Source organism: Acidianus manzaensis (assembly GCF_002116695.1).
GTDB classification, from domain to species: domain Archaea; phylum Thermoproteota; class Thermoprotei_A; order Sulfolobales; family Sulfolobaceae; genus Acidianus; species Acidianus manzaensis.
In genome coordinates, this window is the sequence record NZ_CP020477.1 from 230,685 (window position 1) to 288,355 (window position 57,671).

A 57,671-nucleotide genomic window follows, 5' to 3' on the forward strand; every position below is an offset into this window, starting at 1 on the left:
CTAAATTAACTCCAAGAGATTTAGCGTAATTACTTAGTTCCATGAATTTACTTTTAACATAGAATAATATAAAAAGTACTTTGAAATATGTGTGAACTATTGTGACGGATTCTTTTCACACTTTTACTCATCTTATCAGTATTCTTGATAAGAATTTTTTTATTTCTTTCCTTTTTCCAGAATTTGAAGTAATAAGATTTTTTACTTCTAAGTAGGTAGAAATGATATTGCTTGCAATATTTCAGTTAGGATTAATTTAGACCTTATCATCTTATGTTTTATACCTTTTTTGTATTAAAAGGAGTATGATCATATTATCAATAAAGTGTTTTATGATTTATTTCTAATAAATTATTTTTGAAGTATCTTATAACATTAAACAAAAACTTTAAATCAAATTAGAAGAAAATTAAATAATGATAAAAAGAATTTATGGTAGGACTTATAAAGGAACTATGCCCAGAGTGATTTTCTCAGTAGGAGCTGGACTATTTGGTCTTTTAATGGTAAATTATATCGCTTTTAAAACAGGGTTTTCTAATTTGATCGATCCTATTGTTCTGGCAATTACATTTTTTTCTCTTATGATAGTAGTATTTTTGTTATTTCGGATACGAGATAGAGATGTAAGAGAGAAGTACTATAAGATTACTAACGCTTTGGATACAAAAACACCATTAAAAGTTACATCTGGTTACTTATTAATAGGAAGAGGAATGTATCCTGGGGGTTATTCAGCAAGAGTAAAGGATTTTTATCCAGAAGCTAGCATCAAATTATCAGAATTAGAAAACTCAAATTCTTCTTCCTACCTATTTGCATTCCATGGTGGTCATTGCTTTTTATATGCTTATGCTTATCGTGTAGATGAGGATTGGTGTAAAGATGTTTATATTACTTACATTAATCCTAACGCACCTTACACTTTTGAACATAGAGTCATTGATGTAACATTACCAGAGGGTGATTTAGTTAGGGTTGAAATTAATCCCACCGGATCAGAAAGATTTGAAGTGATATTAGATTCCCAATTTGTAAAAGCAAAAGAAGCCGAAGTAAAACTTTTAGTTAAAACTAATAGATATGAATTAAATCCACCTCGTTATAATTATCAAATTACATTAATTAAATCTAATAGTAGTGGTACCGTAACAAAAGAGATTGATCTTAAAGCTAAAGAACCAATAGAGTTTATAGACTTAACACCAGAATCAATATTTAAATTATATAAGATATTAGGCGGAAGAATAGTGGGTATTACAGACTTTCAAGATATAACATATTTTCTTGAAATTGAACTTAAAACTTCTGCATTAGATAAAAAGACAACTATAGAGGAATTAGTACCCATTAGATTTGAAGGTAAATTAGACAATTATGAAACTAGTTAATGTCATAAGATCTACAAAATTCTTGATATCTTAAGTGAGCAGACAAATGTTGTTCTGCCTTTCTTCTTTTAATTTGTCTAATTTAATAACTAGATAATTATATACTTTTCAACTATAAGCTAAATATAAACTTTTTAGCTTATTAATATCATTAAAATTATGGACAAAAGAGTTTCTTCATTACCTTGTTCTGCTAAATTAGTTTATAAAGTGTTAGAAATGAAGAAGAAATTAACTTTTAATGAATTAAAAGAAGAAACGTATTTGCCAGAAAGAACTTTAAGGGAGGCATTAAAAATTCTTAAGGAGAAAGGACTAATCGAAACTGAAGTTTGTTTGAAAGATACAAGAAGCAGGTATTATATATTAAGTGAAACTGAATGTTACGAAATAGATAATAAAAATAAATATTTATGATTTTTTCTTTAATTGCTCTATCTTTTCTTTGAAAACCTTACAAAATTCTACAGCGTCAGCAACTACTAGATAATCTGCATTATCTAATATTGGAGCATCCTTATCTTTATTTACCGCAACTATAATTTTTGAATCTCTTATACCGGCTATATGCTGAGGTTGACCTGAAATTCCTAAAGCTATGTAAAGTTTAGGCCTTATTCTAAGTCCTGATAATCCTATTTGCCTATCCTCTGAAACCCAGTTCAAATCAGCAGCTACCGGTCTACTACCTCCAACTACTCCACCTAAAGATGAAGCTAATTCTTCAGCATATTTTACGTTCTCTTTCGAACCTATTCCTCTACCTACTCCTACTACAATTTCTGCTGATGCTAGATTTGCTCCAGAAGATGTAGGTTTAACGCTTATAGTTTTTATTCTACCTTGATTTAACTGAACTTTCTCTATTTTAGTGTCCATTTCCTTTGGCTGAAGAGACGTTCCTGCTATCGTTATTACTGCTGGCAAATTAGATTCTACTTGAGCTAATGCTATTCCACTGTAAGCTCCTCTGTTTACAATTATGTTACTTCCATTTAATTTTACCATAACGCCATCTGGAATATATGCAGTTTTCATTCTTCCAGCTACTCTAGAAGCTACTGCTCTGTCTCTTCTAACGCTTCCCGTTATAACTAGGTCTGGATTTAAACTAGTAATAAGGTCTACTAAGCCGTCATCATTTGGTTTGTCATATTGAAGAAGTCTATGAGTAAATTTGAATGGTTGAGCTGATACACCTATTATTTCGTCAGCGTTTAGGCTTTGAGCTATTGCTGAAATCATTCTATAGTGTGGGGGACTTTCTGAAAATAGGACTACTTTCATAACACTCCATCCTCTTTTAGTTTTTCTATCAATTTATCTACTGCTTCATTTATATTTCCTTCTATTACCACTTTTTTCCTGTTAACTTGCAAAGGTTTAACTTCTGAAACTTTACTTTTTGGTTCTATTTCGAAGTTTACTTCTTTTACTGGTTTCTTTGATGATTCCATAATTTGTTTTACACTAGGTATTCTTGGAGTATTTATTTCTCCACCTACAGAAATTATAAGCGGTAATTCTCCTTCAACTGTCTCTAAGTAACTTACCATTCCTCTATCTGCGGTAATTTTCTTGCCTTCAATCTTTAATGATTTAACATTCGAGATGTAAGGTAGACTTAAAAGTTCTGCTACATAACCCGGTACTCCTGAAGTTCCACTATCTACTGTTTGTTCTCCAAAAATAATAATATCTGGATTTATACTTTTTATATTTTCAGAAATAGCTAAAGAAGTACCATAAACGTCTAGATTTTTACTATTTATCACTATTGCCTCATCAATACCCATAGCTAAAGCTTCTCTAATGCTTTTTCTATCATTATTTCCAACAGTTATTCCAGTTACTTTCCCGCCAAACTGCTCTTTTAATCTAATACCTTCCTCGATCGCGTTCTTATCGTATGTGCTGATCTTTAGTGGAACATCTAGGAGAAGTTTATCTCCAGACACTTTCACCATTGTATCATCTGGAACTATTTTAAAACCAACAACAATATTCATAATTATCTTAAAGTAATTAATCAATAAAAACCTTAATACATATTTTGAAAAAGCAAAAAATTTATTAAATAAAGGATTTAGAAATGACTTTAATTTGGCATATAAATTGAAAAATGTTAGTATATTTTAACCTATATTAGATGTAGGCTAGTGCTGTCCGTCATAAATTTCACTTTCTATTTTGAGGTCTGACATAGATTTAAGTTTATAAAAAGTTATTAACTTCCAAAATATTTTATGTATACAACAATATCTAAATTTATTGTATTTAATTGCTGTATAATAGTAAACTATGATTCTATAGCCCTTCTAAGCTCTTCTAGAATTTCTGGATCGTCTAAAGTTGAAATGTCGCCAGTATCTTCTTTTCTAACTACTGCTCTAATTAATCTTCTCATTATCTTTCCACTCTTCGTCTTAGGCAATTTATTAACCAGGACTATTTTATCGATTATATATCCGCTATTTCTTAAGTAGTCTTTAAGGTCATTTTCTAGTTTTTCAGTCATTGCATAGCCTTTAGCTGGAACAGCTAAAACTAGAATACCTTCTTCTCCTCCCTCTTTCTCTTTTGGATATCCTATTACTGCAGCCTCTGAGATAGCAGGATGAGAAGCTACTACGCTTTCAATCTCTAAAGTTCCTATTCTCTCACCAGACTTTATTACGTCGTCAGCTCTACCAAGCACATATAAATAACCGTCTTCATCCACGTAACCGTAATCACCAGTATAGAAATAACCAGGGAATCTAGACCAGTAAGTCTTCAACATTCTTTCTCCAGATGGATCATTATGCATTTTAGCTAAAGCAGGACTGATAGGCTTCAAGACTATATATCCCTTCCTTCCAGGTGGAAGAGGCTTCCCATCGTCGTCTAAGATTAGAAAATCGGATCCTGGTGGTTTTATTCCTGCAGAGCCAGGTTTATAAGGAATTTCACCTAATCCCATTGGCGTACATCCTACGGGATACAAATGTTCTGTCATCCAGTAAGCATCTGCTATAATAACTGTAGGTAGGTTATCTCTTAGCCATTTCCATGCTCCTTTATTAAGTGGTTCTCCAGTATTCAAAATAAGCCTTAGCGTAGAGGTATCCCCAGATTTTACTGACTCTTCGCCCATGCTTTTCAGCGAATAAAGAGTAGTAGTAGAGCTCCAAACTAAGTTAACACCGAATCTTTCTACAATTCTTGAAAACATATCAGTTTTATATCCTATATACCCTTCGTATAGTACTCCAGTTAATCCCATTACTGGAATAACGTAAAGATTAGCCATAGGCCAAACTGGCCAACCTAATTCTGAAATTGTCCACCAAACTTCATTGTCTTTTGGATTCATTAGCATTTTAAATGTCCAATTTAATGCTATTACATATCCAGCTGTAGAATGATACAGTCCCTTAGGTCTTCCTGTAGTTCCTGAAGTATAATAAATGGTTGAAGGGGAATTGGATTCAACTTCCTTGGGGTATACAAATACTTTACCTCTAGGTTTAACTTCTTCGTAAATTACATCTCTATTATTAACGGTGAAATCATCATATCCCCTTTTTACTACTAGAACTTTTTCTACTGGTGTGTTTCTATTTTCAAGAAGCTTATCTACAAAATCCTTTATTCTTATCTCTTTTCCGTTTCTAAATGCTTTGCTAGCTACTACAAATATTTTTGAGTTTGAGTCAATTAATCTAAAGTTTAAAGTTTCTTCACTTAAACCTATATAATGAATTACTAATACTGCACCTAATCTATGAGTTGCGAGAGAAAAGTACACTGCTTCCGGTATGCTGGGCATTAATAAGGATACACTATCTCCTTTTTTCACTCCTAACTCTTTTAGTACGTAAGCAGCCTTGTTTACTTCACAGTACAAATCTCTGTAAGTTATACTTTTTGTTTCTAAATTTTCATTTATCCAATAAAATGCTGTTTTTTCAGCTATATCCATATGCCTATCTACTGCATTAAAGGAAATGTTGGTTAATCCATCTACGAACCATCGTTCATTGGGAGGTTCTCCTTCTCTTACTTTTGAAGGTTTTTTAAACCAGCTAATTAAATTTTCCTTACTTCCCCAGAATTTTTCAGGATCTTTTATTGCTTCTTCAGTCATTCTTCTTATGTTCTCTAGGCTATAAAATTGGGCTTCCATAAATAATAAATTATTTAAAGATAGTTAAATAGTTTTTACATTCTACTTTATTAACATGTAATACGTAAAGAAAATTATGAGCGAGATAGTTATAAGTTCATTAAAAGAGTTCATTAAAAGAGAAATACAACCAATAGCGGAAAAAATTGATAGAGAAGATTATTATCCTAGAGATTTAGTAAGCAAAATGGGAGATTTAGGATTTTTATCTCCATTATATGAAGGATTGAACTTAAGTGATACAGTGTCAATCATTGAAGAAATAGCAAAAATAAGCGGATCTACAGCATTAATTCAAGATGCTCAAGGGGAACTAGTTATAGAACCGATAAGAGTATTCGGTAATAATAAAGTAAAAAGAGAATATCTAGACAAACTGACTAAAGGTAAATTAATAGGAGGCTTCGGCTTAAGTGAGCCATGTTGTGGAAGCGATACTGGCAAAATAATGACTAAAGCAGAGAAAAATGGAAGTTACTGGAAAATATCTGGAAGAAAAATGTGGACTACTCAAGGGCTCTATGCTGATGTTTATCTAATAGTAGCTAGAACTGGAGATCCAAAGTTAAGGAATAAAACGTTATCAGTATTTGTAGTTCCAAGATCAAATTGCATAAAAAGTAATAAAATAGAAGTTTCAGGAAATAGAGGAACTGGAACAGCTGAATTGGAAATAAATGATTGCGTAGTAGAAGAAGATAACATACTAGGAGACATAAATGACGGATGGAAAGTAGTAAAGTACGCTTTATTAGTAGGAAGAGTCGCTATATCAGCTATTGCTATAGGATTAGCTGAAGGATCACTAGCAGAGGCATATGAATGGGCATTGAATAGAGATATTGCTGGAACAAAATTAATAGAAAAACAAGGGATTCAATGGTATTTTTCAAAAAACATAGCGTATTTAAACGCAGTCAAGTCTCTTATGAGAGAAATTACTAATGATGGTTTAGAGAATTTACAGAAAAATGAAGATAAGATTTCTTCACTTAAATTCCTGTCAAGTAATATATCTCAAGAAATTATAGATAATTCAGTACAAATAATGGGTGGATTAGGTTATGCTAAAGGAACAAGAACTGAAAGGGCTTATAGAGATATTAGAGTTACTAGAATAGGTGAAGGAACAGACGAAGTACAACTGAATATAATTTATCGTTATTTAAGAAATAAAGGAATAGAAAGTATAATGTAATTCTTTCCATAGAAAGAAAATCTTTTTAATAATCGAGACAAAATTAACTTGTGTTTTTTATGAAAATCGGAATAATAGGAGTAGGTTGGTACGGATTTAAACCAAGCATAAAAGACAGTTCTTTCAGAGAAATGATGTTCGAAGCGTCTACAAGAGCTTACGAAGAAGCTAATATAAATCCTAGAACAGACGTAGATACTTTCATTTCATGTCAAGAAGACTTTTGGGAAGGAATTAGTATTTCTGACGAATTCGCACCAGACCCAATAGGAGGAGCAATGAGACCAACTATGACAGTAACTGGAGACGGAATACAAGGAATAGTACATGGAATAATGCACATATCATCTGGATTATCTAATATAACTACAGTAGAAGCTCATGCAAAACCAAGCGACATACTTAGTCTTAATCACATAATAGAATTCGGACATGATCCAATATATGGAAGAATAGGAGCTAAAAATTGTAACTTCTTAGCTGGATTAGAAGCTGTAAAATATATGCAAAAGTCTAAAATTGAAAGAGAAGACTTAGCTTACGTTGTAGCAAAAAACAAAGAACTCGGATTAAAAAATCCTAGAGCATCTTTCGCATCTAAACTTTCAATAGACGATGTAATGAACTCAGAATACGTAGTATATCCACTAACTGAGTTAGACATTTCAAGATATGTAGATGGAGCAATAGTAATTGTATTAGCCAGCGAAGAAGTAGCTAGAAAATATACAGATACTCCTATATGGATTACTGGAGCATCGTTTGCATCTGACTCTACACTAGAACTTTCAGAATTAGGAGAAGCAAATTACCTAAAAATAGCCTCTAAGAAAGCTTATCAAATGGCTAAAATTAATCCTAAACAAATAAAATCCGCCTTCATAGACGATACTTACAGTTACAAGGAACTAGAACACATAGAAGCATTAGGATTATCCCAAAACGTAAAAGAAGATCTTAGAGAAGGACAATTTTATCCTGGAGGAAAGATACCAGTGAATCCTTTAGGTGGTCTTCTCTCTGTTGGAAGACCGTTAGAAGCCAGTGGATTATCGTTACTTTTAGATGCAATATCATATCTAAGAGATGGAGAAGAAAACGCGATTGTAGGAAGCTGGAGAGGCATTCCTACATTCACTGGCGGTGTTTTGGTGGTGAGTAGAAAATGAAAACAAACCTTAACTTTAGAAGGGTAGCAGTCATAGGAGCTGGATTAACGTTATTTAGAAGAAGAATGCTTGAAACACCTCAAGAACTAGCCTGGGAAGCGTCTAAGGCTGCATTAGATGAGGCAGGATTAGACTTGAAAGATATAGATTGCGTGGTTATAGGAAGTGCTCCAGATGCTTTCGATGGAGTTCACATGAAAGGAGAATATTTAGCTCATGCAGGAGGTGTAAAGAAAATGGTGAGCAGAGTTTTTGTGGGTGGAGCTACTGGAGTCATGGTTCCTATATCAGCGTGGTATCACGTAGCTAGTGGATTATGCGAAAAAGTTTTAGCTATTGCAGAAGAAAAAATGAGCCCTGCAAGGCCTCATCCTCAATCAGTATTTAAATACATTTGGGATCCCATTACTGAAAAACCCCTTAACCCTAACTTAATATGGATCTTCGCAATGGAGATGCATCGTTATATGCATGTTAATAAGATTAGTAAGGAGGAAATCGCTTTAGTTTCAGTGAAAAATAAGAGAAATGCTCTAAACAATCCTTATGCTCAAGCTGCTGCTAATCTAACAGTAGATGATATTCTGAACAGTGAAGTACTAGTTTGGCCCGTTCAGAGATTAGATACTAGTCCAGTAAGCGATGGAGCTGCAGCTATGGTTATAACCAGTGAAGATGTAGCAAGAAGACATACTGATACTCCAGTTTGGATTGAAGGAGTAGGTTGGGCTTTAGATAATACAGAATGGATTCAAAGAGATTTGTATTATCCTAGATACCTAGAATATGCAGCTAGAATGGCTTATAGAATGGCAGGAATAGAAAATCCTTTCAAGGAAATTGACGTGATAGAACCTTACGATCCTTTCGATTATAAAGAACTTCACCATATAGAAGGTTTAATGATTGCTAAAAGAGGAGATGCGCCAAAATTACTAAAAGAAGGAGTATTTGATATTGATGGAGATATTCCGAGTTCTCCGTCTGGGGGATTATTAGGAGTAGGAAATCCTATAGCCGCTGCGGGCTTAATGAAAACTATAAGCATTTATTGGCAGTTAAAAGGTACTGCAGGGAAAATGCAAGTTAAGAAACCAGTTCATACTGGATTAGCCCAAGCTTGGGGCGATCTCATGCAAGCCTCAACAGTTGTAGTTATGAGAAATTGAGGTGATGTACATGAATGGAACACCCTTAAAAGAAGAAGATCTAAAAAAGATACATATAATAAAATATAAACCAGATGCAAAATATTCATATACTGCTGGGCAAGCCTACAGTAAATTCCTAGCCGGATTAAAGGAAAAGAAAATTATTGGAAGAAAATGCAATAAATGCGGAAGAGTTTACGTACCTCCGAGAATGTATTGTGATGATTGTTTTAAGCCTACTGATGAATGGATAGAAGTAAAAGATGAGGGAATTGTAGAGACTGCAGTGGCTAGCTATATTTCGTGGACTAGAGAAAGATTAGAAAAACCAGAAATAGTAGGAGTTATAAGACTATTTCCATCAAGAGATAATGATTGGGTATTTCCTGGCATCTTTCACAGAATATGCGTTGATCTAGAGCAAGTTAAAGACATGTCAGTATTTGGTAAAAAAGTCAAAGCTGTATGGAATGAAGAAAGAATAGGAAGTGTAAATGATATAGAATGCTTTAAGGTGGTAGAATGAGTTGGGATAAAGTAGGAAAGGATGATTATCTATTAAACTGGAAAGACGTAATGGAAACTGAAGAATATGATTATACTGCTGGAGTAGCTGGAGAAGAATTCCTTAAAGGCCTTTCAGAAGGTAAAATAATTGGCGGAAAATGTCCTAAATGTGGTAAAGTGTACGTTCCAGCTAGATTGTACTGTGAAGATTGTTTCGTACAGACTGAATTCATAGAGGTTAAAGAGAAACCATATCTTGATACTTATACTATAGTATATAAGGATGACCAAGGAAATAAGTTAGAGAAGCCTCAAGTAATAGGTTTAGTAAGATTTGAAAACGTAAATGGCGGATTGCTGGCTTTAGTAGAAGGCAATATAAAAATTGGTAGTGAAGTTGAAATACTACAGTATGGAATACCATTAGTAGTGAGGTTGAAATGAGTTGGTTCCCTAGCAAAGAATGGGTGGAAAAGAGTAACGTTTATAACTTCATGCTAGATCATGAAATAGAAAATTTAAGACAATTTATTTCTTTTACATATGAAAAACCAGAAGAATTTTGGGATAGTTTTGTTAAATTAATTGGGATAAGATTTTCTAAGCAGTACGATAGAGTTCTAGATTTGAGTAAAGGAAAACAATGGCCTAAATGGTTCATAGGAGGAAAAATGAATATAGGTGATCAAATACCAGAGTCCTCAGAAGTTTTTATAAAATGGATGAATGAAAAAGGAGATTCTAGGCAACTAACCTATTTTGAAGTATTAAACCAGGCTAAGGGTATTTCCTCTTGGCTTAAGAAGAACGGTTTTCAAAAAGGAGACAGAATAGGAATATACATGCCAATGATTCCTGAAATAGTGCCAACGTTATTAGGGATAGCTAGGGCTGGAATGATAGCAGTTCCACTATTTTCAGGTTTTGGGAAAGAGCCAATAAGGATAAGGGCTGAAGATAGTAAAATGAAGGCAATATTTACGGTAGATGAGACAATAAGAAAAGGAAAAGAAATAAAAATGTTAGAAAATTTAGAAGGGCTAAATGTAAGCAAAATAGTAATAGAGAGAAAAGAAGAATCTAAGGAAATAGAATACTCAGAAGTAATCAAAACAGCTGGAGACGGAATAGAAGATACTGAAACTGAAGATCCATTTATGATAATTTACACTAGCGGAACTACGGGAAAACCAAAAGGTTGCGTTCATACTCACGATGGTTTCCCCATAAAAGCTTCAGCTGATGTTTACTTTCAATTCGATTTAAAGAAGAAGGAGACGTTAATGTGGATTACTGACTTAGGTTGGATGATGGGACCTTGGGCAATATTTGGATCTCTATTGCTTAACGGAAAAATTGGAATGATCGAAGGATACGTAGGATATGATACATTAACTAAATTTATAGAAGACATGAAACTAGATGTTTTAGGATTATCAGCTAGTTCAATACGTTTATTTAAGAATGAAGTAGAAAAAGGCAAATTGAACGTTAGATTAGCTGGAAATACTGGAGAACCAATAGATCCAGATAGTTGGAGATGGTTATATAACGCAATAGGAGAAGGACCAATAATTAATTACTCAGGAGGAACAGAAATTTCTGGAGGTATATTAGGAAATTACGTAATAAGAGAAATTAAACCTACAGGATTTAATGGCCCTTCTCCCGGAATGCAAGTTGACATTATTGATGAGTCTGGTAATCACGTTCCACCAAACGTAGAAGGAGAGTTAGCAGTCCTAAGCGTTTGGCCTGGAATGACTAGAGGCTTTTGGAACGACGATGGAAGCAGGTATCTAGATACTTATTGGAAAAAAGTTGAAAATATCTGGATTCACGGAGATCTAGCTTACTACGATCCTCAAGGATTTTATTATATTATAGGAAGAAGTGACGATACAATAAAAGTTGCAGGAAAAAGAGTTGGACCTGCAGAAGTAGAGGAAATTATAGATTCCTTCAAAGGAGTAGTAGAAAGCGCATGCATAGGTGTTCCAGATCCAATGAAAGGAGAAGAAATTATGTGCTTCATAGTAGGAAATGTAGACGAAAAGGAAGTTAAAAAATATACAGAAGACATGTTAGGTAAAGCTTTAGCTCCAAAAGAAATAGTAAAAGTAGAAGAATTACCTAAGACTAGAAATGCTAAGATTATGAGAAGACTAATTAAAGCCATAGTACTAGGAAAACCTATAGGAGATACAAGCGCATTAGAAAATCCTGAATCATTAGAAGAAATAAAGAAGAAAATAAATAGATCCTAATCTTATTTTTTAAATCTTATTTTTTAAAAAATCTTTTTAAAAAAGAATTCCTTATGTAGGACATTCTCCTGCTAACGGACCAGCAGCGTCCAATATAGTATTTTGTATCATACTAGATGCATTAATAATAGCAGAGAATTGATCTAAATGGCCAAATACATATCCTGGAGAATATCCTTCTAATATCGTAGGATTAACTATAGGAGTTGTCACTATATAAGTTCCACCAGGACCAGAAATTAGAATAGCAAAATTTAGGTGTTGAGGATTAACGTATAGAGCAGCTGGTTTTCCGTATTGCTGAACGTTAACTTCTGTTTCATATTTTATAATTAACTGATATACTAAGCTAGCATTAGGAACTCCCATTTGCTGATATTCTTCTTTCAATATCTGTTCTCCAACTGGAATTAATTGGTTTTTAGGTATAGGTGTTCCATTATAAGATCCATTTAAATATTCATTATAAACATATGCAACGTAAAATTGCAAAATAGAACTAGAATTGAAATGAAGGAATATCAGTCCAGGTATATTTGCAGGGCTATGATCAGGATCAGAAGTATGAAGTTCGTAGCTTATATTACCATAGTTTTTAAGAGTATTATAAATAGCCCATGAAGCAGCAGCTCCTACTGGACATCCATACCAAGATTGTTCCACTACGATTATTTTACCTGGTGGAGCAAGATCCTCATTACTTATTTTTATAAATTTTCCTGCAGGTATAGACGCTTGAGCTATTTTAACGAAATATAATTCGTAGAATCCAATTCCAGCTACTATAACTACTATAGCTAGAATTATTCCAACTATTCTCCATTTCATTACTAATAGTGTTATTAGTGTGATTAATAAATTTTACTTATAAATAGACTGATTCCAAAGCAATTATAATCCCAGTTTTGGTTATATGATTATTATTTTAATATATAAAATTAAAGAAAAATCTCTTTTCATTCCACTCTTATCAACTTTTTGCATGATATCTTTTAGATTTATTTCATTACTAATACTTTTATTGTTTTTCCTACAGATTTATAGTATTTTTCACTAGCTTACATTATCTTTAACAACTCATTAGCATCAAGCAAATACACATAATTATAAGTAGCCTCATAATATTTATTGTTTACCAAAAAGTTAAAAATATTTAAAAGAATATTGCTTACATTTTAAAAAATTATTTTCCTTGACTCGATATGTTGTTTATAATATCGTTTAGTTTAGCTACTTCTGAAACGTCCTTTTTACCGAAGCCCAAAGATTTAGCTATTACCATTATATTATTTGCTAATTCAGTTAAGGGTAACGAATTGATGCCATAATAATCTTTAGATGATTTTATCGCTAATTCTACTACATGTTGAGCTAAATCTAATGAGAAAGAATCTTGATACTCATTTTTTAACTGCCATAATAGTCTGAAGAATTGAACGTTATTCGCTCCTCCCATAGATAGTGCTTTTATTGCAGTCTCATAGTCTATATTAGCAGATTTTATTACTGACGATATTTCACCGTTTAAAACTACCATAACAGTGCCAATCATGTTGCTAATTAGTTTTAGCATTGTAGCTTGCTCATGACTTCCTATATATACTGGTTCTCCAATATCCTTCAATAAGTCTAATAAATAGTCAAATTCATCTCTGTTTCCTCCGCAATATAATGCTAAAGTACCTTCTCTAGCTTCTTTTGGTCCTCTTTCTAGCCTGCATGTAAAATATTTCAGCTGGTTCTTTAATACTACGTCAAGAATTTTGTGAAGTTCTTCAATACTTAATGTGGATGTATCTATTATAATACCTTTAAAGTCCGATAAGTTTTCTGTAATATCCAAGACTTCTTTTCCAGTAGGTAATGAAAGGATAATTACATTTGCATGAGTTTTTATTTCCTCAATTTTTTCTACTGGATAAAATAACCCAGTCTTTTGGGATTCCATACAATTCTTATATGCTACTTTATTAACGTCGTATCCCATTACCTTATAGCCTTTATTAGTTAAGTTTATGCATATGCCTGAACCTATTCTTCCTAGTCCAATTATTCCAATTATTTGTTTTTCCATGAATCTACATAGTGCTTATATTTAATATTATTTATCTAATTAAGTTATATCTATAAATAAATATTCGCCGAAAATATTTTTCTATTTATTACAAAATGTATTAATAAGAGAAACTTCGTATTATAATATATGAAAGTTTTATTAGAAAAGAAAGAATCAGAATGTTGGATTATTTTTAACAGACCAGAAAAATTAAATGCTTTAGATAGAGAATCTTGGTATCTTTTAGCTCGAAATCTAAGGATATGCAATGCTGACCCTAAGATGTCTACAATAGTCTTAACAGGTAATGGAAGAGCATTTTCAGCTGGAGACGATATACATGCTATGTACGAATTAAGGAATATGAAAGAAGCTGAAGATTTTTTCCTTACTTTGTACGATGCTGTTGAAAGTATGATTGATAGTAATAAACCAATAATTTGTGCAGTAAATGGACTAGCTTATGGTGGAGGTTGCGAAATCTTACTATTTTGTGATATAGTAATTTCAACTGAAGATGCTAAATTTTCAATCCCAGAAGGAAAACTTGGATTAATTCCTCCAATGGCCATTTCTGTTGGGCAAAGTCTCATAGGAAGAAGTATATCAAGGTTAGCCCTTACCGGTGATTCAATTGACGCTAAAGAAGCTAAGAGTTTAGGGTTAGTAGATATAATAACTAGCAATCTTGAAGAAGAAGTAAGAAATCAAGTAGAGAAAATATCTAAGATAGATGTAAGTTCTATATTAACGATAAAGAAATGGTTAAGAGCTGATAAGGAAAAAGTAAAAAAAGCTATTTTAGAATTAAGCTTAATGTCTCTAAATACTTCAGCAAAAAAGAAGATGAGTGAATTTATTAAAAGTAAAAGTAAATAAGTGTTGTAGTTTATAGGCATCTGAAAATTAAGTCCTTCTCTCAATCAGAGAGCCGTAGAACAACCATTGAAGTCAAATGGTATACGTAACTATAAGTTTGATGAATTTAATCCTTTATTGGATTTGTCCTTAGTTTCTAGAATATTTTGCAGATGAATTTAAAACTTAGCATAATTTAGTTTAATCAAATGATGAACCGTGTTTCAGCCTAAAGGTGAAGAGAAAATAAGTACTGATAAAAATTTTTTTGTTTATGAACAATAATTAATTTATGTTTAGATCTCAACTTTTTGTTCCATGTAATAATGAAAAGATGATTAAGAAAACGCAAGAGATTCCTGCCGACTCATTCATCTTTGATTTAGAAGATGCAGTTCCTCCTCAAGAAAAAGAAAAAGCTAGAGAAATGCTTACTTTAATTCCTGACTTGAAAGGGACAATATGCGTAAGAATAAATCCACTATATTCAAAAGAAAGTTTGAAAGACATACTTAGTGTCATGAATATTGATAAAATAGAGTGCATTGTTATTCCAAAAGCCGACGTTGACGTATCTTTTATTTATAAGATGACTGGAAAAAGAGTATTTCCGCTAATAGAAAATGCAAAAGGATTATTAAAAATAGAAGAAGTAATTAGAAGTGAGGGGATTTTGGGAATAAGCTGGGGATCTGCAGACTTAGCTGACAGCCTAAATGCTGACGTAGAAACCATAGGCTGGAGCGAATACATTAGGTTAAAAATAACTACTACAGCAAAAACTTACGGAGTATCCCCTTTAGATAGAGTATATTTTGATGTTAAAAATCTGGAAGGATTCAAAAAAGAATGCATTACTGCAAAAAATCAAGGTTTTGAAGGAAAACAAGTAATTCATCCTAATCAAGTAACTATTGCTAATGAAGTCTTCTCTCATTCGTCTAGTGAGATAGAATGGGCTAAAAAAATTGTGGAAGAGTATGAAAAATATGCTTCTTTAGGGAAAGGAGCTCTTTCAGTGGAAGGAAAATTAGTTGATGCTGTACATTATAGAATAGCTAAAAAGATTTTAGAAAATCAGTGAAAAGTTATAAGGTAAAAGCTTATAGAAACCTACAATCACTCAATATTATGAAATATAAGAGACATCACAATTTTGTTAGCATTTCTACTTTCGTAATATTCCGTTATTCAAGAAATTATATTATCTTAGTTTTGCCTTTAGTTTGTCTGAAAATTCAGCCTATTCCCTTAATCAGAACCATTCAATAGTATAAAGTATCCAAGACACTAGTTTGCCTTTAGAAATTTCAAATATAATTTAAAATCTGGATTAACTATACTTTAGCCTAGATTATATACATAATGTTTAAATATAGGTATTACCGAGAATAATTTAGGGATCATGAGAGTTATAACAGTTAAAATGCAGGATGATCTAATTACTAAGTTAGAATTGTTTGCTAAGGAACATAAAGTTAGTAGATCTGAAGTAATAAGAAATGCTATTCTAAAGTATATTGAAGAGAATCAAGATAAAAAAGAAGAAGAGGTCAAATTAGAGTAAAAAAGAAGGAGAAGAATCTTATCATATACTAATTTTTCCTTCGTATAATTCCTTAAATCTTATCCACATTTTATCTATATAATCTTCAAGTTCTTTTACTGTCTCGTCAGGAACATTCCTATATCTTCCTTGCATTTTTAGGAATTCTTTTACTGGTTTTCTAGTTCTAATATCTAAACAATGCAAACTTTCTGGTGATATTTCAAGTTTTCCTTCGTTATATTCGATTAATGGCCAATAACATGTTTGAACTGCTAACTTTCCTAATTCAGCAGTCTTAGACGGATCAAATAGCCAACCGTAAGGATCTGGACATAGTACTTGTACATAAGAGAAGCCATCCTTATCTTTTGCCTTAGCAATCTTATTCATTAAATCATGAGGATATCCAACACTTGCTGTTGCAACATATGGTACATGATGAGCTATCATTATCAATGGAAGATCTTTTTTGTTTTCTTTTTTACCTGCAGGAGTAGTAGGAGTTTTAGCACCCAATGGAGTGGATCCACTCCTATGCCCGCCTGTATTCATGTAAGCTTCATTATCCACACAAATATACAGAATATTTTCATTTCTTTCTGCTGCTCCACTTAACGATGCAAAACCTATATCAGCTGTTCCACCATCTCCAGCCCATACTACAGGTTTTACTTTTTTACCTCTCATCTTAAACGCTCTAGCCATTCCAGAAGCTGCTGAAGGACCAGCTGCAAAGGCTATATTCAGCACTGGATAATTATAGACTGAGTTTGGTCCAATTCCTTGAATTATAGATGAACATCCAGCTACTACGATAAATACTGCATCTTTACCTAATGCTGTACTTACTAATCTCATCGTAATATTTTCTGGACATCCTGGACAAGCTGAAGTTCCTGACAATAGTCTTCCTTTATTTAATATGTCTCGGGTCCCTAAGCTCAACTTTTTCCACCTCTGATGGATAGAACCATTCGTTAACTTGATTTGATTCTGCAAATTTCTTTATTAGGAACTTCATTTCATCCTTTCCTACAGAAACTCCGCCTAATCCGCTTATCACTCCTTTTATAGGAATATCTGGTAATGTAGATTTTAATTCTAGATATAAATGACCTCCTCTTCCAAAACTTATTGATCTGTCAAATACCAGTACTTTATCCTTGTTTGATAATTTCTTTCTTATATCTTCTTCGTCCCATGGCCTTACATACCTTATTCTATATAATCCTACTTTTAATCCTTCGTTTCTTAACTCGTCGATAGCTTGCATAGCATCTAATGACCATGCCCCCATTGTAACTATAGCGTAGTCTGCGTCATCTAATTTATAAGATTCATTAAGTGAGGAGTAATTTCCTAGTACATTTATTTTCTTTTCGTATTCCTTTCCAATCTCTTCTATGACTCTTTTAGAATTTATCTGGGCTAAATGGATAGATTCTCTGAATTTCATATAATCTATTGGTTGGAATAAATTGCCCATAGAAACTGGATCTTCAGGATCTAAAACATAAGGCTGTTTCCTTAATGGTAAAAATTCATCTACCTCTTCTTGTGAAGGAACGTAAACTCTGGTTTTAGTATGTGATAAAATGAATCCATCCATTCCTACCATCATTGGTAAGAATACTCTCTCGTCTTCGGTAATTTTGAAGGCTTGAATAGTAAGATCCATAGCTTCTTGAGGCGTTGATGCAAAAGCCATTAACCATCCACTATCTCTTTCAGTCATAAAATCTGTATGTTCATTCCATATGTTCCACGGAGCTCCTACAGCTCTGGTTCCTACAGTCATAACTATTGGCATCCTGCTTCCTGCTACCCACCATATCATTTCATGCATGTAGAGTAGTCCTTGGGAAGCTGTTGCAGTATAAGCTCTAACACCAGATACTGCTGCTCCAAAAGTCGCTGCCATAGCAGAGTGCTCACTTTCAACTCTTACTATTTCTGCTTCAAGTTCTCCTTTAGCTTTCATTTCTGATAATTCTTCAATGATATAAGTCTGAGGCGTTATTGGATAAATACCTGTAACTTTTACTCTTGACAGTTTAACTCCTAAAGCTACTGCCTCATTTCCGGTAATTACTTTACTCATCATGCTTCGCTCACCATTTGAATTGCTTTTACTGGACACACGTTAGAACATATTCCGCATCCTTTGCAGTATTCATAATCTATACTGACCTTATCTCCTGGTATTATTGTTGCTTCAGGACACCATAAATAACATGCTTTGCATCCTATACATTTGTCTAAGTTTACTACTGGCCTTACTACTCTCCAATTTCCTGTTTTTCCTCCTGCACCTTTAGAGGGTCTGCTTACTGGAAAATATTGGTATTCAAGCGACAACTAGTTTCACCTCTTTAGTGTTTTCATACGCATACCTTATTGCCTTCTTATTTGATTCAGCTATTTTTTCGTCGAATTCTTCATCAATTGCTTTTTCTAATGAATTTAAGGATATTTTACCTATTGCCTTAATCAGTGAACCTAGCATTATTATATTAACTAATGGCCATCCTGACTTTACTAGACCGAAGTTTACTGCTATTTGTGTAGCATTAGTGTAAAATGTTCTATAATTGAAAGTTGGAGTTTCTGGTGAATTAATAACTATTACGCTTGATTTTTTTAATCCTCTTAAAGGATTTGAAGATATTTTAAGTAATGTAGGATCTAAAATTACTACGTAATCTGGATTCTCTATTGGTGAAGTTACCCTTATTGGTTTAGAATCTATTCTACAATAAGCTTCTATTTCTGCACCTCTTCTTTCAGCACCATAAATTGGAAATGCCGAAGACCAATAACCATCTAAATCTGAAGCTACAGCTAAAAGATTTGAGGCTGTGACAACTCCTTGTCCGCCTCTCCCATGAAATCTTATTTCGAGCAATAAGAATCACTCTCAAAATATACCTTTATTGTTGTTACTAATAAATCTTGTCACGTTTTCTTTATTATAAAAAATATCAATATAATAGAAGAAAGTTTTCAATAACTGTTATTATGTTTTTTAATATTGTTTAGTCGACTCAATGAAAAAAGGGTCATGATGTAAAAATAAGTAAAAAATTTAAACTAATTTTAGCATATGATGATTTTTTAATTTGAGATAAATATTCTTTATTATAAAATAATCTCATTAATTTTTTATTAAATTATTTACCAAAAATATCATAGCTTACCTAATTTAGTTACTAAGTATTTATAACTTTTTAATACTAATTATATTTATGGTCTTTCCATTTAAATCAATCGAAGACTTCACTATAGATTTAAACCAGGATCATGAACTACTGAGAGAAGCGATAAGAGAATTTTCTGAAACTAAAATATCTCAATTCGTAGAGAAAGGAGAAAAAGAAAGAGATCTTCCAAAAGAACTTAAAGAAGAAGCTAAAAATATAGGACTTTACGGTCTAGATGTACCTACAGAATACGGAGGGCAAGGGGGAGATTATCTTTCCTTATTGGTTGCATCAGAAGAAATTTCAAGAATTTGGACTTCATTTTCTACATTTTTCCTTATACAATGGATGGTTAATAGAGCATTATTAAAGTATGGAAATTCAGATTTAAAGAAAAAATTGAAAGAAACTGCAACTGGAGAAAAAATAGGAGCTTTTGCTAATACTGAGCCAGATGCAGGCTCTGACGTAGCTGGAATGAAATCAACAGCAAAAAGAATAAATGATCACTATGTAATAAACGCTAGAAAAATATTCATTACCAATGGAGATTTTGCAGATTATTATCTGATAACAGCTAGAACGTCACCATCAGAACCTAACGCTAGATGGAAAGGAATCAGCATGTTCCTTGTTGAAAAAGAAAATGTAAAAGTATTAAGCAGAATAGAAACAACAGGATTAAAAGCATCTCACACTGCTGAGATAAGTCTAGAAGATGTAAAAGTACCAGCGGAAAACCTAGTTGGAGAAGAAGGACAAGGATTTAAATATGCAGTAGAATCATTTGATTACGCTAGAACTATAGTCTCAGCTCAAGCATTGGGAATAGGCCAATCAGCGTTTGAAAAACTATCGAATTATTCTTTACAAAGAAAATCTTTTGATAAAAAGATTGCAGAATTTCAACTTGTTCAACAGAAAATAAGCGAATCTTTAGCTGATTTAGAAACTGCTAGACTTCTTACTTACTGGGCTGGAACTTTATATAAAAAAGAAAAAATGAATGAGTACATAATGATAGCATCTTTAGCTAAATTTCACTCTACAGAATCTGCTGAAAAAATAATATTAAGAGCTATGACAGCGCATGGGGGATACGGAGTTTCAGTGTCAACAGGTTTAGAAAGACTGCTTAGAGATATTCAAATACTAAAAACTTATGAGGGAACAAACGACATCCAAAGAATTAGCGCTGCAAGGCAATTTTACTATAGATTTATGGGCGTAAAGATATGATGGAAGAAGATTTCAATTCATTACTATACAAAAATGAAGCATTATTCAGATTTATGGGAATAAAATTTACTAAAGTAGATAAAGGATTTGCTGAATTGAGTTTAGACTATAAAGATGAATTAACTAGAATAGGAGGAATACTTCATGGTGCGATAATATTCGCTTCTATGGATTACGCTGGAAGTTACGCAGTAAAAAGCTTAGGAGTAAAGGACGCTTTTACTATTCAATTTAACATATTATTCATTAAGCAAATGAAAGATCCGCCATTTAAATTTATAGGAAAAGTAATAAAGCAAACTAAAAAATATGCATATGTAGATGTTGAAGGATATAGTAAAGACGAATTATCAGCTAAAGGATCTGGAGTATGGCATATAATTAATGACAGAGAGTAGATAACTTATCCTTTATCTTCATGATTTCTTCTTCGCTTAAAGTCTTATTTACTATATATTCTGTCTCCCTTATGCTTTCTATTAATTCTTCATCTGTTAGTGAGCATAAATCTTCTCTTACATCGTTTGATATTTCCCAATCTTTTAAATCCTCAGGATTTTCCTCAATAACTTTACTTATCAAATTCCTAACTAACGCTAACTTATAGAAAGGTAAATCCATATATAATTCTATTTTTTCCTGTTAATTAAACGTTACTTAGATTTTTAAAAGATTTGCTTAAATAAATCAAGTATTGTTATATACAAGTCTTTATAATGTAAAAATAATTATATTATTATATGGAAAAAGAGAGCCTAGGATTTATATTCGATCCTAACAAATGCATCATCTGTAACGCTTGCGTTAACGCTTGCAATCAAGCTTACGGAGGATTAAATTGGAGAGAACTTCCAATATTTCAGATTGACGGAACTAAAGTTGCAGTTTCTATTGCTTGTAACCATTGTGATAATCCAGAATGTATGAACGTATGTCCAGCTAATGCAATTCATAAAGATGATATGGGAATAGTTTACATTAATAAAGATGAATGCATAGGTTGTGGGTATTGTACATGGGCATGCCCATATGAAGAACCAAAATTTAATTCTGAAGGAATTATGACCAAATGCCACTTCTGTAGAGAAAGAATATTGAATAAACAAGGATTACCTCTATGCGTCGAAGCTTGTCCTACTGGTGCTCTAGCCTTTGGATGGCTAAGCAAACCTAATTACGGTGGTGAAAAATTCCTCGCTCCTTTTGAAATAACTAAACCAAAACTTGAAATTAAGAATACAAAAGAAGGTGAAATTAAGGCTAATCCTCTAAAGATCAGAAAAGAGGAAAGACATACAGAACTATTACTGTTTACAATATTATCAGAAATTTCCTTAGGTTACTTAGCAGTAAAAGCTCCTTATTATCAAATAGTTAGTTTATTACTCTTAGCTATTGGTTTAATTCCTTCTATATTTCACATAAACAGAAAAGAGAGAGCCGTTAGAGTCATCGCGAATCTAAAATCTTCCTGGCTAAGCAGAGAGGTGCTGTTTGGCTCTTTAGGCCTTCTATCTCTTTTAATTGAACTAGCTATTCCACAACTTTACTACCTAAGTATAATATTGATATCACTTTCAGTAATATCATCAATCATGATTTATATGCTTAAATCCACACCTTCATGGTATAATGCTGATACTCCAATCTCATTTATAGGAACAATATTCATTGTAGGTTTTCCAATAGGATTCTTCATAACTCATTCCTTAGTATATCTAATAGTCCCTGAAATCTTAGCTTTATTGGAAATATATTCAGGATTAGCTAATAAATATAATAAAGACTTTAGATTCATTAATATTGCTTACATTATACTGTTAGGAGCTTCTTACATTTTCCCATTATTGTCAATAGTTTCATTAATACTAGGCGTAGCATCTGAAGTTATGCATAGAGAGAAATTCTACAAAAAAATCACATATTACGGTATACCTAACATCAATTAATTTTTTATTATTTAGAGATTGTTTTAGAAAGCTTGCTGAGTATATAATTAATTCCTACTTCTAAGGATTCCATTCTTGTCTAATCTATAATCTGAGGATCAGAAAGTCTCTCACGTAGAAATTAAGTTATTTTCGTCTATCTACTAACAAGGATATCTAAGTAAACTTTTGAAGAGTTTTATTTACCATTATTTTCTTAATACAATCTATGAAAGTTACACTAATTATTGCATCGTTAATACTTCCAATAGCTGTTTTAATCTTATTCTCACTTAGTATAATAGTTCCTTCATACGCATCAATTTCAATGAGTATAACTAACGGAAAAATAATATACCCCGCTATAGTTTCCTTTAATTTAAAAGTAAATAGCCATAGCTATTTTGGATGCTTTTACTATTTTTATGTAATAAAATTTATATATAATGGAAAAACATATACTCCAAATCCTATAGATAATTATTATGCATTTGATGGAAAACCTAATAGTTTTTCAGTAGCATTTTATATGCCATCTAAGCTTTATGCTCAGATAGAGCATGAGAAAAGTGTAACTTTGACAATAGTTATAAAAACGGTAATAATAACTAGTTTGAATACAACTATAGATAAAATATACAATGTTCAAGGTTTATTTCAAATAGAAAATAATTCAATATAGAATAGCTAATATATAAAATCAAGAAAATAGAAGATTTCTTTTATGAATTTCTTATTTTTATCTTCTTTCTTAAATTTTAGGAATTAAGTTTATAAATTATATAATCAAATTAAAGCTTATGTACATAGAAGGCAAAAGAGCAGTAAATGGAGAAGGAGAATACATATCAGATTTACCAGACTTACCAGGAACACTTTACATGGCAATCTATAGGAGCCCTATTCCTCACGGAATAATAAGAAAAGTAAATTTCGATGAAGTAAAATCACACGGAGGAATAGGAATTGGACCAAATGAGCTTTCTAAAATAATTGTGAATCCATTTCCTACCACCGTGGACGCACCAATTAAATATTATCCATTTGCAAAAGATAAAATTAGGTTCGTAGGGGAACCTATAGGAATAGTCCTAGCTAATGATCCATATAAGGCTATAGATCTACTAGATTACGTTGAAATCGATTATCAGGAATTACCTGCAGTATCCAACATTGACGAAGCGTTGAAAGGAGAAGTACTAGTTCACGAAGAAGTAAAGTCTAACATAGCAATGAAAAGAAATATGAAATTTGGAAATCCTAGATCAGCTGACGTAATAATTTCAGAAAAATTCAAATTTTCAAGGCATTCTGCAATGCCACTAGAGCCTTATGGCCTTCTAGTTAGAATGAATGAAGAAATGGAAGTCTGGGCAAATATACAAGGACCAATGCTCCAGGTTTACTTTCTTTCTAGAGCGTTAAACTTACCTATTAATAATATAAAATTATATTCTCCAAGAGATATAGGAGGAAGCTTTGGAACTAAGTATTCACTTTATCCTTATATTACTTTAGCTGCAGCATCATCTAAACTTACTGGAAGACCAATAAGATGGACAGAAACTAGAACAGAAGATTTTCTAGCTAGTTCTGCAGGTGGAGAAAGGAGAGGAACAGTTGAAATAATGGCAAATAAAGAAGGAAAAATTTCTGGTATTTCATATACTTTCTACGAAGACATAGGGGCTTACGTTAGACCCCCGGAACCTGGAGCATTATTTAGAGTTCAAGGAAACTTAAACGGAGCATATAACATACCTTACATTGAAGCTAATTACGTATTAGTTCTAACAAATAAATCACCTACTGGGTTAAACAGAGGATATGGAGGACCACCATTTTATTTTGCTTTAGAAACTGCAATAGATAAGTTAGCAGATGAGCTAGGAATTGATCCCCTTGAGATCAGATTAAAGAATTTGATTAGACTCCAAGATTTTAAGGATGGATTTTACCAAACACCTTCTGGTGGATTATACCCTGAACAAGATTACGAAAAAGTAGTTTCAGCAATAAAAGACGAATACATCTATTGGAAAGAGGAAAGCAAAAAGAGAAAAAACCTAGGAGTAGGAATAGCTGTTCTAGTCGAACCAAGTGGAACTAACTTAGGTTACGTTGATCTAGCTTTAGAAAATAGGAAAAATCCCCATTCCTCCTCTGGAGATTACGCAACAATCTCAGTAAATCCTGACGGTTCAATCTCAGTTTTCATAAACGGAACTAATGAAGGACTTGGTCATGAAACTACAATAGCTGAATACATATCCAAAGAGTTAGGAATTGACGAATCATTAATAAAAGTTGAAAATAGAGTTGATACTACTAAGCCATGGAATTTAGCTAGCGGAAGTTACTCCAGTAGATTTGCTCCAATAGTTATGAGTGCAGTAGTAAAAGGCGTTAACGAATTAAAGGAAAAAATGACAAAGCTAGCTAAGAAATATCTAGAGACTGAAAACGTAAAATTCAAAAATGGAGTTTTTTATGATGAAAATGACGAAAGAAAAAACGTCAGCATAAAGAAACTAGCGTCAGCTTTTCATTGGAATCCTAACGCTTTCGGAGATAGTGAGTCATTAACAGTTACGTCGTATTTTTATTCTCCTTACTTAAAACCAGCTGATGGAGATAAAATAAATTCGTCCTTAGGTTATTCCATACAAGCTCACTTAGCGGTAGTAGAAATAGATCAGACTACGGAAGAGATAAAAATTATAAAATACGTTATCTCCCATGATGCTGGAAAAATCCTTAACAAGAAATTAGCTGAATCTCAACTTTATGGAGGTTTAATGCACGGAATAGCCTTAACTCTTTACGAAGAATTGAAGTATGAAAATGGAATTCCTCAAACGTTAACTTTTGATTCTTATGAAACTCCTACTCTTTCTGAAGCCTTAGGAATGGATGTTGAATTTATTCATTTTGAAACTCAATCTCAGTATTTACCTTCTGGGGCTTATGGATTAGGAGAAGGACCAATAATGGGAGCTCCAGCCTCGATAGCAAATGCCGTTTCTAGAATAATAGCTAAAAGAATTACTGAACTCCCTATAAGGTGATAGCTTTGTTCTCATTAGGAATACCCACAAAATTCAAGTACGTTAAAGTAAAAGATCTAGATGAAGCTTTTGACTTTTTAAAAGATGGTGCTAAACCATTAGCTGGAGGACAAAGTATTCTTCCAATGTTAAAACTAAGAATATCGAAATTTGATTATTTAATGGATATTAATAATTTAGATTTGAGATATATAAAAGAAGAAGACGGAAAATTAAGAATAGGAGCGCTAACCACTCACAACGAAGTAGCTTCAATAAAAACACTGTCAAAAGTTGCTCTAACTATAGCTGACTTGCAAGTGAGGAATAGAGGAACAATAGGTGGATCATTAGCTAATGCAGACCCTTCAGCTAATTATTACCCGGCACTTTTAGTTCTAGATGCCAAGATTAAACTAAGTAAAGCTAAAGGAGAAAGAATACTAGATATTTCAGACTTCTACGAATCTCCTTATCAAACTAAAATAAGAGAAGACGAATTGATCACTGAAATAATCATAGATAAGGAGAGCCTTAACGATGAGTTCAAATTTAGTATATTTAAAAAAGGAGGATCTGCCTATCCAAACGTAATAGTAGCAATGAAGAAATTCAAGAATAAAGATAAGGTTAGAATAGGAATAGGAGCAGTTTTTGAGAAACCGATAGTTTTAGACCTGGATTATGATAATCCTGAAAAAATGGCAAATCAAGCACTTTCTTTAATTTCGTTAAAACCTCTAGATGATGTGCATACTAGAGGAGAAATGAAACTAAAGATAATTAAAAATTTCATAAAAAATATGTTAGAAAATAATACTAGCGATATAATAGAAATATTTGAAAGAAAGGAGAAAAAAGATTCAAATATAAATCCAGTAGCCTTTAAAGCAGATGAAAAAATCTTAGCAAAAATTAAGGTAAATGGCAATGAAATTGAGAATATAGTTGAACCTAGAACACTCCTTTTAGACTTTCTAAGAGCTAATGGATTTAAAGAAGTGAAAAGAGGATGCGATGAAGGAAAATGTGGTGCTTGCACAGTCTTACTTAACGGAAAGGCAATAAAATCTTGTTTAACCTTAGCAGTCCAAGCTATAGGTAATGACGTTAGAACTATTAAAGGAATTAAAGCTGATGAAATAAAAAACGCATTTATAGAAAATTTTGCAATGCAATGTGGATATTGTACACATGGATTTTTAATGGCTACGTATGATTATTTAAAGAACACTGATCCAAAAGCTAGAGATGAAACATTAAAGTACTCAATAAAAAATATCTGTAGATGTACAGGTTATGTTAATATAATAAAAGCTATAAAACAAGCTTCCTCATCTTTATTAGATGAAAATTAATTTTACTTTTTATCATCTTTAATTAATATTCCATCTTTAAATTTTCTATATTTAGTTATTGAAAAGCTAACCTCATCGCCTACATCGTATCTCTGTTTAGAAAATATAACCACTGAACTATCTTTTACTTTGCAGAATAGATAAATGTTTTCTCCTACTGATTCTATTGATTCTACTATTCCTTTAAACTCTCCTCCTAATAATGTCCATTCGGGTCTGAATCCTATTTCAATTCCATCTTCATTGATTATACTTCCAGGCAAAAAGTTCATCGGAAAATCTCCTATAAATTCTCCAATCCATTTTGTTTTTGGATATTCATATAATTCCTCTGGTTTTCCTACTTGTTCAAAAATCCCTTCATGCAACACTGCAATCCTATCTGCTAAGCTCATTGCTTCTTTTTGATCATGAGTAACATAAATAAATGTTCCATTTAGCTCTTTTTGAATTCTCTTAAGTTCTCCTCTTGCAGTAAATCTAACTCTTGCATCCAAATTAGATAAAGGTTCGTCCAGTAGATAGAAAGATGGATCCCTAACTATTGCTCTTGCTATAGCTACTCTTTGCTGTTGTCCTCCGCTTATTTTTGTAACTGGACTATGAAGTATATCTTTAATTTTTAGTAAAGTTGCTATTCTATCTATTCTTTTTTCTATTTCATCCTTTTTCATATGTCTCATTTTTAAAGGAAACGCTATATTATCATAAACTGTCATATTTGGATATAATGCATAGTTTTGAAAAACCATAGCAACATTTCTTTTCTCTGGAGGTAAATTGGTTACATCTTTTCCGTCAACTATTATCTTTCCATTATCAAGTTTCTCTATTCCAGCTAAAATTCTCAGTAAAGTAGTTTTTCCTGCTCCGCTAGGTCCTAATATTACGAAAAATTCTCCAGTTTCTATTTTTTCTGTTATTCCATTTATAACTACTTTACTACCATATTTTTTATATAAATTTTGAAGTTCTATCATGATTTTAACCCTCCAGTTAAATATTCACCCTTTAAATATTTTTGTAATGCAATAGTTAAAATAATTACAGGAATAGTGAATACTAAAGAGAAAGCTACTGCAGCTAATTCATTTCCTCTCGTAATGTTTATGTAAATCTCTATTGGCAAAGTAGGATGTATTGGAGATAATATAACTGCGTATGTGAACTCGTCCCATGAGAACATCCATGATATTAAAAACGCAGCTGCAATTCCGGGAGAAGCTATAGGTAACAAAATATTTTTCAAGAATGACCAGGTAGATGCACCATCTATCTTAGCTTGATATTCTATATCCCTAGATACGGTAGAAAAAGTTCCTTGTAGTATGAAAACTGCTAAAGGCAAAGTTATCAATTCTTGAACAAAAGCCAAACCTGGTATAGAATCGTATAAACCTAATTTTATGAATTCAGCACTTATTGGAATAGCAACCACAATTCCAGGCACCATGTTAGTAATTAATAAGAGAATCAATACTGGATAAGCTACTTTTCCCGGTAATCTGCTCAAACCATAACCAGCTGGAATTCCTATTATTAAGGCTACTATTCCGACTAATGTAGCTACAGCCAAACTCTTAAAGAATGGACTAATGAAATCATATTGAGTAAAAGCATAGATTAGATTACTCAACGTAAAGCCTTTAAAATATAATGGAGGGTATACTGATTCTATAGTATACTTAGCAGGACTAAAGGCTATCATTAATAGTATATACAGAGGAAGTAAAAAATAAATAGTAAAAATACCTGCAGCTATGTATATTAATTTACTCATTTCCTACCACCTCCTAATTTTATATTAATTACAATTAATACTGCTATAAAAGCCAATAATATTACAGCAGCAGCAGAGGATAAGTAAATTGTAGTTGTAGAATATAATTCATAAGCTAGAGTAGTTAATAATGCAGGATGATATCCTATCAAAATTAATGGTAATGCAAAAATATTGAATTCACTAACACCCCTTATTATTAATGCTATTGCTATGAATTTCTTTAAATTAGGCAAAGTAATATGCACAAATCTTCTTATAGGCCCTGCTCCATCTAACGATGCAGCGTAATATAAGTCCTTAGGAATTGAGAGCATACCAGAAAGAATTATTAAAGTAACTAAAGGAGTATTTTTCCAACTATCTGAAATCATTACAACAAAAAGAGAAATAAGAGTATTAGAATACCAATTCACTCCTTTTAGACCAAATATATGCAAAAAACTATTTGCGTATCCTCCAACAGTTTGAAATATAAAAGAAAAAGCTATAGCAGAAACTACAGTAGCTACGCCGAGTGGAATAATAGATATAGTAGAAAACGCTTTCTTTCCTCTAAATTCCCTAGTTAATATAGAAGCAATTCCTAAAGCTAAAAATAGCTGAATTAATAGTGCACCAACAGTTACAATTATAGTATTTTCTATTGTACCATAGATATTAAAATAAAATAACTCTTTATAATTATCAAGAGTGAATTTACCTTGTGAATTTAGAAAGCTCAAATAAATAGCATCAAAAGATGGATAAAAAGCAAAAAATCCTACATAAAAAATAGCAGGTAAAGTAAAAAGAAAATACTTTAAACTTGGTTTCAATTTAGTTCACCCATACAATGGTGCAAATACTCCTTCTTCATACTCATGAGCTACTGTAGAATTATATGTAGTAGCTAAATAACTATACATTTCAGCATTTGCACTACTTAATATTGATGGAATTTCAGATGTTGGAGCATGATCTTCTACTATCTGGACAAATACCTTATCAGCTATAGTGTTCCATTCTGATATCCACGGAACAGGTTCTCTAAAGAATGCATTTTGGAATGCTTCTAGTTCAGCTTTAAATAGTGCACTTATGTTAGATGGTAAATTGTTATATGCATTAGCATTCACTGCTGGTTCTCCCAATATAGTTATAATGTCTCTCTGTACTTGAGTTGATAATAAGAACCTTACGAATAGTAATAAATCTGATAGATGAGTAGCACCCTTAGGAATGGCTAATACGTCTCCTCCTACTAAATGATCATTATTTACTGGTCCAGAAGGTCCGGGATAGAAACCAACATCAGTAACGTTTAACCCTTCGCTTTCCATTGTAGCATATATGTAAGGCCATTGATAGTCTAAGATGTAATACTCATTACTAACTAATCCCTTATAACTACCCCAATATCCATGAATATAGTTTGGTGCAAAATAGGCAGATAATTCATCTAAATAAGTAAATGCTTCTATATCTCCACTATCATTGAAAACGAATGGGTTTCCTCCAGCTTGAACCATCCATTGATATAATTCAGTTGAAGTACTTGCGCCACCATGTCCTTGAAACATTATGGGTTTAACTCCAGTTTTTTCATAAATTATCTTTGCATCAGACATTAGCTGATTCCAGTTTTGAGGCAATGATAAATTAAGAGCCTTAAACGTACTTGTATTGTACCATACTAATGGTATATTTCCCCTAAATGGAATAAAGTATATTCCATGGTATACTTGTTGCTCATAATGCATTAAATTAGTCATAGAAGGAATCATACTAGGAATTGATATATTAACTGAATATGGAGTTAAATTCATTATATCTCCTGCATAAAGCAATTCCCCTATAACCATATTATCCTCTGCTATTACTGTTGATCCAACATCTCCAGCTTTTTCTAATGATTCTATACTAGTTACAATATCATCCGCACTTTCAACAACTAAGCTAACCTTGATATTTGGATGTGCAGCCTCAAATTCAGGAATTATTACATCATCAAATGCCTTAGCTTCCGAAGGAGCTAAATCATCGTAATAAGTTATAGTAACTACCTTTTTGCTAGGATGTGAAATAGTATAATAATAGTATCCTCCACCTGCAGCAGCTGCTATTATTATTACCACTATTAATATAGCTATTCCTTTGCCTATTCCTTTTATTAATTTATTTCGATTCATGATAAACTCGTAATATCATTTGCTATTATTATTTAAAAAATTAATGTTCAGTAAGCTAGCTTATATTTTTTAAATATAACATAAATCATCATGAGTTTTTTCTATATACCGTTATTTTTGTTAAAACTTTAATTAAGAGATTTATTAAATAAAGAAGTATTTTTAAGAATCAAAATAGAAAAAAATAATAAAAATATTATCAAATAACTAAGAAAAACAAAAATAACAATAATAAAAAATAAAAAGAAAATACCTTATAATGATTTTGTTATTTCCTCTTCCTTTATCTTAGCTTTAGGTCTCCAGCCTAATGCATAAGCTATACCAGTACCTACTCCAGCTATTATTAAGTTAATAGCCAACGAAATCAGCGCAATATATATGGAACCTATAGGAGTCGCCATAAATACACTTTCTTTAGAATAAAAGAATAAACCAACACCAGAAAACACACCAGCCAAAAGCCCAGCACTTAATGAATATTTCTCTAATTTATGAGTAAATAATCCTAGAAATATTGGTGGCATTGCTTGAGCAACTATTATACCACCTAAAAGCTGCAAAGTTATAGCATAACCAGGAACAGCAAAAATAAAACCTAAAGCCAAAAACTTGAATACAGCGGACATCCACTTAGCTAAAGTAGATTCAGTCTTTTCTCCTAATGGCTTAAATTCCTTGACTATATTCCTGACAAATAGATTAGATATCGCTATAGCCATAATAGCCGCAGGAACTAATCCACCAATAAATACACCAACTAAAGCAATACCAACAAACCATCCTGGTAACTCATATGCTATAGTAGCAGGAACTACTAAGTCAGTAGCAGCTGACTTTCCAATATATGGAGATATGGCAGTTATAGCGCTTAATGCAGGAGATACCGCATATACTAAAATTCCTATTAATGCTAAAAACACTAATCCAATACCATAAATAGGCAATAAAGAAGTACTCATCTTAAGCTGTTTTTTGCTATTAGAGCTTAAAGAACCATTAATAGCATGAGGATATAAATATAGAGCTATTGAACTACCTAACGCTAACGAAAAGAACGCAGGAATTTCCTTACTTGGTAAAGAGGAAAATAGCGGAGCCTTAGAAGCAGGTATATCAGAAAATGCTACGTGAAATCCTCCTATAGCTATCGGAACAGCAACTATAGTAACTATCACTGTAAGCCATATTAACGCATCCTTAAAAATTCCAGTTAAAGTAGCACCTCTTAAACCACTGGTATAAGTGAAAGCTGCAAGAATAATAAAAGCTATAACTAAAGATACTTCATTAATTAAAGTTAAAGAAGAAGCACTACTAGTACCTATTCCCAGACCTAGAAGAAGCATTGTTAATGAAGCTTTCATTCCAACAATTTGTAAAGCAATATAAGGTAATTCAGCAACAATTCCTACTAAAGCTACAATAATAGCTAACATCCTGCTATCGAATCTATCTTTTACGAAATCGGCAGCGGTAACATAACCTTTGTTCCTTGAAACAGTCCATAATCTAGGCATAGTTAATAATGCAATACCAAAAGCCCATGCAACGTAAGGTACTGCAAAGAAGTAAAGTGATCCTACACCAAATAGCGCTGCAGGAACAGCTATGAAAGTATAAGCTGTGTATAAATCAGCTCCCATTAAAAACCAAACAGTAAATACCCCGAGTCTTCTACCAGCTAATCCCCATTCATGAAGTTTATTTAGATCTCCTTTCCTCCATCTAGCTCCGTAAAAACCTAAGAATATAAAAACAGCGAAAAGTACTAAAAAGACTGCAAGCGTAGCGTCATCTATATTAGACTTTGGAATAGCTATCATTTTCATTCAGCCTCCTTAACGCCATATGAAATTCCAAAAAATATAGCACTAGTTACGACTAACATTACTGTTTGATACCAGTAAAAGAACGGTAGACCTAATAATTCTGGAGAAACTTTATTGAAAAGCGGAAAAATTGAATATAATACTATATCTACAATTAACGCTATAAATACGGCTACATAAAATTTAGTTCTCATTTTTATCGTATAATAATACTTTAGAGTATAATAAAAGTACTTATTTTAATTAACATGGACTAATATATAAACTTTAATTTATCTATATAAACAATTATTGAAGAATTCCTATGAAATATTAAATACATTAATAAGTATAATTTATAGTTAATAAATGTGGAAAACTTTATACCCCCTTGAGAGATCACTCAATAAGATTGTATTCTAAGTAGCTAAAAAAGCTTTAACAAAAATAAATAATCTCTAAAAGTAACTATTTCTACGCATTCTTATCTATGTTTAATGTAAAATCTGAATATGATAAAATTAGTTATTATTTTTTAAGTAAATAGCGTTGAATCTTACCGCTTTCAGTCTTAGGAAGTTTAGATACGAAATCTACTTTCTCTAAATGAACATGTTTAGAATATTTGCTATTGACAAAATCTATAAGTTCCTTCTTTAGCTTATCGTCTCCCTTAAATTCAGGCTTTAAAACTACATAAGCATGAAGAACATGACCCCTAACTTCATCGTCGTCAGCTACTACAGCAGATTCTAAAACAGCAGGATGCTCAATTAGAACACTCTCTACTTCAAATAGACCTACTCTATAACCAGAAACTTTCACAACATCATCCTTTCTCCCTATAAACCAGAAGTACTCATCTTCATCTTTAGTAGCGTTATCCCCGGTTAAATACCATTCACCTCTAAAAGCTTCATTCGTTTTTTCTAAGTTATTTAAATACCCTAGAAAATGAAAACCAGTACATTTTTTCACAGCTATATTCTCTTCTATGATATCTACATCATATCCTGGAGCCGGAAGACCCATACTGCCCGGCTTTACTTCCTCATCATATCCCCATCCGTTGTATACTACCATTCCCACTTCAGTCTGCCCATAATGATCCTTAACCAACAAGTTATAATTATCCTTAAACCACTTTATTACTTCAGGATTCAGAGGTTCTCCTGCTGAACTTGCTCTATCCAAAACTAGATTATACTTTTCCTTAATACTTCTTGCAAGCATTCTATAAGCTGTAGGAGCAAAGGCAAAATTAGTAATCTTATTTTCTTCTAGAAATTGCATTGTCCTTTTAGGATCAAAAGGTTCATCTAAAAATATAACAGAATTACCAAAAAGTAAAGGACCTATTATACCATAGTATAAACCATATGCCCAACCTGGATCTGCACCATTCCAAAAAGTATCATTTTCTCTCAACCCTATTCCATATTTCATGTAAACGTAAGTATTTAGGAAAAGTCGTTTTGAAATTAAAGCTCCTTTAGGTTTGCCCGTAGTTCCAGAAGTATATAACAGTATTACAGGATCGTCCCAAGAAACATGCTCTACTTCTTTCAATTCACCTGATTTAAGTGAGTCTAATTCAGAAAGAGAAATCTTTTTTACGTCTTCAATTTTATCGCACTGATCATCTTGACAAAAGATGAGCTTTGGTTTAACGTCAGAAATCCTCATTTTTATAGCTTCACTACCAAATGCAGTAAAAAGAGGCTGATAAATAGCACCTAGGGATAAAGTAGCTAAAAGAACTATAACTTGCTCAATTTTCTTAGAAGCTATAACGCTAATAACATCACCTTTTTTAATTCCTTCATTTTCTCTTAAATAAGAAGCAAGATGTAGAGACTTTACTCTTAATTCATTAAAAGATAATCTACTTTTTTCATCGTTTTTATATCTTATTACTGCATCAGATTCATGATTAGTTAAGAAATTAATTGGATTCAACTCAAACTGTTTCATAATTATATTCCAATCGAAAGTTTTTCGGACTTCAGAATATGATACCATACATTACTTTATTAAATTAACATTTTTAAAATCTTATGTTTTACATTTTTCTTAAAGAAAAAATTTTAATATATTTATGAATAGGAAGATAAAATCATATCTCATTTCTTTGATACAAGAGTATAAAAATAGTCAATTCAGCTGACTGAATATTTTCCTCAAAGCTTTTAACCATATGCTTTCTCTTTAGTCTTTTATCTTCACGAAATCGACTAATCTTTTAAGTTAAGAATTATAAATATATAATGATCATAATGAAAATTAACAAATTTACAGTAATAGGAGCAGGAACTATGGGTCACGGAATAGCAGAACTTGCATTAATAGCAGGATACGAAGTATGGTTAAACGACGTTAACGATGAAATACTTAAAAACGCTTTAAATAAAATTAAGTGGAGCTTAACAGAATTACAAAAGAAAGGAAAACTTAAAGGAGAGACTGACCAGATACTGTCTAGAATTCACACTACTTCAAATCTCGAAGAAGCGCTAAAAGATACTGACTTCATGGTAGAGGCTGTCATAGAAGACATTAATCTAAAATCAAAAATTTTTGCTAAAGCAGACGAAGTTTCGGATGGTATCTTAGCAACAAACACCAGCAGTTTGCCCATAAGTGAAATAGCTGAATCAACGAAAAAACCAGAAAGAGTAATAGGAATGCACTTCTTTAACCCCCCAGTTTTAATGCCACTAGTAGAAATAATAAAAGGAAAATTAACATCAGATAACACTGTAAAAGAAACGTTTCAAGTTACGAAAAACTTAGGAAAGGAACCGGTATTAGCTAAAAAGGATATCCCGGGATTTATAGTAACTAGGATACTTTTCAGATTGTTAGAAACTTCATGTTACCTAGTTGAGTCAGGGAAAGCTACAATAGAAGACGTAGACTATACAGCAAAAACAGAATTAGGATTTCCAATGGGAGTATTCTTACTTCAAGATAATATAGGAATAGATGTAGATTATTTGATTATGAATTCAATGACAAAAAGAGGTTTTGAAATATATAATTGTGAAATAATCAAAGAGAAATTTGAAAAAAAGGAATACGGAGTAAAATCTGGTAAGGGATTTTACACTCATCCAGCTAAAATAGTTTCAGGAAAAATCATAGATCCTTCCTTCATTATATCGTCTGCAGTGAATGAAGCTTATTTCTTATTAAAAGAGGATGTAGCATCTAAAGATGATATAGACAAATCATGTAAATTAGGACTAGGATGGCCAAAAGGAATATTCGATTACGCTAATCAGATAGGATTAGACAAAATAAGAAATATATTGGAATTTCTAGAAAAAGAAACTGGAGAAAAGCATTTCGAACCACAATTTTAGATTTTTCTAAGAATCTGAAGAAGAAAAAATTCTATTTGAGCCTTTTAAATTGCTCCTCTGATCATTATTAGTGTGAACTACTCCACACTTACTACAGAGCATCCCAACCTAGCGATTTCCTGCTTCTTTAGGGAAACTTACTGTACACCACCTCACTAGGTAATATACAGTAGAGGTTCAACATTCACAGGCAGTCTAACCCTCATCAGCCAGCTCTTACAGCCAAGTAGGGCAAAATAAAAATGTTTTTCCTACATATATCTATAAGGGGCTATCCATTCCCAGCCTTTCTGATGGAGACTTCCGCCCCCTTAACCCCCATTTATATTAAAGTTATGAAACCGCTTTTATTTATGAACACTAAGATGACTCTTACTCCCTAGTAAAAAGGATACTGTATGCGTATAACTACTGTATTTAATAATTTTTATATTAAAACTCAAAATTAAAGATTTAGCTAGCTTCACTAATAATATTTGAGAATTCATTAGCTTCGTCTTGTATTGCACTACCCATAGATAAGGAAGATAAATCATTGGACTTTATAGCCTGAAATATTTGAGTAGGAGTATATCCAGACTGAGACAATATTACTGGCAAATTACCTCCATCAACTGATTGCAAATCCCCAATTAACATCCAAGTTCCTTTTGGCCCACTAATAATTACCATCGTGGTAATATGATTAGGATTACCTAGATAAGCTATTGGTGCATCTTGATTAGGCATATTTTCACTTAATTCGTATTGATATATTATATTGTATAATCCAGAAGGTAATTCAGACTGTAACTCTGCTTCTTCCACTGGAATTATATTATTAGTTGAAATAAAAGTACCATTAGGTAAACTAGCAGTTCCATTTGAAGTATATATTCTTCCTAATATATATATAGGAATAAAGTTTACGTTAGAGTTAGGCGTAAATCCATTGAAAATCAATCCAGGAACTCTACCAGAATAACTACTTGACAATTGTTCTACATCAGAATAATTAGGAGAAGCATTCAATACACCATAATGACTTAAAGCAATATATAATCCCCAAGAATTTGTAGCTCCTAAAGGACAACCATACCAACTAATAAAATATACGTTAACATTATTGCCAGAAGCAAAATCTTGTGATGAGACTTTATAGAATTGAAAGAAAGGATCAGAAGCAGCTTGAGAGTTATGAGTAATAGCTGGAACTACAAATATTGCAACTAAAATTACAGCCAAAACTATAAAGGGAATATAAATTAATTTACTATCACTTTGCTGTTTCTTCTTCCTCTTATTATTTTTTGTGACCTTTGAACCCATTAATTAAACTTCATTACAACCTAATTTAAATTTTTTCCATAAATTTATACGCTTATATTTACTTATAGATAAAAAAATTAAATAAAATCCTATTCTAAGATAAAATTTTAATAATCAGAATAACTTCTACAGTCTAGTCAAAAAGAATAGCTAACGGAGACTAACACTTTATGAAAACATTTAATCTACACACAAATAAGATTGACTACTTTTTATAATAAAAAGACAAAAGTTTAAAATCAAATATAATTTGATTGAGAGAATTTACGTTATCTTTTTTAACCGTTAAGATTTTCCGTAAACTGCTAAAAGAAATTACCTAATTATTACATAGAATATATTTATTATAATAAGTAATAATCTGAATAGAGATCTCATTAATCTTTTATTTTATGCTATATTAGAACATTCTTCAACTTTCTTTTCCTCTATACATAGTTCTCCATACACTTCGTCTTCATCTATTCTTAATTTAAAACCTAACTTCTTGCCCAGATTTATCATTGCTATGTTTTCAGGCAAAGTATAAAATCTTACTTTACTCAGACCTAGTTCCTTTGCTTTCTTTATTAACTCTTTGACTATCAAAGCACCTATACCATTCCTTCTATATTGTGGATCGACAACTAAAGAGAATTCTCCATCTTCATAAATACTTCCTTCTCCTACTATTTTATCGTCCTCAGCAATAACTGTTACATGATCTTTTAAAGATACTAACTTTTTTATTTCATTCTCTGAAGGTCTATAAAAATGAAAATATCTCAAATAAAGATCATCATCTGATAACCTAGTATAAAGAGAATAAATCTCTCTCCAATCCTCATCTTTAGCTTCTCTTATCCTTATACTTTTCTGAACCATAATTATAGATACTTTCTAAAGTATAAATACTTATCCGAATGATTCATACATTAGTTGAATTAATTAAACATCTTGAAAAGTACATGATAAATCAGAGATAAAAATAACCATCAATAAGAGCCGATAGAACCAATTTTTTAACATCAATAAAAATATTCCTTTTGTCAATTTTACTAAAATTAAAATAGCAGATAAGTTTTTATCTGTTCAGTTAGACATATAAAACTAAATTATGTTTTCCTCATTACTAAAATGAGTTATACCATCTTTGCTAACTAATTCATTTTCTCATTATCGCTTTTCTATATATAGGATCCGAAATGTAATAAGTTCTTTCTATTTTTGAAAGTAAGTAAACCCTGTTAAGTCTATCTAAAAAATTGGAAAGAGTTTGTGTTGACACCTTAGTTTTCTCCTTCAATTCAGTCCACGTAGCTCCCTCACAAAGCATTTTTAACGCTTTTACCCTCCATCTTTGCCTTTCAACTACGGTATCTAATTCTTTAACAGCAATATTAATTCCCTCCTCTATAGTTTCTTTCAAAGCGTCTTCATGATTTTTTACGCATCTATTAACACCATAAATATTTAGCCAACCAACTAAAGTACCAACTTCACTTATCACCTCATCTATTTCTTCATCCTTAAAATTCACATTACAGTTCTGCAATCCCCTTTTTATGTACTCCTTAGCTACACTCTCTTTCCAGGTTTTAAGAACTATTTCAGTAGGTCTTCTTCCAGCTAATGGTTCTTCTCCTTTCTGCTCTAGGATAGTCTTAATTAACCCAATAGCTGAACCCGTGAAAATAATTGAGAGAGAAGAGCAAGAATTAAGCAAATTATGAAAAATTGGAATTAAATTATTTATACCTTGGTTTAAATATTGAGCTTCGTCAAGAATTAATGTAGAATCACATACGCTTTTTAGAATAGATTCTAGCACTATAGAATTTTTCAATTTAAAAGATAGAGAAGCAGGACCTATTTTAACACCTATTGTTTCTAAAGTTTCTTTCACTTTATCTGAAATACTTTTAGGAATTGAAAAATATAATCTATCTGTGAAATCTTTTAATCCTTTTACTTTCGTTAGGTCAACGTAAATTACTTTCTTTCCTACGTAATTAGATACTGCCAATGCAATACTTGTTTTACCACTCATTCTTGGTCCCAATATAATAACCCATTCTCCTCTCTTTAATAAGAAAGATAATTGGTTGATTTCCTCTTCTCTATCAAATATTTCTTCAAGTGAATATCTAGGTTTTTTAGAAAAGATTACTTTGCCCCCCAAACTACTTTGCCCCCCAAACTATATAGAGTAGAAAGTAAAAAGCATTATTATACTTCCCTTATAGTCTCAAAATATAAATAGAAATAAAAATTTTGTAGAAAATCCGAGAAGTTAATAGAAATAACATAATTTTTTGTCTTAGGCTAAAAGATTGAACTCTGTATCAGCTAGCATAAAAAACTCACTCTAATCTACCAGGTTTATATTTTTCGGAGTATTTTATAATATAATGATTACATCAATTTCAATAAATAACTTTAGAGGGATTAAAGAGCTTAACATAGAAAATTTTGGAGATATAAATGTATTTATAGGAAGAAATAATACTGGTAAGTCTTCTATTTTGGAAGCATTATACTTAACATCGCTCACGGATTCCTTGAAAGATCCTATTATTGGAAAAGATTCTATTGTAGGAGGAGATAAAATTTCCTATCTTTTAACTAGGAGAGAAACTTTTGAAACACTTGATAGGCCTAGATTAAGTAATATAAACAATCTTGATCCTAAATTATTAAGATATAATTATATAAACAAAATTTCTATCACTCTTAAGGAACAAAATAAAGAAATATCAATAAGAGAAAAAGACATAAGTGATTTATCATCTACATCTACAACTATGATTACCCCTTTAATATACTAGGAAAATCATTTAATGTAGAGGAATCATTACCGCAATCTTTGCCTATTTTATTCGAGTACGTTGATACCTCAAAGAGTTCGCTTCTTTATCCATCACAATATTAGCAGATGCAATCATCTATGGAATCCCTCTCTTTATAATTTCCGCGGTACTGCTCTTTATAGGTGGTGTAATTGAAGCTAGGAAAGGAAAAAGAAAAACCTTCAAGGACTTGAAATAAAGAACAGAAGAGAGAAGAAACATATGGAATAATAAAAGATTGTTTGTGGAGTTTCTTCAAGGTTAACCTTAAAACTACGTAATAGCCATAATAGTTATCTTCTCAGATAATAAGGAGATACACTAACTATTGGACGAATTACAACGAGAACCTCATGACTAAGTACGAGATAATATTTCCCGAAGTGCTGGATTACTAGTACGGGCGTCTTGAAGACAACATGACGGAAAGACGAGGCCGTATACAGTAGTTCTTAAAATCGTCTCCTTAAAAATAAATCAAAATTAATAAAAAGCTGTTCCATAATTTTAATCAATCGTGATATAAATTTATTCTCTATCTCATTTACAAAAATTAATGCAAGAAAAAGCTTGAAATCAACCATCTTAACCCTTAAAACAAGAACAAAGAGTACAAAAAATAGTTTTTGTATGTTTAGATTGCAGAAGAGTGAATTTTATGGGTATTATCACTATTCAGTATTGCCTAACTTTTCCACAAATGTTTTCTCTCATAAAGTTCAATTAACTTCTAAGTTTTAATTCATATTCTTTTCTGTTATCTAAAATAAAGATTTAGTAATATTTTCATGAATTGAATTTGAGAACTATTAAAGGCAAGATTTGTATTTATGCTTTATCACACTATACTGATTTCCTTATTATATTTAAAACAAGCAACACCATTCATAAGCTCAGGCTTCCTAACTCTGCATATTTGCATAACGTAAGGACAATAATCATGATAACCGCATCCTACCTTATTAGGAGGACCTATCTCCCTTACATTTAACCTACCTTTGCCAACAGTTAACACAGAACCTAAAATTTCAGCATAAGGATGAATCAAACTCTTCCTCCTACTTACCTCTATAACATCACCATAAATTAAATAAATAATATCACAAATAGACAAATATTCAGTGGAACTCATAAAAATCAAAAGTTTAGACTTTGTATATCTAACAGATTTTAACAACAACTTCAAAGCTTTGTCCTTCATCTGCTCTTCAATATTTTCCAGAAAATTCTCACTCAACACTACTTTAGTATCTCCAAAAAATATCTTCATTATTTCTAACTTAAATTTATTAAATTCAGAGAGATTACCTTTAATTTCTTCTAAAGGTAAAGAGAAAAAATTTAACCAAAAATCAACATTCTTTCCAGAGCCAAAAGTCTTATTATAAATATTCAAAATATCTTTCACCCTCAAATCCGAAAAAGAATTTATAAAATTAGAATCAATTACCCTTAAATTACGTAAAGACAAATTAGCAGTAACTTCGCCCTTATTTTTCCTCTTTCCATCTTTTAATTCCTTAATTACCTCATTCCTTACTTTGGAAATCCCATACTCTCCTATAACACAATTAACATTCTCTAAAAACCATGACATTTTACAAGCCTACCTCCAACATTTACATAATTAGGTTTAACTTCCCTACATTTCAAAGTAGAAAACCTACAATTATAAGAATAAGAACATCCCCTTTCATTAACCTTATTCTCATCAGATAAAGACTTAGAAACCAAATCAATAGTATAAGGATGAAAAGGATATTCTACAACGTTTTCACCCTCCTCCAAAATATCTCCCTTATATAAAACAACAACATAAGAAGACAGCCTGGAAATAACAGCAGGATCATTATCAAAAACTACGTAGTTAGAATTAATTATAGACTTCAAATCCAAAAGAGTATTAACAATAACACCCCTACCTATCTCACTCAAACCATATTCAATATCATCAATCAGAATGTATTCAGGATTAAGAAAAGAAGCCAAAACCAAAGCAACCTTCTTCAACCTCAAAGGAGTCAACTTAGAAGGATAAGAATAAAGAACATCCTCAGATTCTCCAATACTCTTAAGCAAATCCTTAGCCACTTCAACAGCTACGTCAGAAGAATAAACAGAATGACTAACAGCAATCTCAACAAAATGAGATGCAATATCATAAATAGGATCAAACATGTCAAAAGGATTATAAAGAACCGAAGAAACCTTAGTCCAAAAATCCTCCTTACTAATCTTCCTACCATGAAGAAGAATCTCTCCATCATATTTAATTAAATTGAAAGTAGACTTAATTATTAAATCCTTACCACTATCCCTTTCCCCTAAAATACCAGAATCCTCCCTAACAGACAAACAAAAACAATTTAACTTCCCCTTTATACTAACACACTTATACTCCAACATCACTTACTTAAAGAAATCAAAAGAATTAAAAGAATACCGCGGAAAATAGCAGGAGTTAAGAAAAGCCAATAATCAGGAAGAAGACCAGAAGCAGTATTTAACAAAGTAGTCAAAGTAGGATAATTAGGATCACCAACACCACCTATAACACCCATAGCAGTAAAAGTAGAAATACCATCCAACATAGCAGGAACAAAAAACCTAAAAGACTCCTTATACATCCTACGAAAAATAAAGAAAATAACAGAAAACGACGAATAAGAAAAAGAATATTCCTTAAAAACAATCTCACTAATCTGCCTAGCATAATAAGTCCATCCAGTCAAACCAACAGTCAAAGCAATAATAAAAAAATTACCAATTAAAGACCTTCCAGTAGGAGTACCGTAAAAAAGCGCAATAGACAAAAGAAAAGGAATCCTAGGAATAGTATTAAGAGAATCCAAAAACCTAACCATAACAGCCCTAAACCTAAAACCAGAAACAACACCATAAACCAAAGAAAGAAAAACCTCCAAAACACCAACAACAAAACCAAAAATCAAAGTATCAACATTAGCCCTAGCATTAACATTAATCATATTCTCGCCATTAATATACGTACCCAAAGGATAAGAAACACTAGGAGGAGACAAAGAAGGACCAGAAGGCAATTGATAAAAAGAAAAGAAAACACTAAACACAACAAAAATTATAAAAAGAACCTCCTTAATCATCTTGTCACCCTAGGATCAATAATACCATAAATAACATCTGTTATGAAAGAAGACAATACTTCAATCGTAGAATAAGTCAACATTACACCCTCAACTACCTTATAATCCCCATTAAAAACAGCAATCTTCAATAATTCACCAAAACCAGGCCATCCAAAAATACCCTCAACCAAAAGCTCAGCAACCAACATCTCCATAAAAGCAGAAGAAATAGAAGACAACATCAAAACACTAGCATTACCCAAATAATGACGATAAATAATAATCTTAGAATCTAGCCCCTTCATAAAATAAACATCATTCTTAAAAACAGCCTTAAGCAACCTATTAGAATAAATACCTACAAAAGGAAAGAAAAGAGAAAGAAAAGGCATAACAACATAAGAAAAAACATTTCCAGAAGGAGAACCATAAGGAAAAATATGAAGAAAGAAATGAAAAACATAAAGCAAAACAATAGCCAAAACCCAAGACGCCAAAGCAGTACCAACATACTTCCAATAAGATAAAACCCTACCAATCTTACCAGTCAAACCATAAACAGAAAGAAAAGAAGTCAAATAAACAGTAGAACCAAAAGTTATAGACAAAAGAAAAGAAGTATAACTCAAAGAAGTCAAAATCAAAGAACTAACAGAAACACCAAAATACCCACTAACCCCAGCATTAAACGAAAGAAAATGAACCAAAGACAAAAAAGCATTCCTACCATGAAGAAACTCCAAAATATAAACAACAAGAAAAACCAGAAAAAGAGAAATCAAAGAACTAGAACCCCTCTTCAATATATACCTACGCAAAGAACCACCAACAGCATAACCCCTAACCAAATCACCAATCTTCAAAGACTGAAAATAAAGAACAGAAGCCTTAAAACCAATCAAAGAACCAACACTAACCAAAAATAAGGAAAAAATTGAAAGATAAGCATAAGGCTGAACATAACCATAAACTACATACACATAGTACGTACGGTAAGGCAAAGAATAATTTTCTATTTTATTTAGATAAATTGTAGTAGAATTAAAATAAACCTCAGCCTTAGGCTCACCATGAGTCAAAATAGCCCAAGGATAAGACCCATAAGAAGGAGGAACAGCAACACTACCATAAGAAAAACCCACTACTTCAAAATAAGTCGATTGAATAGAAATAAAAGCCAAAACAATACTAGAAATAATTAAAACTAAAGAAACTAAAATTAAAGATAAACCAACCCTCAACCTAAGGAAAGAAAAGACAGGAAAATTATAAAACTAACTCCTTCACCTTTTTAGCAGAAAAACAATTCCTTTATACTATAAACCATTATCTAGTAAAATACAATACAAATAAGCTAAGAAATAATTTTTATAAATCTCAAACTCTTGAAGTATTAGCTAACGTGTTAAATACAAAACGACTAAAACGAGAATAACTATTTCCTAAAAATGAGAATAACTATAATCCCTATAATACCAATTATAGTAATATATTCCATAATTTTCTTACCTAATGAATACCCACTGTGCTCATAATTAGCAGAAATATTATAAGCTAAAGTATGAGCCAAAGTATACCCTTTAAAAGACGGTAAAGTAATATTAGAATTATTATAGTTAGTCAACCACAAAATTGAAGTAGAGTTATCTACTAACTGGTAAGAGGTACCTAATTCCACGCTATTCACTTTTACTCCTATTCCTTGATTGTTAAACCACATAGTTAGAATAGAGCTTATACCATCCATTCCAGAAATGTTCCTATATTCATACAAACCATTTTTGCCAACATACTGCAGTAAAATTCCTCCTCTACTCACATTTTTACCTAACAGAGAAGGAGAAATATAATAGAGAGAAACTGGTACAGAAGCATTGCTTAAAGAAATAAAAGGAGCAAAATAGTTCGTAGAATTTACATTATATATTGTTTCGCTGACTTCAATAGTATCATTAGAATATATTGCTAGAATTCTAAATAAATCCATTTGCTTAAAAATAGTTATACTACCATTAGGCAATACCATATAATCAGTGACGTTATAAAGGAAAAAAGATCCCACAGAGATATTTTCGTTTGTTGTAGATGCTTCATTCATATTAATACTAGCTGCTTGTAAACTAACAATAGAGAATAGTAGCAAAAGTAAGAACAAAATCGAAATCTTATTTTTTATAGGCATACTTATCACCTTAATATAGAATATATCGTCTCTCTCTAATGGATTAAAAAATAGAAAAAAGTATTTTAAATAAAAAATTTTTATCTTTTTATTGCATTTATGATCATGATGATACTGCTTGTGCAGTTACTGTAACTACAGTTCCATCTGCTAATGTTACTTCAAAATCATACGTATTGCCTGGTACAAATGTCCCACTACTAAAAGTTACAGTTATACTATTGGTTCCAGCAGTTAATGTAGATGAACTCAGTGATCCTGAATAAGTTGTACCAGCTAACTGCACTGAAGTAATAGTAGCGCTACCTGAGGATGATAATGTAAATGTTAATGTGCCACCAGAACTACAGGGAATTATTGTACCTGTTCCTACTTGGGTAACTGTTGACTTTCCTGCAAATGCTCCGAATAGTCCGAATGCAAATCCTACTACTACTAATGCTATTATTACTGATGCTATAACTAATATTAACGCTGTTACTGCTCCAGATATACCTTTTTTGCTCTTTTTTGCTCTTAGTAAGGCTTTCATCAAGAATAATAGTTAGAATCTTCTATATATATTTTTTGCCTTAACTTTTATTAAAGAAAAATTTATATATCAAATAGAGCACTACAGTGTTTTTACATTGAAGATCTTTATAATCTAGGTAACTGTAAATAATTTTTAAAGATTAGGATAGAAGGACTATGTTAGTCTTCTAGCTAACTCATGAAAAAGATTAAAAAGGTATTTTATTAATGTATAATATTCATTCTGTTTTTATAGTTTAACCTACAAGATATTGTTTTGTAGCTTTGAAAAAACTTTAGCTTTCTAGAAAAATTTTTATAGATAATTTACGTTAGAAGTATACTAAATGAGCCTTATTAAATCAATCAATAATGATGTAATAAGACTATTAATTTACCTAACGCTAATGAAGGTTCTCGTTATATTGCCAGTGTACATACTTAAAGGATCAAGTTTTTTTCTATTCTTAACAACTAAATGGGATTCCTTAAGGTTCGAGCAAATTGCGGAATATGGTTATTCTGGAAGTAATTACGCTTTTCCACCTGTCTACCCTTATCTTATTCATTACTTAACATTTCTAACTGGAAGTTATCCTCTTTCTGCTTTTCTCATTACTAATATAATAAGTTATATTTTTCCTTATAATAGTATATAAGACGTTTAATTATAAGACTGCTCTACTTTTGGAAATATTTCCAGTATATGTAGTATTCTCAACTATTCCTTATTCTGACGTATTTTATTTAACTTTCTTAGCCTTAACTTTTTACATATTGAAGAAGGAGAAAAATGATAATAATGTGATATTATCTTCACTATCTTTCAGTTTAAGCTTACTTAATTTTTATAGTATTGCTTGGACTCTTCCCTCATTTTTTGTTGAATTAAGAAAGAAATTTTATATTTTTATAATTTTACCAATATTTACGGGTTTTCTAATTCTATTCGGTTATTATATTGCTACTGGCTCTCCATTCACTTATTTTAATTTAGAAAAGTATATATGGAATGTACAATTTTCCAACCCTATTAGCCAGGATATATGGCTTTATCATTCTGTTGAGTTGAATCATTTTCATATTTTGGGATTAAGCCTAACTCCAAGTGATTATATAATTAGAAATGTAGCTTTTGAAATATTTTTCCTTAGTTTAATACTTTTATTTATTAAAAGTAATATTAAAGAGAAATATTTTTATTTAGCGTACTGTCTTCTAGCTTTTGTTCCATTACTTTTTGTTAGTGGTATTCCAGCGTTTTCAGTACCTCGCCTTTCCCTTGCAGCATTTCCAGCTTTCTATAATTTAAGGCTTGGAAAATGGTACTTCATAGGATATTTGATTGGTTGTATAGTATTAATACCGTTTATAACATTATGGCAACTTTATGCATTTTTCTCGTAATAGCTTAAAACGCTTAGCAGGAAATACATTAAGTAGAAGTTAACGGATAGTCCAGTCGTTATTCGTTAGAAGATAATTAATTTTTCAAAAATAGACATAAGTTGAATATATTTACTTTATTATTAAAAATTACATTACTAATCACTAAACGGCAGCTAAAACTTGATCTCCTTAAAAATATATGCAAAATATTTATTATTATAGGATTTTATTCTACTAACTCTCTATATAAAATACAAGTTTTAATAACTTTATCTTTTTTCAATAAGCTTATCTATCCCTATTTAATAGATTGTTTAAGAAATGGATAAGAGACAAGCTCTTGCCACTAATGTTTCACAGTTATTTATTATATTCACAATGCAAATCTTTTCAGAACCTAATTATCTTAATCCATTATTAATTATTTTAAATTTATCTTTACTTATTATTGCTGGATTGATGCTTTTTATCAAGTTAAATTTTAGGTACATGAATATATTTATTGTAACTGAAATAATTGCCTCTATATTTTTGTATTCGGTGTATTTTCATTTCTTCTCCTTAATTATCGCATTACTTCTAGCATTATTTGTTGTATTTGGATATTTCACTTCTTTGCTTTCAGAGATTTCTATTATGGTATATATAATTTCTTTTGTACTATATTTTGTTAAATATGCTCATCCGTTTTTTGGCACTGATGAAATTATGATAGATTATTATTCTGCCTATCTTTTTCTTCATGGATTAAATCCTTATGATCCTATAAATACTGCTAACGTTTACTCGGTTTTTTACCATGGTGCGGCATTTTACGCTGAGCAAGTTTTTGGTACTCCATTAACTACTGGTGGTGTAGTTACTAATCTAAATTATCCCTCATTATCTTTTTTGATTCAAATTCCAGCTTTATTATTAGGCATTTCTCCCAACTATACTATACTTGTTTTCTTTTTTGCTACTATTTTCCTATACTATTTTTATCTAGGGAAAAAGAACGAAATCAGTATTTTCCCGTATTTCATTTCTTCTATTTTTCTTAATGCTAATTATCTTTTTTATGCTCAAGGTGGAGTTACTGATATTATATGGTTGTTTTTTGTCTCTTTTTCTCTTTTTGTTAGTGATATAAGGCTTAAGGGTGTTATGTATGGCGTTGCTGTTTCTTTGAAGCAAGTTCCATTGTTTCTTTTTCCTTTCTATTTGATTTATCTTTATAAAGAGAGAAAGAGTATTAGTAAGTTTTTAATTTATACTATTGTGACTTTCTTGGTTTTTAATGGTTATTTTATATTTTTAAATCCTAGCTACTATTTTTATGACTTCTTCTATCCTATAACTGCTAATTTGATTGGTATAGGATTTGGTCCTTCAATTTTTTCTTTTAATGGCATGTTTTTTATTTACCCTGAGTTTTTTACAGTAGCAGTAGGTATTATAGGTTTATTAGAATTAATTCTGTTTATCTTTTATTATGAAAAGTTTAGAAATACATGGACTTCATTTCCTTATTTTATGCTCTTTATGATGTATAGAGTTTTATGGAATTATTTAATATATTGGCCTTTGCTTAATTATATAGATAAGGAAAATGAAAGCAATGTAAAGAGTGAAAGTAGATCTAGTGTAGATACGAGAAGAATTGTAGGCATAACTTTGATTTCTATAGTATTAATAGTTAGTTTTGCATTTTATTTCCATTATAATTATACTTATTATTATGATTCTATCTCTATTCACGTATTGAAAATTTTTAAATATGATAATTATGTTTATGCTATGCTAGTTAACATAAGTTATACTCCTAAGAATGCTAATTTGCCTGATGTTATTCATCCATATTTTAGAGTATTTCTTGATCAACCAATGCCATATTCCAATGGTTTTCTATGGAGTTCAAATATTACCTCTTTGCATGCTAATAGTTGGGAAATAGCAAAAGTATATTCCAAATTTGGACTTATTGCATTTAAGTCTGCTCCATTCCAAATTCAAGCATATTATGGAAATATTCTAGGAGTGGAAATGGTAGAATAAGTTTATTTTGTTAATTACAAAGAATAATAAAATTAATAAATATTACCAAAAAGATTTTGAGCTTTGCTATATTATGAAATTCTTTAGGTGGTAAATATGGGAAAGCTTCTAGTAAGATTTATGCTTTGCTTAGCGTTAATTATAATTTAGCTAAAGAATTTTCAGTAAATGTTTTGGTTATAATCTTGTATTATTGATTTTCAAACTTATCATTTCTAGTTAAAAGTAATTGTCTTTGATTTTGTAGTTTAGATTTAGTTGTAGAGAGAATATTTGAAATAAGCTCTTCTCTGATTAGACTGTCACAGAATAGTAAAGTATTAAAATAGCACTAATTTAGATTTTTTGTTCTTCTACTATTTTTTCGTATTCTTCTAGGATTTTTTCTGCTTTATATACTTGATGTACCGTAATTTTACTATCTTTAGTGTATATTTCTAGGTTAGAAAATTTTGTAGGTATTATTTTTATGTCTGTAATTTCTTCCCATTTTATTTTATTTTTATTTGTTCCTATTTTTCTTTTCCATATTCTTATTTCCTTATTGTTTGTTTTTATTGGTGGGTATATTACTAAATAAATTGAATATGCTACAATTCCTAACCATATCAAAAAAGTTATTCCTACTGCGATATAACTTATTACAACTGATGCAATCATTATAATGAAGAGGATTAAAATTAATGGAAAGATGATGATTTCGTTTTTGGTATATACGATCATTTGTTGTATTCTTTGAGTATCCAGTATAAAAGTAAGAAGGAAAAGGATAGGTCGTTGAAGTCTTTTTCTTCTTCTAATACTAATTGTCCTACTGTTGCGTTTGTTATTACGTTTTTCCAGTGGTTTAGTGCTGATTGGTCTGATGTTAGGATTAGTGTGTCTTTTATTAGGAGTGGATCTATCATTGGTATTATTGCGTCGCAGAAGAAGACTGGTGTTGGTATTATTGTTGATCTATTCATTAGTTCTTGTACGTATATCCAGGCTAGGTCGTTGGCTATTTGTTTTGTTTTGGTTTTTTTGAAGCTTGATTTGTTGTTTGCTATTTCAATGTATGCGCAGTAAGGTAGGTATGTTTGTATATCTGGATAAAATACGATTCCGTTGTATATCAGGTTTGTATCTATTACTATTCCTCTAAATTTTCTTAATAGTTCTCTTATGTCGTATTCTTTTTCATCTATTTTTGCTTTTATATTGTAGAATCCTAGGATGAATGGTAGGCTTTCGGTATCGTGGAATGTTTTTTCTAGGATTTCTTTTGGTGTTGTTTTTACGTCATTTAAGAATAATCCTTTTTTGTTGAGTTTTATCAAGCAATTGTTATCGTCTTTAAGTTTTAGGTCTTCTCCTATGCAAATGTTTACTTCGTCGTTTATGCTGTAATTTTTATTTTCCTTTGCATTAAATTCTAGTGATATTTTTGCTATGATTTTGCTTAATTCTCTTCCTTTTAGCCAGTGGTCTATTGATTTATTTGCTTTTTCGTAGTTTACTATGTGTTTTGTTTCTTTTTTCCCTGATAAGAATGGTACTATGAATCTAGGTATAAATGGGTAATATAGGGTGTACCATGCTCCGAAGGGGAACATTATGTGGTCTATTTTGATTCCTAATTTTGTTGCTCTTTCTACTAGTTTTATTATGTATATTACTGATGATGCTGAGGGTATTAGTAAGTCTGCTTCTGATAGTATTTTATCTATTTCTTCATCTTTTATTCTGTAATCTATTTGTTTGATTTCTATTTTTAGAGAAGTAATTTGGCTTAAAAATTCTATTATGTCTTTGACGTATGGTGATGTAAAAGGTGGATAAAGTATGAGTATGTTGTCTGTGTATGTTTCTGCTGTTCTTAATATTGTTGTTACTGCTGTTTCGAATACTTTTATTGGTGATCCTATTGGTATGATTGCTTTCATCTAATTAGTTTCTAGTTTTGCAATTAAATTTTCTAATCTTTCTATTAGTTCTGGTGCTTCGTTTATTGCGTGTAGTGCGTCGTTATTTTTGACTTTTTTGTGTGCTCCAAAATTTCCTATCAATCTTAGGTCTTCTAGTTTGTCTAATAGGAATAGTAGTTCGTTTTTTGTTTGATTATCTATTTTGCTTATTTTTCCTAAAATTTCTCTTTCTAGAGTGTATAATACTGGTTTTTTGAGTTCTTTGATTTCCATGCAGGAATTTTCAACGTTTATTCCTCTTTCTTTGAGTGTTTGGCATAATTTGTCTAAGTATTTTTCTATGATTATGTTTTCTAATATTTTTCTTATTACTACTACTGCTGAAGAATAGTATCCCATTATATAAAGGGAAATTGATTGAGCATAGTCTATTAAGTAATCTCCTAGGAGGTCTAATCTAACTTTGTTTGTGAATATGTTTGCTACTGATTCGCTTATGCTTCTAATTATTAAGCTTATTAATACTTGGCTTGTTTGTATGTCTAAGTTAATAAATGGTCTAATTATTTGTCCTTTTCCTATAATTATTGAATATGATGTTGTGTATTCTTGGTTTTGAGAGGATTTGCATATGTTGAAAGGTACTATTTTGTCTCCTAATGGTACTCCGTCTGCTTTTTGTGGTATTATTCCTAGAAAGCTTGAAAATTTTGTTTCTTCGCAAATTGAATTTAGGTCATTTAGAAATTTTAGTTTGGTTTCTACGTAATAGCCTTTTTCCTTACTGTATCCTATGTAGAAGTTTTGTATTCCTAAAAATTTTTCAAAGTTTTCTTTTAACCATTTTATGGTTTCTTTTGCTTGAGTTAGGTTATCTACGTAAATATATTTAAATGGTGCACCTATCCATATTACTTTTCCTCCGTTATTTATAAAATCTAGAAAATTATTCAATGATCTATTTATATCTATTGTATTTTTTAGTTTGAGATAATCTCCTCTGATTATGAGTGTGGAACCTTTTGGGAATAAGTTTTGATCTAATGAATTTATTTCTCTTATTTGGGTTTCATCATCTATTGTTTTCAAGTATTCCACGCCAGATATGCTAGGGTAAGCGTAAATCACAAGAAAATTATGAATGCATAGTTTATATTTTTTCAGTCTTATGTGAAATTCTTTTCTTCTTAAATAATCCTTTATTTCCGAAAATTTTTTCTAAATCTTTGAGTAGTTTCTTATGTTCGTCATCTTTGCACATAATAAGGTGTTTTTTCAATCCTTTTATTGTATATCCGTCAATTTTAGATTTACATACTGGACAATATTCAATTTTAGATTTGCTTAGATGAATAACCAAATCTTTTTTATGTGCATATTCTTTTTTCTCATATGGGTGAATAGGGCACCTCATTGCTCTTTTGAGGTGCTATATAGTATTCTGTATTTTCTCTATTTAAGCTTTGCGCTTGAAAGGTTAATTGAAATATTTATCGTTTTTATAAATTATAAAAATTTTTTGATAGAAATTCATACTAGACTGGTAATTTTTTTATTTGTAAGAATTCCTTGAAGGAGTAAAACACATTAAAATCTCCTAATATAATTAGTATATGCCAATTAGGAGCGAAAGACAATACGCTTTAATGAGTTTTAAGGATTTTATCGTATCTTATGAGCGAGTAAAGAATAAAGAGTATGCCTTGTCAGCTTTTAGAGCTTACAAATCGTTAAGGAGAATGTTACAGTCTTTAGCTATGAAGCATAATCTTCACAATAAATCTACTCCTTGTGCTGTACCTAAACAAGATATGATAAAAGTTGCTGAAGCATTAAATGAAGTATATCCAAGTATTTTAAACATGACTAAGAATGCGTTGAATTTGTTTGATGAGTGGAAGAGTAAGAATGCTAAGAAGGATGATATAATCGATTTACTTTTATCTTTAGATTTTTCATGGATTTCAAAATACTTATCTGATGATGATTTAAATAAGATTGAATCAATAAAGGAGGAATTGAAGAATTTGCGGAAAACTGATTTAATCTGATTCTCTTTGTAATATTAAGCCATAATGATATGGTCCTACTTCAAATTCTTTTTGTAGTTTAAATTCGGGCGAGAATTCTTTTACGTAATCTTCTTTGCTCATTCTGATACTTTCTGGAGGACCGAATGGTGTGCCTTCCTTTTTCCAATCTATTATGATAATTTTTCCTTTTTTATTTAATATTCTTTTTACTTCTTCTTTTACTTTTGTTTTGTCTTTCATATCATGGAATGAATTAGCAAATAGTACAACGTCTACTGAAGAGGATGGTATTGAAGTGTTTGAAGCGTCTTCATTTAAAAATATTGCGTTCTTAGCTATTTTCTTAGCTATTTCTATCATTTCCTTTCTTTTATCTACACAATATACTTTTTTGGCATACTCTACTAGATATTGACAATAAAATCCTGGTCCACATCCTAATTCTGCTACTGTGTCGTTTTTACTTATTAAGAATGGTATGTATTTTTCTGGGTTTTCTATCTTTTTTCTTTCTTCACTTAATAAGAATGTTGGAAATCTGTCCATAGGTAAATTTGTTACCCAGAGTTAATAAAGATATTTTCTGATATTATCGTATTTTTTGAAAAGAATAAATGTTAATATATTTTTCCGTGTGGGTTTAGTCTTTTTCCTTTTTCTATTACATTAATTTGTACGTGAGTTTCGTGAATTAATAAGCCGATAATTAAAGATAGGACTCCTAGCATTAATGATTCTTTTCCTAATGACGCTGTAACTATTAATGAAAGAGCTACTGCTATTATTTGTAGTCCAGGATAAAATGGTGCTTTGAATTTTCCTGTAATTTCTCTTCTCCTAGAAATTACTACTGCTATTGGTGTAATCACGTAAGAGAAAATTGTACCAAAATTCGATACTAAACCTATTAATTCAACGTTTCCTAAGGATAATGACGACACCATTATTGCTGATATTATTGCTGTTGAAATTGTATCTTTTGATAGTTTTCTAGGTATTAGTTCGTCTTTAGCCATTTGTTTTAAAGTTCTAGCTGATGCTATGATTATTGAAAGTGTGACTGTTATTGTGGCTATTATTGCTGTTGATGATACTGCTATTATTACGATTTCTGGAGCTTTTGCTTGTTGTAATGCAAAAGATAATGGATTTCCTTGTAATCCGTAAATCTGCCAAGGTAGTAGATATAGCATTGAAAAAACTACAAGAATGTAAAGTATTGATGTTACTATCAATGAAAGGATTATTGCTTTTGGTACTGTTTTTTCTCCGTTTTCTACGTCTGGAGTTAAGGTTGCTATGGTGTTAAAACCTGAGTAGGCGAAGAAAGCTAGGGACGCTCCGCTGAATATTCCTGAAATGCCATGTGGCGCTATTGGAGTGAAGTGCGAAATATATAATTTTCCTACAATTATTGAGAATGCTATGAATAACGTTAATCCAACTACGTTGATGATTACTAAGGCTGTTTCTATTTCTGATGCTAATTTTAATCCGAAGAAGTAAATCATTGAAAGAACTACAATTAATATTCCTGCTATGATAAATTGTAGTCCGTGAAATGGTAAATAACTGGCAAATCCTAACGCTGTTGCTGCTCCTGAGATTGCGTATGAGATCATTCTCATCCATCCTACTAGGAATCCTACTGAGTCTCCCATTGTGAGTTTTGCAAATGAGTATACTCCTCCTTCTGTATTTGGAAATTTTGATGATAATTCTGCACTGTTTAATCCTATTGTTATAGCTAATATACCAGTTATTATGAAGGAAATTAATGCGCCTGGTCCTGCTAAGTAAATTATGCTTCCTGCCATTACGAATATTCCTGCTCCTATTATGTTTCCTAATCCTACTGCTGTTGCTTCAATGAGGTTTAGTTTTCTCTTCACATGAATAAAAGGAAGAAATATAATAAAAGAGTAGCTAAGGAACTACTAGTTTTTAGAAATTTGGTGTTTTAATTCTACTTCTTACCTTATAAGATGATTTAATAAATCCAGTATTTATATTTATAAAATTTTCAATACAAACTTCTTTTTTCAAGCTGAAACTAATGGAATAATCCCTCTAGGAACTAGGTAACCGTCTGGTACTATTGAATAATTGATGATCTTAACAATAAAGGTAACTTGAGTCCAACTTTCATTCTCAAAGATAAATGCGTTAAAATACTTACAGCTTAGAAGTTTTTGATAAAGAGTGAAGTTCTGTATTTCTAATATGTATTCCCCGTAATTATTATAAGGTACTATTGGAGGGCCTGCTTTGATGAAAGTCTCGTTTAAAATTCTGACCTCTGAGAAGAAAGTAGGATATACAATGTATATTGTACCATTATGTAAAAGAAGTTCATAAGAATAATTTGCCAAATATCTGGAATGATTCGTACTACTGGTTGAAGAACTCATGGGAGGAGGATTTGGGATTGTATTATCGTGGGAGCTTATATTATATCCCTTCATCGAAATTGACATTGAATAAATTAATACACTAGATATTACTAAAATAACAATTAGTATTAAAACTAAATACTTCATTGAATTTTATATTATTTTAGAAGTTTATATATCTTGCTAGTTTTTTGAGTTTTTAACTTAAGAATACTCTATAAAGACTGGAGAGTAAGCTATTTACGTGAACTACTCCGCCCTTACCTGTACTTCTTAGTAGAAAATTGGCAATTTTTCAATAATTAAATTATTTTCTTCCTCTGTAAAGATCATTGTTATTCTATTCAATACTTCAAAACTTACTTCTATGGTTTGAAAATTGTTCTATCTGGATAAATTATGTCTTCGTCTAACATTCAGCTAACTTCTAAAAATAAATATTCCTAGTTCTTTAACATACTTTTACAATAAAATCGATTATCATTTTAAGTATAAATATAAAAATATAACTATATTTTATTTCTTTAGTGAAAAAAGGGATTAAAAGAGGGTATGAGAAAATGAAGTTATATCCTAAATCTGAATTGGGAGTGACTTTCCTATATACTGCTGGCGCAATAGCATGGTTATTAGTTTTAGGAATTTCAGCATTATGGTTTAGAACAATTCTATTAAGTCCTCATATTAGTCCTAAGTCTGGATATGCTGTAGCTTCTTTATACTACTTTCTAGTTACTTTGCATGGTCAAGCTGGTATTTTTATAGTAGTTCCAGACTTAGCTTTAGCAATACTAGCTTATAGTCTTTATAAGAGTAACATGAGTATAATTCATTATAAGATTGTCACTTTAGGTTTTTACTTAATTAATATTCCTTTAATCTTTGAGTTTGCTGGTGGTCCTACAACTGGATGGTATATGTATCCTCCATTATCTTTGCAGGCTGCTTCGTGGATAGTATATGGTGCTATGAAGGATGCTAGCCTTATGATTGGATTAGCATATTTTATGATTATATTAAATACTATAGGTGTAATTATTTCTGGTTTAACAATGTTTTTCGATGGTTATAAGACTAGACCTAAGGAAACTAAGATTCCTATATTTGCTGCTTATGGAATGTCGTTTTCAGGTATGTTTATGCCTATAACTATTATTGCGTTGACTGCTTCAGCTTTATGGTATAGTTTATATTTCTGGGCTAATGTACCGGTAAATCCTTTAACTTGGGTAGTTCTCTTCTGGTTTTATGGTCATCCAGTAGTTTATTACGTACCTTTTCCAGTTTTTGGAGGGTTATATTATCTTATACCTAAATTTGCTAGGTCATCGTTGTTTAGCGAAAGATGGGCTAGATGGAATATTGCTTTACTGTTTAGTTTTGGTATGATTGCTTGGGTTCATCATTTACAAACTTGGCCTTTACCTATAGCTTTAAGAGCTTTCATAACTCCTACAACGCTAATATTAGCTGCAGGTTCTGGATTGACAGTGTTTAATTTGGGAATGACAATTTGGAAAGGTAAAGGATATAATTGGAAGGATCCAGTAGGTTTTGCTGCTATAATTGCGTTAATAGGATTTATCTTAGCTGGGCTGCAAGCGTTAATTTTGCCAATTAATCCATTAAATGTTATCGTTCACAATACTTACTATGTTGTTGGCCACTTCCACTTAATGATATGGACTATTATAGTCATAGGATTTATGTCGATTTTATTGGATGCGTTAAGAACTAAGATGGGTAATGCTGATTTTTCATCTT

At 31.3% G+C, this 57,671-nt stretch carries 58 protein-coding genes (2 of these 58 cut by a window edge); 24 read left to right on the forward strand and 34 right to left on the reverse strand.

The features are described from left to right. Nucleotides 1–43, reverse strand: partial view of a hotdog fold thioesterase gene (locus B6F84_RS00850; protein WP_148690460.1) — the beginning only. The gene continues 329 nt to the left of window position 1, outside the view; 43 of the gene's 372 nt are visible here — the first part of the coding sequence; the start codon lies at nt 41–43; its stop codon lies beyond the left edge, outside the window. 373 nt (nt 44–416) lie between these two features. Here B6F84_RS00850 and B6F84_RS00855 point away from each other — a divergent pair, with 373 nt between their 5' ends. Both B6F84_RS00855 and B6F84_RS00860 read left to right on the forward strand, forming a co-directional pair. Continuing rightward, nucleotides 417–1,391 (forward strand): hypothetical protein, encoded by a 975-nt coding sequence (locus B6F84_RS00855; RefSeq protein ID WP_148690461.1) that lies wholly within the window; start codon nt 417–419, stop codon nt 1,389–1,391. A gap of 159 nt (nt 1,392–1,550) precedes the next feature. Further along, nucleotides 1,551–1,808, forward strand: a complete 258-nt coding sequence (locus B6F84_RS00860; RefSeq protein WP_148690462.1) for a winged helix-turn-helix domain-containing protein — start codon at nt 1,551–1,553, stop codon at nt 1,806–1,808. Here B6F84_RS00860 and B6F84_RS00865 read toward each other — a convergent pair. From B6F84_RS00865 to B6F84_RS00875, 3 genes are all read right to left on the reverse strand, one after another. After that, nucleotides 1,803–2,678 (reverse strand): electron transfer flavoprotein subunit alpha/FixB family protein, encoded by an 876-nt coding sequence (locus B6F84_RS00865; RefSeq protein WP_148690463.1) that lies wholly within the window; start codon nt 2,676–2,678, stop codon nt 1,803–1,805. The two genes, B6F84_RS00860 and B6F84_RS00865, sit on opposite strands and share 6 nt — an antisense overlap. Then, nucleotides 2,675–3,400, reverse strand: coding sequence for an electron transfer flavoprotein subunit beta/FixA family protein (locus B6F84_RS00870; RefSeq protein WP_148690464.1), 726 nt, complete (start codon nt 3,398–3,400; stop codon nt 2,675–2,677). Before B6F84_RS00870 ends, B6F84_RS00865 begins: the two co-directional genes overlap by 4 nt. Before the next feature lie 290 nt (nt 3,401–3,690). Beyond that, the gene (locus tag B6F84_RS00875; protein ID WP_148690465.1) at nt 3,691–5,559 is read right to left on the reverse strand and encodes an AMP-binding protein; all 1,869 of its coding nucleotides are present in this window, start codon (nt 5,557–5,559) and stop codon (nt 3,691–3,693) included. A 76-nt stretch (nt 5,560–5,635) separates the two neighbouring features. On the opposite strand from B6F84_RS00875, the gene B6F84_RS00880 reads away from it, so the two are divergent. From B6F84_RS00880 to B6F84_RS00905, 6 genes are read left to right on the forward strand one after another with little or no spacing between them, the layout of a single operon-like run. Continuing rightward, entirely contained in the window at nt 5,636–6,757 is a 1,122-nt protein-coding gene (locus tag B6F84_RS00880; RefSeq protein ID WP_148690466.1) for an acyl-CoA dehydrogenase family protein, read from the forward strand. A gap of 59 nt (nt 6,758–6,816) precedes the next feature. Beyond that, nucleotides 6,817–7,926 carry a thiolase domain-containing protein gene (locus B6F84_RS00885; protein WP_148690467.1) on the forward strand — a complete coding sequence of 370 codons (1,110 nt, stop codon included), beginning with the start codon at nt 6,817–6,819 and terminating at the stop codon, nt 7,924–7,926. Then, nucleotides 7,923–9,095, forward strand: a complete 1,173-nt coding sequence (locus B6F84_RS00890; RefSeq protein WP_148690468.1) for a thiolase domain-containing protein — start codon at nt 7,923–7,925, stop codon at nt 9,093–9,095. The genes B6F84_RS00885 and B6F84_RS00890 overlap by 4 nt, the downstream gene beginning before the upstream one ends. 10 nt (nt 9,096–9,105) lie before the next feature. Beyond that, on the forward strand, nt 9,106–9,603 hold the full coding sequence (locus B6F84_RS00895; protein WP_148690469.1) for a Zn-ribbon domain-containing OB-fold protein: 498 nt from the start codon (nt 9,106–9,108) through the stop codon (nt 9,601–9,603). After that, nucleotides 9,600–10,028 carry a Zn-ribbon domain-containing OB-fold protein gene (locus B6F84_RS00900; RefSeq protein WP_148690470.1) on the forward strand — a complete coding sequence of 143 codons (429 nt, stop codon included), beginning with the start codon at nt 9,600–9,602 and terminating at the stop codon, nt 10,026–10,028. Before B6F84_RS00895 ends, B6F84_RS00900 begins: the two co-directional genes overlap by 4 nt. Continuing rightward, nucleotides 10,025–11,851 (forward strand): AMP-binding protein, encoded by a 1,827-nt coding sequence (locus B6F84_RS00905; protein ID WP_148690471.1) that lies wholly within the window; start codon nt 10,025–10,027, stop codon nt 11,849–11,851. The genes B6F84_RS00900 and B6F84_RS00905 overlap by 4 nt, the downstream gene beginning before the upstream one ends. Nucleotides 11,852–11,902: 51 nt before the next feature. Here B6F84_RS00905 and B6F84_RS00910 read toward each other — a convergent pair whose 3' ends face one another. After that, nucleotides 11,903–12,679, reverse strand: a complete 777-nt coding sequence (locus B6F84_RS00910) for a DUF929 domain-containing protein (RefSeq protein ID WP_148690472.1) — start codon at nt 12,677–12,679, stop codon at nt 11,903–11,905. Nucleotides 12,680–13,034: 355 nt separating this feature from the next. Further along, entirely contained in the window at nt 13,035–13,925 is an 891-nt protein-coding gene (locus B6F84_RS00915) for an NAD(P)-dependent oxidoreductase (RefSeq protein ID WP_148690473.1), read from the reverse strand. Nucleotides 13,926–14,054: 129 nt separating this feature from the next. Here B6F84_RS00915 and B6F84_RS00920 point away from each other — a divergent pair, with 129 nt between their 5' ends. The 3 genes from B6F84_RS00920 (at nt 14,055) to B6F84_RS00930 (ending at nt 16,332) form a co-directional block, all read left to right on the forward strand. After that, nucleotides 14,055–14,786, forward strand: coding sequence for an enoyl-CoA hydratase/isomerase family protein (locus tag B6F84_RS00920; protein WP_148690474.1), 732 nt, complete (start codon nt 14,055–14,057; stop codon nt 14,784–14,786). Between the two features lie 271 nt (nt 14,787–15,057). Next, the gene (locus tag B6F84_RS00925) at nt 15,058–15,849 is read left to right on the forward strand and encodes an HpcH/HpaI aldolase/citrate lyase family protein (protein WP_148690475.1); all 792 of its coding nucleotides are present in this window, start codon (nt 15,058–15,060) and stop codon (nt 15,847–15,849) included. A 321-nt stretch (nt 15,850–16,170) separates the two neighbouring features. Next, entirely contained in the window at nt 16,171–16,332 is a 162-nt protein-coding gene (locus B6F84_RS00930) for an aCcr1 family cell cycle regulator (protein WP_236748997.1), read from the forward strand. Between the two features lie 21 nt (nt 16,333–16,353). Here B6F84_RS00930 and porB read toward each other — a convergent pair whose 3' ends face one another. The 4 genes from porB to B6F84_RS00950 are packed head-to-tail and all read right to left on the reverse strand — an operon-like array spanning nt 16,354 to nt 19,219. Then, complete coding sequence (gene porB / locus B6F84_RS00935) at nt 16,354–17,259, reverse strand: pyruvate synthase subunit PorB (RefSeq protein WP_148690477.1); 906 nt, start codon at nt 17,257–17,259, stop codon at nt 16,354–16,356. Continuing rightward, complete coding sequence (locus tag B6F84_RS00940; RefSeq protein ID WP_148690478.1) at nt 17,228–18,418, reverse strand: transketolase C-terminal domain-containing protein; 1,191 nt, start codon at nt 18,416–18,418, stop codon at nt 17,228–17,230. The genes porB and B6F84_RS00940 overlap by 32 nt, the downstream gene beginning before the upstream one ends. After that, nucleotides 18,415–18,672, reverse strand: coding sequence for a 4Fe-4S binding protein (locus B6F84_RS00945; RefSeq protein ID WP_148690479.1), 258 nt, complete (start codon nt 18,670–18,672; stop codon nt 18,415–18,417). The genes B6F84_RS00940 and B6F84_RS00945 overlap by 4 nt, the downstream gene beginning before the upstream one ends. Beyond that, nucleotides 18,662–19,219 carry a 2-oxoacid:acceptor oxidoreductase family protein gene (locus B6F84_RS00950; RefSeq protein ID WP_148690480.1) on the reverse strand — a complete coding sequence of 186 codons (558 nt, stop codon included), beginning with the start codon at nt 19,217–19,219 and terminating at the stop codon, nt 18,662–18,664. The genes B6F84_RS00945 and B6F84_RS00950 overlap by 11 nt, the downstream gene beginning before the upstream one ends. Nucleotides 19,220–19,559: 340 nt before the next feature. Between B6F84_RS00950 and B6F84_RS00955 the strand changes: the two genes are divergently transcribed. Together B6F84_RS00955 and B6F84_RS00960 are read left to right on the forward strand one after the other, a co-directional pair. After that, nucleotides 19,560–20,753: an acyl-CoA dehydrogenase family protein gene (locus B6F84_RS00955; protein ID WP_148690481.1), complete on the forward strand. Its 1,194-nt coding sequence runs from the start codon at nt 19,560–19,562 to the stop codon at nt 20,751–20,753. Beyond that, entirely contained in the window at nt 20,750–21,151 is a 402-nt protein-coding gene (locus B6F84_RS00960) for a PaaI family thioesterase (protein ID WP_148690482.1), read from the forward strand. The genes B6F84_RS00955 and B6F84_RS00960 overlap by 4 nt, the downstream gene beginning before the upstream one ends. Here B6F84_RS00960 and B6F84_RS00965 read toward each other — a convergent pair. Further along, nucleotides 21,135–21,374, reverse strand: coding sequence for a hypothetical protein (locus B6F84_RS00965; RefSeq protein ID WP_148690483.1), 240 nt, complete (start codon nt 21,372–21,374; stop codon nt 21,135–21,137). The genes B6F84_RS00960 and B6F84_RS00965 overlap by 17 nt on opposite strands. Before the next feature lie 119 nt (nt 21,375–21,493). Between B6F84_RS00965 and B6F84_RS00970 the strand changes: the two genes are divergently transcribed. The 4 genes from B6F84_RS00970 to B6F84_RS00985 all read left to right on the forward strand — a co-directional run bounded on the left by B6F84_RS00970 (nt 21,494) and on the right by B6F84_RS00985 (nt 27,086). After that, nucleotides 21,494–22,702 carry a DmsC/YnfH family molybdoenzyme membrane anchor subunit gene (locus B6F84_RS00970; RefSeq protein ID WP_148690484.1) on the forward strand — a complete coding sequence of 403 codons (1,209 nt, stop codon included), beginning with the start codon at nt 21,494–21,496 and terminating at the stop codon, nt 22,700–22,702. Between the two features lie 208 nt (nt 22,703–22,910). After that, nucleotides 22,911–23,363: a hypothetical protein gene (locus tag B6F84_RS00975; protein WP_148690485.1), complete on the forward strand. Its 453-nt coding sequence runs from the start codon at nt 22,911–22,913 to the stop codon at nt 23,361–23,363. 118 nt (nt 23,364–23,481) lie between these two features. After that, complete coding sequence (locus B6F84_RS00980; RefSeq protein ID WP_148690486.1) at nt 23,482–25,749, forward strand: xanthine dehydrogenase family protein molybdopterin-binding subunit; 2,268 nt, start codon at nt 23,482–23,484, stop codon at nt 25,747–25,749. A 5-nt stretch (nt 25,750–25,754) separates the two neighbouring features. Beyond that, nucleotides 25,755–27,086 (forward strand): FAD binding domain-containing protein, encoded by a 1,332-nt coding sequence (locus tag B6F84_RS00985; RefSeq protein WP_187152722.1) that lies wholly within the window; start codon nt 25,755–25,757, stop codon nt 27,084–27,086. A gap of 2 nt (nt 27,087–27,088) precedes the next feature. Here B6F84_RS00985 and B6F84_RS00990 read toward each other — a convergent pair whose 3' ends face one another. The 7 genes from B6F84_RS00990 to B6F84_RS01020 form a co-directional block, all read right to left on the reverse strand. Continuing rightward, complete coding sequence (locus tag B6F84_RS00990; RefSeq protein ID WP_236748998.1) at nt 27,089–28,066, reverse strand: ABC transporter ATP-binding protein; 978 nt, start codon at nt 28,064–28,066, stop codon at nt 27,089–27,091. Continuing rightward, the gene (locus B6F84_RS00995) at nt 28,063–28,866 is read right to left on the reverse strand and encodes a carbohydrate ABC transporter permease (protein ID WP_148690488.1); all 804 of its coding nucleotides are present in this window, start codon (nt 28,864–28,866) and stop codon (nt 28,063–28,065) included. The genes B6F84_RS00990 and B6F84_RS00995 overlap by 4 nt, the downstream gene beginning before the upstream one ends. Then, nucleotides 28,863–29,684 (reverse strand): carbohydrate ABC transporter permease, encoded by an 822-nt coding sequence (locus tag B6F84_RS01000; RefSeq protein ID WP_148690489.1) that lies wholly within the window; start codon nt 29,682–29,684, stop codon nt 28,863–28,865. Before B6F84_RS01000 ends, B6F84_RS00995 begins: the two co-directional genes overlap by 4 nt. Nucleotides 29,685–29,690: 6 nt before the next feature. After that, nucleotides 29,691–31,037, reverse strand: a complete 1,347-nt coding sequence (locus B6F84_RS01005) for an ABC transporter substrate-binding protein (protein ID WP_148690490.1) — start codon at nt 31,035–31,037, stop codon at nt 29,691–29,693. 254 nt (nt 31,038–31,291) lie between these two features. After that, a complete protein-coding gene (locus B6F84_RS01010) occupies nt 31,292–32,863 on the reverse strand; it encodes a sodium:solute symporter family protein (RefSeq protein ID WP_148690491.1) in 1,572 nt (523 codons plus the stop codon). A 2-nt stretch (nt 32,864–32,865) separates the two neighbouring features. Beyond that, nucleotides 32,866–33,063 carry a DUF3311 domain-containing protein gene (locus tag B6F84_RS01015; protein ID WP_148690492.1) on the reverse strand — a complete coding sequence of 66 codons (198 nt, stop codon included), beginning with the start codon at nt 33,061–33,063 and terminating at the stop codon, nt 32,866–32,868. A 313-nt stretch (nt 33,064–33,376) separates the two neighbouring features. After that, nucleotides 33,377–34,870 (reverse strand): acetate--CoA ligase, encoded by a 1,494-nt coding sequence (locus tag B6F84_RS01020; protein WP_148690493.1) that lies wholly within the window; start codon nt 34,868–34,870, stop codon nt 33,377–33,379. A 254-nt stretch (nt 34,871–35,124) separates the two neighbouring features. On the opposite strand from B6F84_RS01020, the gene B6F84_RS01025 reads away from it, so the two are divergent. After that, entirely contained in the window at nt 35,125–36,213 is a 1,089-nt protein-coding gene (locus B6F84_RS01025; protein ID WP_187152723.1) for a 3-hydroxyacyl-CoA dehydrogenase, read from the forward strand. 453 nt (nt 36,214–36,666) lie between these two features. On the opposite strand, the gene B6F84_RS01030 is transcribed toward B6F84_RS01025, so the two are convergent. The 3 genes from B6F84_RS01030 to B6F84_RS01040 form a co-directional block, all read right to left on the reverse strand. Further along, nucleotides 36,667–37,521, reverse strand: coding sequence for a DUF929 domain-containing protein (locus tag B6F84_RS01030; RefSeq protein ID WP_148690495.1), 855 nt, complete (start codon nt 37,519–37,521; stop codon nt 36,667–36,669). A gap of 390 nt (nt 37,522–37,911) precedes the next feature. After that, nucleotides 37,912–38,385 carry a GNAT family N-acetyltransferase gene (locus tag B6F84_RS01035; protein WP_148690496.1) on the reverse strand — a complete coding sequence of 158 codons (474 nt, stop codon included), beginning with the start codon at nt 38,383–38,385 and terminating at the stop codon, nt 37,912–37,914. Nucleotides 38,386–38,665: 280 nt separating this feature from the next. After that, the gene (locus tag B6F84_RS01040) at nt 38,666–39,682 is read right to left on the reverse strand and encodes an AAA family ATPase (protein WP_148690497.1); all 1,017 of its coding nucleotides are present in this window, start codon (nt 39,680–39,682) and stop codon (nt 38,666–38,668) included. Between the two features lie 229 nt (nt 39,683–39,911). Between B6F84_RS01040 and B6F84_RS01045 the strand changes: the two genes are divergently transcribed. Beyond that, nucleotides 39,912–40,328 carry an AAA family ATPase gene (locus B6F84_RS01045; RefSeq protein WP_148690498.1) on the forward strand — a complete coding sequence of 139 codons (417 nt, stop codon included), beginning with the start codon at nt 39,912–39,914 and terminating at the stop codon, nt 40,326–40,328. A gap of 859 nt (nt 40,329–41,187) precedes the next feature. Here the strand turns inward: B6F84_RS01045 and B6F84_RS01050 are convergent. The 6 genes from B6F84_RS01050 to B6F84_RS01075 form a co-directional block, all read right to left on the reverse strand. Next, complete coding sequence (locus tag B6F84_RS01050) at nt 41,188–41,946, reverse strand: ABC transporter ATP-binding protein (protein WP_148690499.1); 759 nt, start codon at nt 41,944–41,946, stop codon at nt 41,188–41,190. Beyond that, the gene (locus B6F84_RS01055; protein ID WP_236749000.1) at nt 41,931–42,704 is read right to left on the reverse strand and encodes an ABC transporter ATP-binding protein; all 774 of its coding nucleotides are present in this window, start codon (nt 42,702–42,704) and stop codon (nt 41,931–41,933) included. The genes B6F84_RS01050 and B6F84_RS01055 overlap by 16 nt, the downstream gene beginning before the upstream one ends. Nucleotides 42,705–42,754: 50 nt before the next feature. Further along, entirely contained in the window at nt 42,755–43,471 is a 717-nt protein-coding gene (locus B6F84_RS01060) for a peptide ABC transporter permease (protein ID WP_148690501.1), read from the reverse strand. Beyond that, nucleotides 43,468–44,694 carry an ABC transporter permease subunit gene (locus tag B6F84_RS01065; protein ID WP_148690502.1) on the reverse strand — a complete coding sequence of 409 codons (1,227 nt, stop codon included), beginning with the start codon at nt 44,692–44,694 and terminating at the stop codon, nt 43,468–43,470. The genes B6F84_RS01060 and B6F84_RS01065 overlap by 4 nt, the downstream gene beginning before the upstream one ends. Nucleotides 44,695–44,888: 194 nt before the next feature. Further along, the gene (locus B6F84_RS01070) at nt 44,889–45,635 is read right to left on the reverse strand and encodes a hypothetical protein (protein WP_148690503.1); all 747 of its coding nucleotides are present in this window, start codon (nt 45,633–45,635) and stop codon (nt 44,889–44,891) included. 103 nt (nt 45,636–45,738) lie between these two features. Continuing rightward, nucleotides 45,739–46,167, reverse strand: coding sequence for a DUF973 family protein (locus B6F84_RS01075; protein ID WP_148690504.1), 429 nt, complete (start codon nt 46,165–46,167; stop codon nt 45,739–45,741). A gap of 328 nt (nt 46,168–46,495) precedes the next feature. Between B6F84_RS01075 and B6F84_RS01080 the strand changes: the two genes are divergently transcribed. From B6F84_RS01080 to B6F84_RS01090, 3 genes are all read left to right on the forward strand, one after another. Next, nucleotides 46,496–46,807, forward strand: coding sequence for a hypothetical protein (locus B6F84_RS01080; protein WP_148690505.1), 312 nt, complete (start codon nt 46,496–46,498; stop codon nt 46,805–46,807). A 28-nt stretch (nt 46,808–46,835) separates the two neighbouring features. Further along, on the forward strand, nt 46,836–47,555 hold the full coding sequence (locus B6F84_RS01085; protein WP_148690506.1) for a hypothetical protein: 720 nt from the start codon (nt 46,836–46,838) through the stop codon (nt 47,553–47,555). A gap of 303 nt (nt 47,556–47,858) precedes the next feature. After that, nucleotides 47,859–49,574 (forward strand): hypothetical protein, encoded by a 1,716-nt coding sequence (locus tag B6F84_RS01090; RefSeq protein ID WP_148690507.1) that lies wholly within the window; start codon nt 47,859–47,861, stop codon nt 49,572–49,574. A 336-nt stretch (nt 49,575–49,910) separates the two neighbouring features. Here B6F84_RS01090 and B6F84_RS01095 read toward each other — a convergent pair whose 3' ends face one another. Genes B6F84_RS01095 through B6F84_RS01110 form a run of 4 tightly spaced genes read right to left on the reverse strand, consistent with a single transcriptional unit; the run spans nt 49,911 to nt 52,895 of the window. Further along, nucleotides 49,911–50,297: a hypothetical protein gene (locus B6F84_RS01095; RefSeq protein WP_148690508.1), complete on the reverse strand. Its 387-nt coding sequence runs from the start codon at nt 50,295–50,297 to the stop codon at nt 49,911–49,913. After that, complete coding sequence (locus B6F84_RS01100; RefSeq protein WP_148690509.1) at nt 50,294–51,499, reverse strand: hypothetical protein; 1,206 nt, start codon at nt 51,497–51,499, stop codon at nt 50,294–50,296. Before B6F84_RS01100 ends, B6F84_RS01095 begins: the two co-directional genes overlap by 4 nt. Beyond that, nucleotides 51,500–52,609, reverse strand: coding sequence for a DUF4145 domain-containing protein (locus tag B6F84_RS01105; RefSeq protein ID WP_148690510.1), 1,110 nt, complete (start codon nt 52,607–52,609; stop codon nt 51,500–51,502). 22 nt (nt 52,610–52,631) lie between these two features. After that, a complete protein-coding gene (locus B6F84_RS01110; RefSeq protein WP_148690511.1) occupies nt 52,632–52,895 on the reverse strand; it encodes a hypothetical protein in 264 nt (87 codons plus the stop codon). Between the two features lie 199 nt (nt 52,896–53,094). Here B6F84_RS01110 and B6F84_RS01115 point away from each other — a divergent pair, with 199 nt between their 5' ends. Next, nucleotides 53,095–53,532, forward strand: a complete 438-nt coding sequence (locus B6F84_RS01115; protein WP_148690512.1) for a hypothetical protein — start codon at nt 53,095–53,097, stop codon at nt 53,530–53,532. Here the strand turns inward: B6F84_RS01115 and B6F84_RS01120 are convergent. The 3 genes from B6F84_RS01120 to B6F84_RS01130 all read right to left on the reverse strand — a co-directional run bounded on the left by B6F84_RS01120 (nt 53,524) and on the right by B6F84_RS01130 (nt 56,054). Beyond that, entirely contained in the window at nt 53,524–54,060 is a 537-nt protein-coding gene (locus B6F84_RS01120; protein WP_148690513.1) for a class I SAM-dependent methyltransferase, read from the reverse strand. The two genes, B6F84_RS01115 and B6F84_RS01120, sit on opposite strands and share 9 nt — an antisense overlap. 71 nt (nt 54,061–54,131) lie before the next feature. Beyond that, nucleotides 54,132–55,406, reverse strand: a complete 1,275-nt coding sequence (locus B6F84_RS01125) for an APC family permease (RefSeq protein WP_148690514.1) — start codon at nt 55,404–55,406, stop codon at nt 54,132–54,134. 150 nt (nt 55,407–55,556) lie between these two features. Further along, nucleotides 55,557–56,054 carry a hypothetical protein gene (locus B6F84_RS01130; protein ID WP_148690515.1) on the reverse strand — a complete coding sequence of 166 codons (498 nt, stop codon included), beginning with the start codon at nt 56,052–56,054 and terminating at the stop codon, nt 55,557–55,559. 413 nt (nt 56,055–56,467) lie between these two features. Here B6F84_RS01130 and soxB point away from each other — a divergent pair, with 413 nt between their 5' ends. Continuing rightward, nucleotides 56,468–57,671, forward strand: partial view of a proton pump complex quinol oxidase subunit SoxB gene (soxB, locus tag B6F84_RS01135; protein ID WP_148690516.1) — the 5' portion only. It continues 350 nt past the right edge of the window; 1,204 of the gene's 1,554 nt are visible here — the first part of the coding sequence; it begins with the start codon at nt 56,468–56,470; its stop codon lies beyond the right edge, outside the window.

Coding starts and splice junctions, on each gene's coding strand:
- B6F84_RS00855 (WP_148690461.1), top strand. CDS start 417: ATGATAAAAAGAATTTATGGTAGGACTTATAAAGGAACTATGCCCAGA.
- B6F84_RS00860 (WP_148690462.1), top strand. CDS start 1,551: ATGGACAAAAGAGTTTCTTCATTACCTTGTTCTGCTAAATTAGTTTAT.
- B6F84_RS00865 (WP_148690463.1), bottom strand. CDS start 2,678: ATGAAAGTAGTCCTATTTTCAGAAAGTCCCCCACACTATAGAATGATT.
- B6F84_RS00870 (WP_148690464.1), bottom strand. CDS start 3,400: ATGAATATTGTTGTTGGTTTTAAAATAGTTCCAGATGATACAATGGTG.
- B6F84_RS00875 (WP_148690465.1), bottom strand. CDS start 5,559: ATGGAAGCCCAATTTTATAGCCTAGAGAACATAAGAAGAATGACTGAA.
- B6F84_RS00880 (WP_148690466.1), top strand. CDS start 5,636: ATGAGCGAGATAGTTATAAGTTCATTAAAAGAGTTCATTAAAAGAGAA.
- B6F84_RS00885 (WP_148690467.1), top strand. CDS start 6,817: ATGAAAATCGGAATAATAGGAGTAGGTTGGTACGGATTTAAACCAAGC.
- B6F84_RS00890 (WP_148690468.1), top strand. CDS start 7,923: ATGAAAACAAACCTTAACTTTAGAAGGGTAGCAGTCATAGGAGCTGGA.
- B6F84_RS00895 (WP_148690469.1), top strand. CDS start 9,106: ATGAATGGAACACCCTTAAAAGAAGAAGATCTAAAAAAGATACATATA.
- B6F84_RS00900 (WP_148690470.1), top strand. CDS start 9,600: ATGAGTTGGGATAAAGTAGGAAAGGATGATTATCTATTAAACTGGAAA.
- B6F84_RS00905 (WP_148690471.1), top strand. CDS start 10,025: ATGAGTTGGTTCCCTAGCAAAGAATGGGTGGAAAAGAGTAACGTTTAT.
- B6F84_RS00910 (WP_148690472.1), bottom strand. CDS start 12,679: ATGAAATGGAGAATAGTTGGAATAATTCTAGCTATAGTAGTTATAGTA.
- B6F84_RS00915 (WP_148690473.1), bottom strand. CDS start 13,925: ATGGAAAAACAAATAATTGGAATAATTGGACTAGGAAGAATAGGTTCA.
- B6F84_RS00920 (WP_148690474.1), top strand. CDS start 14,055: ATGAAAGTTTTATTAGAAAAGAAAGAATCAGAATGTTGGATTATTTTT.
- B6F84_RS00925 (WP_148690475.1), top strand. CDS start 15,058: ATGTTTAGATCTCAACTTTTTGTTCCATGTAATAATGAAAAGATGATT.
- B6F84_RS00930 (WP_236748997.1), top strand. CDS start 16,171: ATGAGAGTTATAACAGTTAAAATGCAGGATGATCTAATTACTAAGTTA.
- B6F84_RS00940 (WP_148690478.1), bottom strand. CDS start 18,418: ATGATGAGTAAAGTAATTACCGGAAATGAGGCAGTAGCTTTAGGAGTT.
- B6F84_RS00955 (WP_148690481.1), top strand. CDS start 19,560: ATGGTCTTTCCATTTAAATCAATCGAAGACTTCACTATAGATTTAAAC.
- B6F84_RS00960 (WP_148690482.1), top strand. CDS start 20,750: ATGATGGAAGAAGATTTCAATTCATTACTATACAAAAATGAAGCATTA.
- B6F84_RS00965 (WP_148690483.1), bottom strand. CDS start 21,374: ATGGATTTACCTTTCTATAAGTTAGCGTTAGTTAGGAATTTGATAAGT.
- B6F84_RS00970 (WP_148690484.1), top strand. CDS start 21,494: ATGGAAAAAGAGAGCCTAGGATTTATATTCGATCCTAACAAATGCATC.
- B6F84_RS00975 (WP_148690485.1), top strand. CDS start 22,911: ATGAAAGTTACACTAATTATTGCATCGTTAATACTTCCAATAGCTGTT.
- B6F84_RS00980 (WP_148690486.1), top strand. CDS start 23,482: ATGTACATAGAAGGCAAAAGAGCAGTAAATGGAGAAGGAGAATACATA.
- B6F84_RS00990 (WP_236748998.1), bottom strand. CDS start 28,066: ATGATAGAACTTCAAAATTTATATAAAAAATATGGTAGTAAAGTAGTT.
- B6F84_RS00995 (WP_148690488.1), bottom strand. CDS start 28,866: ATGAGTAAATTAATATACATAGCTGCAGGTATTTTTACTATTTATTTT.
- B6F84_RS01005 (WP_148690490.1), bottom strand. CDS start 31,037: ATGAATCGAAATAAATTAATAAAAGGAATAGGCAAAGGAATAGCTATA.
- B6F84_RS01010 (WP_148690491.1), bottom strand. CDS start 32,863: ATGATAGCTATTCCAAAGTCTAATATAGATGACGCTACGCTTGCAGTC.
- B6F84_RS01015 (WP_148690492.1), bottom strand. CDS start 33,063: ATGAGAACTAAATTTTATGTAGCCGTATTTATAGCGTTAATTGTAGAT.
- B6F84_RS01020 (WP_148690493.1), bottom strand. CDS start 34,870: ATGGTATCATATTCTGAAGTCCGAAAAACTTTCGATTGGAATATAATT.
- B6F84_RS01025 (WP_187152723.1), top strand. CDS start 35,125: ATGAAAATTAACAAATTTACAGTAATAGGAGCAGGAACTATGGGTCAC.
- B6F84_RS01030 (WP_148690495.1), bottom strand. CDS start 37,521: ATGGGTTCAAAGGTCACAAAAAATAATAAGAGGAAGAAGAAACAGCAA.
- B6F84_RS01035 (WP_148690496.1), bottom strand. CDS start 38,385: ATGGTTCAGAAAAGTATAAGGATAAGAGAAGCTAAAGATGAGGATTGG.
- B6F84_RS01045 (WP_148690498.1), top strand. CDS start 39,912: ATGATTACATCAATTTCAATAAATAACTTTAGAGGGATTAAAGAGCTT.
- B6F84_RS01050 (WP_148690499.1), bottom strand. CDS start 41,946: ATGTCATGGTTTTTAGAGAATGTTAATTGTGTTATAGGAGAGTATGGG.
- B6F84_RS01060 (WP_148690501.1), bottom strand. CDS start 43,471: ATGATTAAGGAGGTTCTTTTTATAATTTTTGTTGTGTTTAGTGTTTTC.
- B6F84_RS01070 (WP_148690503.1), bottom strand. CDS start 45,635: ATGCCTATAAAAAATAAGATTTCGATTTTGTTCTTACTTTTGCTACTA.
- B6F84_RS01075 (WP_148690504.1), bottom strand. CDS start 46,167: ATGAAAGCCTTACTAAGAGCAAAAAAGAGCAAAAAAGGTATATCTGGA.
- B6F84_RS01080 (WP_148690505.1), top strand. CDS start 46,496: ATGAGCCTTATTAAATCAATCAATAATGATGTAATAAGACTATTAATT.
- B6F84_RS01090 (WP_148690507.1), top strand. CDS start 47,859: ATGGATAAGAGACAAGCTCTTGCCACTAATGTTTCACAGTTATTTATT.
- B6F84_RS01095 (WP_148690508.1), bottom strand. CDS start 50,297: ATGATCGTATATACCAAAAACGAAATCATCATCTTTCCATTAATTTTA.
- B6F84_RS01100 (WP_148690509.1), bottom strand. CDS start 51,499: ATGAAAGCAATCATACCAATAGGATCACCAATAAAAGTATTCGAAACA.
- B6F84_RS01110 (WP_148690511.1), bottom strand. CDS start 52,895: ATGAGGTGCCCTATTCACCCATATGAGAAAAAAGAATATGCACATAAA.
- B6F84_RS01115 (WP_148690512.1), top strand. CDS start 53,095: ATGCCAATTAGGAGCGAAAGACAATACGCTTTAATGAGTTTTAAGGAT.
- B6F84_RS01120 (WP_148690513.1), bottom strand. CDS start 54,060: ATGGACAGATTTCCAACATTCTTATTAAGTGAAGAAAGAAAAAAGATA.
- B6F84_RS01130 (WP_148690515.1), bottom strand. CDS start 56,054: ATGAAGTATTTAGTTTTAATACTAATTGTTATTTTAGTAATATCTAGT.